Source organism: Methanobrevibacter arboriphilus JCM 13429 = DSM 1125, from assembly GCF_002072215.1.
GTDB classification, from domain to species: domain Archaea; phylum Methanobacteriota; class Methanobacteria; order Methanobacteriales; family Methanobacteriaceae; genus Methanobinarius; species Methanobinarius arboriphilicus.
Genome location: NZ_JXMW01000030.1, coordinates 1 through 56483, shown reverse-complemented (window position 1 = coordinate 56483; position 56483 = coordinate 1). Strand labels below are relative to the sequence as shown.

Annotated in this window: 49 protein-coding genes; 30 read left to right on the top strand and 19 right to left on the bottom strand. The window is 25.7% G+C overall.

The annotated features are described in order from the left end of the window. Positions 1-832 (top strand): hypothetical protein (locus MBBAR_RS10360; protein ID WP_158082581.1); only part of this gene is annotated, 832 nt, incomplete at its 5' end. A 342-nt stretch (positions 833-1174) separates the two neighbouring features. Here MBBAR_RS10360 and hdrA read toward each other — a convergent pair. From hdrA to sufC, 5 genes are all read right to left on the bottom strand, one after another. Beyond that, the gene (gene hdrA, locus MBBAR_RS09665; RefSeq protein ID WP_080461136.1) at positions 1175-3505 is read right to left on the bottom strand and encodes a ferredoxin:CoB-CoM heterodisulfide reductase subunit HdrA; all 2331 of its coding nucleotides are present in this window, start codon (positions 3503-3505) and stop codon (positions 1175-1177) included. A 166-nt stretch (positions 3506-3671) separates the two neighbouring features. Further along, positions 3672-4655, bottom strand: coding sequence for a ferredoxin:CoB-CoM heterodisulfide reductase subunit HdrB (gene hdrB / locus MBBAR_RS09660; RefSeq protein ID WP_080461135.1), 984 nt, complete (start codon positions 4653-4655; stop codon positions 3672-3674). A gap of 84 nt (positions 4656-4739) precedes the next feature. Beyond that, complete coding sequence (gene hdrC, locus MBBAR_RS09655; protein WP_080461134.1) at positions 4740-5321, bottom strand: ferredoxin:CoB-CoM heterodisulfide reductase subunit HdrC; 582 nt, start codon at positions 5319-5321, stop codon at positions 4740-4742. An 889-nt stretch (positions 5322-6210) separates the two neighbouring features. Further along, complete coding sequence (locus tag MBBAR_RS09650; protein ID WP_249025063.1) at positions 6211-7452, bottom strand: SufB/SufD family protein; 1242 nt, start codon at positions 7450-7452, stop codon at positions 6211-6213. Further along, on the bottom strand, positions 7418-8185 hold the full coding sequence (gene sufC, locus MBBAR_RS09645; RefSeq protein ID WP_080461133.1) for a Fe-S cluster assembly ATPase SufC: 768 nt from the start codon (positions 8183-8185) through the stop codon (positions 7418-7420). Before sufC ends, MBBAR_RS09650 begins: the two co-directional genes overlap by 35 nt. A gap of 1050 nt (positions 8186-9235) precedes the next feature. On the opposite strand from sufC, the gene MBBAR_RS09640 reads away from it, so the two are divergent. The 4 genes from MBBAR_RS09640 to MBBAR_RS09625 are packed head-to-tail and all read left to right on the top strand — an operon-like array spanning position 9236 to position 13281. Next, positions 9236-9664: a hydrogenase iron-sulfur subunit gene (locus tag MBBAR_RS09640; protein WP_042703076.1), complete on the top strand. Its 429-nt coding sequence runs from the start codon at positions 9236-9238 to the stop codon at positions 9662-9664. Between the two features lie 14 nt (positions 9665-9678). After that, complete coding sequence (gene mvhG / locus MBBAR_RS09635; RefSeq protein ID WP_042703078.1) at positions 9679-10605, top strand: F420-non-reducing hydrogenase subunit MvhG; 927 nt, start codon at positions 9679-9681, stop codon at positions 10603-10605. Next, complete coding sequence (locus MBBAR_RS09630) at positions 10606-12033, top strand: Ni/Fe hydrogenase subunit alpha (protein WP_080461132.1); 1428 nt, start codon at positions 10606-10608, stop codon at positions 12031-12033. It abuts the gene before it with no gap. 12 nt (positions 12034-12045) lie between these two features. Then, on the top strand, positions 12046-13281 hold the full coding sequence (locus tag MBBAR_RS09625; protein ID WP_080461131.1) for a 4Fe-4S binding protein: 1236 nt from the start codon (positions 12046-12048) through the stop codon (positions 13279-13281). Between the two features lie 361 nt (positions 13282-13642). Here MBBAR_RS09625 and MBBAR_RS09620 read toward each other — a convergent pair whose 3' ends face one another. The 3 genes from MBBAR_RS09620 to MBBAR_RS09610 form a co-directional block, all read right to left on the bottom strand. Further along, positions 13643-14284 carry a DedA family protein gene (locus MBBAR_RS09620; RefSeq protein ID WP_080461130.1) on the bottom strand — a complete coding sequence of 214 codons (642 nt, stop codon included), beginning with the start codon at positions 14282-14284 and terminating at the stop codon, positions 13643-13645. 194 nt (positions 14285-14478) lie between these two features. Beyond that, positions 14479-14658, bottom strand: coding sequence for a CooT family nickel-binding protein (locus tag MBBAR_RS09615; RefSeq protein WP_080461129.1), 180 nt, complete (start codon positions 14656-14658; stop codon positions 14479-14481). A gap of 159 nt (positions 14659-14817) precedes the next feature. Continuing rightward, positions 14818-16128 carry a dihydroorotase gene (locus MBBAR_RS09610; RefSeq protein WP_080461128.1) on the bottom strand — a complete coding sequence of 437 codons (1311 nt, stop codon included), beginning with the start codon at positions 16126-16128 and terminating at the stop codon, positions 14818-14820. A 405-nt stretch (positions 16129-16533) separates the two neighbouring features. Here MBBAR_RS09610 and MBBAR_RS09605 point away from each other — a divergent pair, with 405 nt between their 5' ends. From MBBAR_RS09605 to MBBAR_RS09585, 4 genes are all read left to right on the top strand, one after another. After that, the gene (locus tag MBBAR_RS09605; protein ID WP_080461127.1) at positions 16534-17706 is read left to right on the top strand and encodes a nucleotidyltransferase family protein; all 1173 of its coding nucleotides are present in this window, start codon (positions 16534-16536) and stop codon (positions 17704-17706) included. Further along, positions 17697-18449: a peptidylprolyl isomerase gene (locus MBBAR_RS09600; RefSeq protein ID WP_080461126.1), complete on the top strand. Its 753-nt coding sequence runs from the start codon at positions 17697-17699 to the stop codon at positions 18447-18449. Before MBBAR_RS09605 ends, MBBAR_RS09600 begins: the two co-directional genes overlap by 10 nt. 529 nt (positions 18450-18978) lie before the next feature. Continuing rightward, positions 18979-19167, top strand: a complete 189-nt coding sequence (locus MBBAR_RS09590; RefSeq protein ID WP_080461125.1) for a hypothetical protein — start codon at positions 18979-18981, stop codon at positions 19165-19167. Then, the gene (locus tag MBBAR_RS09585; RefSeq protein ID WP_080461124.1) at positions 19168-19590 is read left to right on the top strand and encodes an HVO_A0114 family putative DNA-binding protein; all 423 of its coding nucleotides are present in this window, start codon (positions 19168-19170) and stop codon (positions 19588-19590) included. Positions 19591-19885: 295 nt separating this feature from the next. On the opposite strand, the gene MBBAR_RS09580 is transcribed toward MBBAR_RS09585, so the two are convergent. The 3 genes from MBBAR_RS09580 to MBBAR_RS09570 all read right to left on the bottom strand — a co-directional run bounded on the left by MBBAR_RS09580 (position 19886) and on the right by MBBAR_RS09570 (position 23829). Next, a complete protein-coding gene (locus MBBAR_RS09580; RefSeq protein ID WP_080461123.1) occupies positions 19886-20845 on the bottom strand; it encodes a hypothetical protein in 960 nt (319 codons plus the stop codon). A gap of 589 nt (positions 20846-21434) precedes the next feature. Then, positions 21435-23060, bottom strand: a complete 1626-nt coding sequence (gene serS / locus MBBAR_RS09575; protein WP_080461122.1) for a serine--tRNA ligase — start codon at positions 23058-23060, stop codon at positions 21435-21437. 535 nt (positions 23061-23595) lie between these two features. Then, the gene (locus MBBAR_RS09570) at positions 23596-23829 is read right to left on the bottom strand and encodes a KEOPS complex subunit Pcc1 (RefSeq protein ID WP_080461121.1); all 234 of its coding nucleotides are present in this window, start codon (positions 23827-23829) and stop codon (positions 23596-23598) included. A 668-nt stretch (positions 23830-24497) separates the two neighbouring features. Here MBBAR_RS09570 and MBBAR_RS09565 point away from each other — a divergent pair. Continuing rightward, positions 24498-25331, top strand: a complete 834-nt coding sequence (locus MBBAR_RS09565; RefSeq protein WP_080461120.1) for a hypothetical protein — start codon at positions 24498-24500, stop codon at positions 25329-25331. Positions 25332-25525: 194 nt separating this feature from the next. Here MBBAR_RS09565 and MBBAR_RS09560 read toward each other — a convergent pair whose 3' ends face one another. Together MBBAR_RS09560 and MBBAR_RS09555 are read right to left on the bottom strand one after the other, a co-directional pair. Next, positions 25526-26104, bottom strand: a complete 579-nt coding sequence (locus MBBAR_RS09560; RefSeq protein ID WP_080461119.1) for an FmdE family protein — start codon at positions 26102-26104, stop codon at positions 25526-25528. A gap of 197 nt (positions 26105-26301) precedes the next feature. After that, positions 26302-27084: an ATP-binding protein gene (locus tag MBBAR_RS09555; protein ID WP_080461118.1), complete on the bottom strand. Its 783-nt coding sequence runs from the start codon at positions 27082-27084 to the stop codon at positions 26302-26304. Positions 27085-27727: 643 nt separating this feature from the next. Between MBBAR_RS09555 and MBBAR_RS09550 the strand changes: the two genes are divergently transcribed. The 5 genes from MBBAR_RS09550 to MBBAR_RS09530 all read left to right on the top strand — a co-directional run bounded on the left by MBBAR_RS09550 (position 27728) and on the right by MBBAR_RS09530 (position 34454). After that, positions 27728-28816: a metallophosphoesterase gene (locus tag MBBAR_RS09550; protein ID WP_080461117.1), complete on the top strand. Its 1089-nt coding sequence runs from the start codon at positions 27728-27730 to the stop codon at positions 28814-28816. A 564-nt stretch (positions 28817-29380) separates the two neighbouring features. Continuing rightward, positions 29381-29863, top strand: a complete 483-nt coding sequence (rplJ, locus tag MBBAR_RS09545) for a 50S ribosomal protein L16 (protein ID WP_080461116.1) — start codon at positions 29381-29383, stop codon at positions 29861-29863. Between the two features lie 216 nt (positions 29864-30079). Further along, positions 30080-32365: a phosphoenolpyruvate synthase gene (gene ppsA / locus MBBAR_RS09540; RefSeq protein ID WP_080461115.1), complete on the top strand. Its 2286-nt coding sequence runs from the start codon at positions 30080-30082 to the stop codon at positions 32363-32365. 246 nt (positions 32366-32611) lie between these two features. After that, entirely contained in the window at positions 32612-33814 is a 1203-nt protein-coding gene (mfnA, locus tag MBBAR_RS09535) for a tyrosine decarboxylase MfnA (RefSeq protein WP_080461114.1), read from the top strand. A 127-nt stretch (positions 33815-33941) separates the two neighbouring features. Next, positions 33942-34454, top strand: coding sequence for a fumarate hydratase C-terminal domain-containing protein (locus MBBAR_RS09530; protein WP_080461139.1), 513 nt, complete (start codon positions 33942-33944; stop codon positions 34452-34454). Between the two features lie 71 nt (positions 34455-34525). Here the strand turns inward: MBBAR_RS09530 and MBBAR_RS09525 are convergent, their stop codons facing one another. The 3 genes from MBBAR_RS09525 to MBBAR_RS10585 form a co-directional block, all read right to left on the bottom strand. Continuing rightward, positions 34526-35089: a tRNA (cytidine(56)-2'-O)-methyltransferase gene (locus MBBAR_RS09525; RefSeq protein WP_080461138.1), complete on the bottom strand. Its 564-nt coding sequence runs from the start codon at positions 35087-35089 to the stop codon at positions 34526-34528. A 246-nt stretch (positions 35090-35335) separates the two neighbouring features. Beyond that, positions 35336-36145 carry an adenosylcobinamide-GDP ribazoletransferase gene (gene cobS / locus MBBAR_RS09520; RefSeq protein ID WP_080461113.1) on the bottom strand — a complete coding sequence of 270 codons (810 nt, stop codon included), beginning with the start codon at positions 36143-36145 and terminating at the stop codon, positions 35336-35338. A 280-nt stretch (positions 36146-36425) separates the two neighbouring features. Continuing rightward, the gene (locus MBBAR_RS10585) at positions 36426-37715 is read right to left on the bottom strand and encodes a phosphatidylglycerophosphatase A (protein ID WP_249025062.1); all 1290 of its coding nucleotides are present in this window, start codon (positions 37713-37715) and stop codon (positions 36426-36428) included. 432 nt (positions 37716-38147) lie between these two features. Between MBBAR_RS10585 and larC the strand changes: the two genes are divergently transcribed. The 8 genes from larC to MBBAR_RS09475 all read left to right on the top strand — a co-directional run bounded on the left by larC (position 38148) and on the right by MBBAR_RS09475 (position 45634). Next, positions 38148-39416, top strand: coding sequence for a nickel pincer cofactor biosynthesis protein LarC (gene larC / locus MBBAR_RS09510; protein ID WP_080461112.1), 1269 nt, complete (start codon positions 38148-38150; stop codon positions 39414-39416). 133 nt (positions 39417-39549) lie between these two features. After that, positions 39550-39804: a KTSC domain-containing protein gene (locus MBBAR_RS09505; protein WP_158082580.1), complete on the top strand. Its 255-nt coding sequence runs from the start codon at positions 39550-39552 to the stop codon at positions 39802-39804. A 375-nt stretch (positions 39805-40179) separates the two neighbouring features. Continuing rightward, the gene (locus MBBAR_RS09500) at positions 40180-40974 is read left to right on the top strand and encodes a hypothetical protein (protein WP_143746192.1); all 795 of its coding nucleotides are present in this window, start codon (positions 40180-40182) and stop codon (positions 40972-40974) included. A gap of 49 nt (positions 40975-41023) precedes the next feature. Beyond that, a complete protein-coding gene (locus tag MBBAR_RS09495; protein WP_080461109.1) occupies positions 41024-42334 on the top strand; it encodes an oligosaccharide repeat unit polymerase family protein in 1311 nt (436 codons plus the stop codon). Further along, positions 42327-42713: a restriction endonuclease gene (locus MBBAR_RS09490; protein WP_158082579.1), complete on the top strand. Its 387-nt coding sequence runs from the start codon at positions 42327-42329 to the stop codon at positions 42711-42713. The genes MBBAR_RS09495 and MBBAR_RS09490 overlap by 8 nt, the downstream gene beginning before the upstream one ends. An 8-nt stretch (positions 42714-42721) precedes the next feature. After that, positions 42722-43765, top strand: a complete 1044-nt coding sequence (locus tag MBBAR_RS09485) for a DUF354 domain-containing protein (protein ID WP_143746191.1) — start codon at positions 42722-42724, stop codon at positions 43763-43765. 229 nt (positions 43766-43994) lie between these two features. Next, positions 43995-44900, top strand: a complete 906-nt coding sequence (locus tag MBBAR_RS09480; protein ID WP_080461106.1) for a putative glycoside hydrolase — start codon at positions 43995-43997, stop codon at positions 44898-44900. An 80-nt stretch (positions 44901-44980) separates the two neighbouring features. Then, positions 44981-45634: a DedA family protein gene (locus MBBAR_RS09475; RefSeq protein WP_080461105.1), complete on the top strand. Its 654-nt coding sequence runs from the start codon at positions 44981-44983 to the stop codon at positions 45632-45634. 89 nt (positions 45635-45723) lie between these two features. Here MBBAR_RS09475 and MBBAR_RS09470 read toward each other — a convergent pair whose 3' ends face one another. After that, the gene (locus MBBAR_RS09470) at positions 45724-46233 is read right to left on the bottom strand and encodes a nitroreductase family protein (protein WP_080461104.1); all 510 of its coding nucleotides are present in this window, start codon (positions 46231-46233) and stop codon (positions 45724-45726) included. Between the two features lie 365 nt (positions 46234-46598). On the opposite strand from MBBAR_RS09470, the gene queC reads away from it, so the two are divergent. Further along, entirely contained in the window at positions 46599-47333 is a 735-nt protein-coding gene (queC, locus tag MBBAR_RS09465; RefSeq protein WP_080461103.1) for a 7-cyano-7-deazaguanine synthase QueC, read from the top strand. A gap of 486 nt (positions 47334-47819) precedes the next feature. On the opposite strand, the gene MBBAR_RS09455 is transcribed toward queC, so the two are convergent. After that, positions 47820-48335, bottom strand: a complete 516-nt coding sequence (locus MBBAR_RS09455) for an acyltransferase (RefSeq protein ID WP_080461101.1) — start codon at positions 48333-48335, stop codon at positions 47820-47822. 116 nt (positions 48336-48451) lie between these two features. Continuing rightward, positions 48452-50371, bottom strand: a complete 1920-nt coding sequence (locus MBBAR_RS09450) for a hypothetical protein (protein WP_080461100.1) — start codon at positions 50369-50371, stop codon at positions 48452-48454. Positions 50372-50984: 613 nt separating this feature from the next. Between MBBAR_RS09450 and MBBAR_RS09445 the strand changes: the two genes are divergently transcribed. The 6 genes from MBBAR_RS09445 to MBBAR_RS09420 form a co-directional block, all read left to right on the top strand. Continuing rightward, the gene (locus tag MBBAR_RS09445) at positions 50985-52976 is read left to right on the top strand and encodes an Ig-like domain-containing protein (RefSeq protein WP_158082578.1); all 1992 of its coding nucleotides are present in this window, start codon (positions 50985-50987) and stop codon (positions 52974-52976) included. 19 nt (positions 52977-52995) lie between these two features. Beyond that, entirely contained in the window at positions 52996-53643 is a 648-nt protein-coding gene (locus MBBAR_RS09440) for a hypothetical protein (protein ID WP_080461098.1), read from the top strand. A 61-nt stretch (positions 53644-53704) separates the two neighbouring features. After that, a complete protein-coding gene (locus MBBAR_RS09435) occupies positions 53705-53935 on the top strand; it encodes a hypothetical protein (protein ID WP_080461097.1) in 231 nt (76 codons plus the stop codon). Between the two features lie 155 nt (positions 53936-54090). Then, on the top strand, positions 54091-54393 hold the full coding sequence (locus MBBAR_RS09430; protein ID WP_080461096.1) for a nucleotidyltransferase domain-containing protein: 303 nt from the start codon (positions 54091-54093) through the stop codon (positions 54391-54393). A 25-nt stretch (positions 54394-54418) separates the two neighbouring features. Further along, complete coding sequence (locus tag MBBAR_RS09425; protein WP_080461095.1) at positions 54419-54793, top strand: HEPN domain-containing protein; 375 nt, start codon at positions 54419-54421, stop codon at positions 54791-54793. Positions 54794-55567: 774 nt separating this feature from the next. Beyond that, positions 55568-56483: right-handed parallel beta-helix repeat-containing protein (locus MBBAR_RS09420; RefSeq protein WP_143746190.1), on the top strand; the 916-nt coding region annotated here is incomplete at its 3' end.

Below are 56483 nucleotides of genomic sequence, written 5' to 3'. Positions count from 1 at the left end.
TAGTTTAGGTGATACTGTTATTGTTAGTTTATCTCTTAATGAGAGGATTAACACTACAAGTGATGTTATAATTGGTAATACTACTTATTATGGTGTTAATTTTTTAAATGGTGAGGCTGTTTTAAATTATATTATAATTAGTCCTTATTCTGGTGATTTAGAAGTTGTTTTTGTTGGTAATGCTGAGTATAATAGTGCTGTTACTTATGTTCCAGTTGTTTTTAAAGATTTAATTGGAACTAAAATTAGTTTAAGCTCAACAAAGGAGGGTAATAAGATTACTGTTGAAGGTGAGCTTAAAGATATTAATGGTAATGTTTTAGCTAATCAGGTGGTTGTTTTAAAGCTTGGTGATAAATCTGTGAATCTTAAGACAAACAGTAAAGGTGTTTTTAATTATACTTTCACTTTATCTAAGGCAGGTAATTATTATGGTAGTGCTTTGTATAATGGTTTGAATACAAGTTATGTTAAATATGGTTCTTCTATTGGTAAGTCTAATTCTATTACTGTTAATAAAGCTAAACTGATTGTTTATACTAAAGTTAAGTCTTATACTCTTGTTAAGAAGTCTGGTAGGCGTTATCGTGTGAGTTATAAGACTTATTATGTTAAGAATGTTGGTGATTTGGAGGGTTCTAAGCTTTATAATAAGAATTTCTTGAAAAAACATTCTTTAGGTAGGTATGTTTTGAGTAAGGTTAGTAAATCTAGTAATGTGAAAACAAGTTATAATAAGGTTAATAATGTTTTGAAATTCACTGTTAAGAATCTCAAACCTCTTAAAATATCTAAAATTAAAATGAAAGGATATAGGAAAGTTCTTAAATAATTTTTTTTTATTTCTTATGGTGTGTGAGAAATTTTTTTTGGGGATATATAAAAGAAGAAAAGAAGATTTACTAAATATTCTTTTTATCTTTTATTATTTTTTGAGATTAGGAAATAATAATTTTATTCAACAAGCCTATTAACTAAATTTAACAAAACTATTATACTAAATTTAACAAAAATATTATACTAAATTCAAAAATATTATTATCAATAATATTTTATATAAAATTCATCATACTACCAAAGTACTATGAATTCGAATCAATCATCACCCAACACTAAAAAATACCAAAAGAATAGAATAAGAGAAACTAATAAGCTAATTATGCATCCATTGAACCTATGCATCCATTGAACCAATTTTTGCATCGAATTCTTTGAACTTATTTGCAAGGCCTCTGAAATAGGGTATATAAACATTTGAGAATTGAAGTCTTTCTGGATTCATTCCATGATCTTTTATTTCTTCTCTTATTTGATTCATTTTATTTTCTACTTCTTGATACATTAAATCTCCAGGATATTCTCCAATGAATACTCCATCTGCACCATTTTTAAGAGCATAAATAATGTGTTTCGGCATTACTCTGTTTACAGAATGAACCTTTATAATATATATTGATTCTGGATAGTCTACTCTATTAACTCCAATGTTATCTGCTGCAGTATACCCAACTTGATCAAGGAAAACAAGAATTCTTTTTTCTCCTTCTTTTTTACCTTTTAGCATTCCTGAAATAGTTGCAAATATTTTTTCATCAATATTTCCATGTATGTTTATAGCTCGTGGTTTACAAACAGTTAGGCATTTTCCACACCCTGAACAAGACATAGGATCTATATAGATCATTTCATCTTTAATAGACATAGCTTTATATTTACATATAGATATACAATCTTCACATAGATTACATTTTTCATCATCTATTTCAGCTACAAATGGTTCTATTTCGAGCCCATCATTCATTATTTCAGCTACTTTGGAAGCTGCTGCGTGAGCTTGCATTATACTATCTGTAATATCTTTTGGCCCCTGTGCAGTTCCACAAACATAGGCTCCTTTAACATCAGTAGTAACTGGCTTAATTTTTGGATGTGTTTCTTTAATAAACATATCTTCAGTTATACCAACATTCATTATTTTAGATATCTCTTCACTACCTTGGGATGGTTCGATTGCTGTTGATAAAACAACCATATCTGTTTCAATTTCTGTAAATTTCTTTTGAAGAGTGTCTTCTACTCTAACTACTAAGGAATCCCCTTTTTTATTGACTTCACCAGGTCTGCCTCTTAATAATCTTATTCCATTTTCTTGTCCATGTTTGTAATATTTTTCATACATTCCTGGAGTTCTCATATCAGTATAACATATTATAACATCAGTATCTGGGTATTTGTGTTTTATTATGTTTGCATTTTTCAAAGCTACCATACAACATACTTTTGAACAGTATTTATGTCCATCTGGTTTTTCATCTCTTGAACCTACACATTGTATCATGACTACTCTTCTTGGAACTCTATCTTTAGATAACATTTTTAGCTTACCTTTAGTCGGACCATTTACTCCCATAATACGACCAAGTTCACTTTGAGTTATAACATCTGCATATCTATTATATCCATATTCTGGTCTAAGGTTTGGATCAAAAGTTTTATGACCAGTGGCTAATATAACAGCTCCAACATTTAGAGGAACTATTTCTTTTTCTCCTTTAAGATAAATTGCTCCCATTGGACATTTTTTCATACATTTACCACATTTTTCACAATTTTCCATATCAATTGTATATGCATCTGGATAACTTTGTGAAAACGGTTTATAGATTGCTTTTCTCATTGAAAGTCCATCATCCCACCTATTTGGAACTTCAACCGGGCATTCTTCTATACATTTACCACAGGATATACATTTTTCTTCATCTACATATCGAGGATTGCTTTCAAGGAGAATACTAAAATTTCCAGCTCTTCTTTCAGTACTTAAAACTTTAGTATTGGTTAATATTTCAATATTTTCATGCCAAACAGTTTCATTCATTATTGGATTAAGTAAACACATCCCACATTCTTCAGCCAATTTAACTGGAGAGAATACTTTTCCAATTTTAACCATATTTCCTCCAATTGATGGTTTTTTTTCAATTAAATATGTTTTAACACCTTGTTTAGCTAATGAAAGTGCAGCACTTATTCCGGATATTCCTCCTCCTATAACCGCAGCACTTTCTGGTGTTTGACAAAGAATTGGATCTACAGCTTGAGACTGCTTGACTTTTTCAATTGAAGCATTTACAAGCGTAATTGCTTTATCTGTAGCTTTATCCATGTCGCCATGTACCCATGAACATTGTTCTCGTAAATTAGCCATGTCCATTAAATATGGGTTTAAAGGCTGAATATAATCTTGGAAAGTTTTTTCATGAGTTATAGGTGAACATGACGCGATTACAACACGATCTAATTCTTTATTAATAATATTGTCTCTAATTATTTTTCTACCATTAAGAGAACACAGATTTTCAAATTCTTCAACTACGTCTGCATCTATGGAGCTTTTAAGTTTATCAATATCAACAATATCTGAGATGTTTCCTCCACATCTACAGATAAACACTCCAACACGTAAATCTAATTTTTGAGAATTTAGGGTTTTTTTATCATACATTTTAATCCCTTCATATTTTAATCTCTTTATAATGATTTTAATAAATCTTAATTTTTTAGCTAATTTTAATAATTTTAAATACTATTAATATTTAATTTTTTAATATTTTTTAATATTTTTTATTTTATTTTTTTATTTTTATTTATTTTTTTAAAAAAATAATGATTTAAGCTTTATTAGCAGTTTTAACTCTTTTTACTTCTCTTTCTTTTGATAAGTTTTTTTCTACTTTTTCAATTAAAGGTTCTATTGGAATTGTATGTGTTTGAATTCCCATTACTTTATAAGGATCTGAACCCATTACAAACGCTACTAATTGAGCTATATTAAGGTGCATCATTTTAAAATCAATGTTTAATTCTTTCCCGATGAATGGTTGGTATCTATCAAATTGCATTTGACAATTTGGACACATATGGACTAAAATATCTATATTTTCATCCTGTAGTGATAATAACTTTTCAGAAGTAACTTTCATAGAAAGATCTCTATTAACAAACCTTTGTCTAAATCCTGCCCCACATGTGGATCTCTTATGGTCATACCAGCCTATTGTTTCTATTCCACAGCTTTTTAAAATCTCATCTAAAACTTTTGGATCTCTGAATCCTTCAGTTGCATCTTCATATTGAACTTTACAGTAATGGCATGCTGGATGGGTAGCTATTCTGAACTCAGATAAATCAATTTTAATATTTTTAGCTATTTCCTCTTTTTTATCAAAAAAGATATCTACTACATGAAATATGTTTTTTGAGGAGTCGATTGTCCCTTCTTCATATTTCATTTCATCTAAGTTGGTTTCATCATATATTGTATTTACTTCATCCCTAACTTTTTCATTGTTATTTAATAGCTTAGCTACTTTTTTATGAATTGCATAGCAAGTGGAACACATCATTACTATGTTGGTGTGATCAGTTTTTTTAGCTACACTAAAGTTTCTTCCTCCAATTACTGTTGTTGAAAGCTGATCATATATGTCTGAATAGTGACCAAGACCAGTACAGCAAGATTGTCTATCATCAACAATGTATTCAATACCAATTTTATCAAAAACATACTTTGTTGAAGATTCGACTCCTGGATACTCTCCATTTATTAAACAACTTTTAAAGAGCATGATATTTTTATCAGGTATTTTTCGCATAGATTTACCTTCTATAATATTATATAGTCTCTAATTATCTGTATTCCTAATTATGTATCTAGATATAAAGATATTACTTTAATTTTATTCTCTAAGTTTGTTGACTCTTTTATCGAGGCCTGTCTTTTTCAGTAAAACTCTTATTTCTTTAATAGAGTTTTTTGGCATTTCAAGTGGTTTAAGACCTAATTCTTCTCTTATTTTATTTAAATTCATATTTTTTTCTTCCCATTCTTTGCCAATATCTCTTATTAAGTCTTGGTGAAAATTATCAGGTATGCCTCCAAGACCTATATCCATCATTAAATCTACAAAACCTGCAAATGGGCTTACTTCTTCATTAGCTATGCCTTTTGATATAGCTATTTGCCTTAGTATTTGGTTTACTTCACATGCACTATTACCAACTGGGCAAATACTGTGACAAGTATAACAATAAAAACAATTCCATATTGTTTTATCAGATATTACTGACTCATCACCTTCAAGAACTTTTTCAATCATAGCTCTAGGATTGTATTCTGAATTTCTAGCCCCTGGACACATAGATGTACACATTCCACATTGTACACATTTCAAAAGCCCTTTTTCTTTAGAAAATTTAATATCTTCTACAATTTTTTCAGCTAGTTCTAATGGATTGTCATCTATTTTAATTGTATCCATTTCACCACCCCCTTTATAATTGAATAACTTTTTTATGAATAACAAATCTGTGAATAAACAATTATAAATAAACTTAATAATAAGTTTAATAAGTTTTAATAAGTTTTAATAAGTTTAATAAGTTTCACTTTTTTATTTGAAATTATCATTTATTTAAGGTTATTATCTATTTTAAATTATCTTTTATTCCAAATTATTTTTCATTTTTCAAATATCAATATTTTATAGATATTCTAAATTTTATAAAATACTTTTTAAAAATAAAACTTTAATATAAAAAATTCTACTCATAAATAGTTCTAGTTCATAAATAATTCTAGTCATAAATAATTCTATGCATAGATAATTATAGCGTAGATAATTAGATAATTATTTTATTAAAAACAAAAAATCTATTTATATTTTTACAGAATCTAGTTTAATATATTAAAATATTCTTTTTGTATAATAAAATATATTAGAGTTAATAATATGTGTCCTAATGTCGATAAATATTACTATATACTTAATAATGTGAAAAATTAATAGTTAAAAAATCAATAGTATTAAATTAATAGTATTTATTAATATTTTTAATTTTGATAAAATAATTTCAATAGAATATTAATTTTAGCAAAATATAATACTGTATATTTTATTTTTAATAGTATAAATATTTTGTTAATATCCTATCATATTTTATCTTTTATATAATAATTATAATTTTAATCATCATCATCTTGATACAAAAATATCATATACTGATATAATTAATATACTGATATAATGTTATACATAATATCACATACTGATAATCTTATGCATAATATCATATATGATATTTTTGTATTGGTATTGGATTTAATTATAATAGTATGGAGTTTATATAATAATATATGGTTAAAGGTATTTACATACCTTCTAAACTCATATCAATCATTCTTTTTGTTTCACTAGCTAATTCTGGTGGAAGTCCTGTTATGTCCATACTTAAGAATCCTCTAACAATCATAGAGGTAGCTTCTTCTTCAGTTAAACCTCTTGATGTAAGATAATAAATTTCTTCTTCATCAATTTTCCCAACAGCTGCCTCGTGAGACATTTCAAGATTTGCTGAACTTGCTTCAAGTTCTGGAACAGCGTAAATCATAGAATCGTCTGAGAGAACCAACCCATGACATTCAAGATGTCCTTTAACTCCTGGAACAGTTCCAGCTAAATGTCCTCTTGAATAAATTTTTGACTCATCATTAGAAACTGCTCTTGAAATAACTTCTGCAGCTGAACCTTCTCCATTTAAAAATACTCTTGAACCTACATCAATAATAGAGTCTTTTTGACCACTTTGTATACTTTGAAATATTGCTTTAGAATTTTTCCCATTACAGTATGCTGTTGGATATGATTGTATTGTTTTAACAGGACTTGTGAGTACATAATTATTAATAAAAGTAGCATTATCATCAACTTTTATTCCAGTTCTAGGTCTCACTTCTACTTGTTCTGCCCAGTTGTGAACCATTGTAAATGTGATTTTTGCCCCTGGTTTTAAATAAAATTCTGAAACTCCCACATGTAATGCAGATGAAACATCTTCTCCAGTTGCACACCCTGTAATAACATGTAGTTCTGAGTTTTCTTCTGCTATTATTATATTGTGTGCGGTTTGCATAACTGTTTCATCACCAATAAACATACATGCTTGCATAGGAAATACTTCTTTAGTGCCAGGTAAAGATCTTATAAAGTATCCACTTTTAGTCCCTTCTTCATGTTCTCTAAGAGCTGTTTGAGCAGTATATTTGTCTGCATCAGGAGACACAACATTCCACATATATTGGTCTAGCCAATTATATTTGTCAAGTGCAATTTCAAGATTCATAAGCTCTATAGAATCTGAAACTGAGCTTGAATATATATTACTTTGATCCATCTGGAGAAAAGACCCTGCTCTTTCATTTTCAGAAGTATCCACTCCTACTTTAAGTAAGGTATCTTTTACTTTTCTTGGAACATCTTGGATACTATCTACAGTTTCATGTTCCTCTTTATCTTCTTTTATAAATTCTTCCATGTCAATATCGGATCCAATAGCTGCTTTTTTATTTTTTGCTTTTTCAGCTTTTTGTAATACATTTCGCACACTCAACACATCCTTTAAATCCTTCTTTCCTTATATCGTCTAATATTTCGCTAGGGTTTCCAGAACAAGCTATTTTTCCATCCATTAATACATGAGCCATATCTGCTCCAACAAAGTTAAGTATGTAACCTAAATGAGTAATAAGTAAACCTGATCTCATTCTTTGACCTGGTTTTTTATCTTTATCAAGTAACATATTTATTTCCTCAGCAAGTAATTCTACATTTTCAATATCAACACCAGAATCTGGTTCATCAAACATTGTAAAATCTGGTTTTTGAGCAAGTAATTGAAGTATTTCAGACCTTTTAACTTCTCCTCCAGAAAATCCAAGATTCACATCTCTTTCAAGAAAATCTTCATCAAATTTAAGTTTATCTGCAAGTAACTGCATTTCAGGAGTAAGATTTTCATCCTTTATATTCTGCCCACTTTCTACTTTAAGTAAATCTTTTAAATTCACTCCTCTAATTGCTGGAGGGTTTTGAAAACTAACACCAATTCCTCTTTTGACTCTTTCTGTTGTATTAAGATTGGTTATATTTTCTCCTTTAAATAATATACTACCGTTGACAATCTTATATTTTGGAAATCCAAGAATGCTCATAAATAATGTACTTTTACCACTTCCATTTGGCCCTAATAGTACATGAGTTTCTCCTTCTTTTATAGTTAAATCTATGTCTTTTAAAACTCTCTTTCCATTAACTTCAACAGCTAAATCAGTTATTTCAAGTAACATAATTCACCACCCTATTATTTTTAAAGTATTATTATATTAAATATTATTATATTGAAAAATTTATTTAAAATTTATTTATAATAGATTAATCATTTAAACAGATTAATCATATTGATAAATTATTTATATATTTATCTTTTAAATTATAAATATTATTAACTTATAGCTTATTGAATTTATTTAATAAATAATTAAGTAAATATATCATTAAACTATATCATTAAATAAATGTACTAAGTAAATATATCATTAAACTAATATCATTAAATAATGTATCATATTAAATGTATCCTATATAAATAGATCATTTTATTAATTAGAAACTGTATATATTATTTTTTATTTTTTAATATTATATTTATTATTGTTATTATTTATTTTTTTATTTTTACGTATGGCTAATTATTTTATTTATTAAAGAAGCCCATAATAATGATATCTTTTGCTAATAATTTGTAATATATTTTTTTTATTTATAATAACGTATAATAGTTATTAATATTAATTTTAAATCTATTTAAATTGATTAAAATTAAAAATAAGACTTAAAATCATTTTGTTCATTGTTTTTAGGGCTATTGAATGCTTATTTGTGTAATTTTATTATTACTCTTTTAAAACTTAATATCATATATAAGCTTTTCGACTTTAATTTCTAAGTAACCTTTATATTAATAATATTCCTAATGTATTAACAGTACATTAATGTAAAGCTGAGCTAGCTCATTGAGGTACACTTAAAATTCAACATTAATAAATTATGCTGAAAATATTTTTGAAAGTATCTTTTAGATTATTTTTTAGCTATTTATTGTATGCTGTTTTTTTAAATATACATGTATATGTAATTAAATTGGATTCAATAAGAAATATCCTATATATAAAATATTCTATCATATAAGTTATACTATACTGTGAATATAATGTAATATAGATTATATTAATGTAATATAGATTATATTTATTGTTTAGGATGATTATTGGATTTAAAAAATATTTATAAATATAAATAAAATATAAGATAAAATATATTAAAATGGAGGAAACTCTATGGCTGAAGATGACGTAAAAATTGTAATGTTTTGTTGCAACTGGTGTTCCTATGGAGGAGCAGATACTGCAGGTACAGCAAGAATGCAATATCCACCAAATATTAGGGTTATTAGGGTAATGTGTTCTGGAAGAATTGAACCTCAGTTTATATTGAAAGCATTCCGTGAAGGAGCAGATGGTGTAATAGTTGCAGGATGCCATCATGGAGACTGCCATTATGATGCAGGTAACTACAAGTTAGACAGAAGAATGAGATTAGTTTATAAGTTAGCTGAAGATATGGGCATTGGAAAAGAAAGAATATACCATGATTGGATTTCTGCATCTGAAGGTGAAAAATTTGCAGAAACTGTTAAAATGATGGTAAATCGTATCAAAGAGTTAGGTCCTGCACCTTTAAAAGAACAACTTGACGCTGAAGCTTAATCGGAGGAAATAAAATGGCAGAAAAAGCAAAAATAGGAACTATGTGGCTCGGAGGATGCTCTGGTTGTCACTTATCTATTGCTGATTTTCACGAATCTTTATTAGATGTTTTAGAATTAGCTGATTTCGAATTTTCACCAGTTTTAATGGATACAAAATACGATGAAATACCTGAAATGGATGTATTGATTGTTGAAGGTGGAATTCGTAATGAAGAAAACAGAGAACTAGCTGAAGAATTAAGAGAAAAAGCAAAATTTGTTATATGTTATGGAACTTGTTCTACATATGGTGGAATACCAGGACTTGGTAATTTATATACTGTAGAAGAATTAGAAAAAGAAGCATATATCAACTCTCCAAGTACTCCTAATGAAGAAGGAATTATTCCTAATGAAGATGTACCAGCATTAGAAAGCAGACTTAGACCTTTAGGAGAAGTAATCGATGTGGATTTAATTGTCCCAGGTTGTCCTCCAAGATCTGATGTTGTAGCTGAAGCTGTTCTATCATTATTAAGAGGAGAAACTGTAGAACTCCCTACTACTAACCTTTGTGAAGTTTGTCCAAGAGAAAAACCACCTGAAGGTTTATCCATGGATTTCATTAAAAGGCAATTTGAAATTGGAAAACCTGAAGATGACTTATGTTTAATACCTCAAGGTTTAATCTGTATGGGACCAGCTACTGTATCCTTATGTGGTGCAGAATGCCCATCTATAGCTATCCAATGTAGAGGTTGTTATGGACCTACTGCTAAAGTTAAAGATCAAGGTGCTAAAATGATTAGTGCTATTGCATCTGATTATGGAGTAGAAGAAGATAAAACTATTGACCCAGAACAAGTAGCTGATCAATTAGATGATATTGTTGGTACCTTCTATACTTACACTTTACCAGCTGCTTTAATACCTGCAAAAATGCAAAATGGGGGTAAATAAATGGTAAAACTTACTATGGAACCTGTAACTCGTATTGAAGGGCATGCAAAAATCACTGTCCAACTTGACGATGCAGGGAACGTACAAGATACAAGATTACATGTAATGGAATTTAGAGGATTTGAAAAATTCATGCAAGGACGTCCTGTTGAAGAAGCTCCAAGGATCGTTCCTAGAATTTGTGGTATTTGTGATGTACAACACCACTTAGCTGCTGCAAAAGCTGCTGATCAATGTTATGGATTTGAAGACAATGATATTTTACCTGCTGCTTATAAAATGAGAGAATTAATGAACTGGGGTTCATTTATGCATTCTCATGCTTTACACTTTTATTTCTTAGCAGCTCCGGATTTAGTCATTCCTGATGGAAACAGAAAAACAAGAAATGTTTTCCAAATCATTAAAGATATGCCTGATGTGGCATTACAAGCTATTCAAATGAGGAAAAATGGTTTAGATATTGTTAAAGCTGTTGGTGGAAGACCAATTCACCCAACCTCATCAACTCCTGGTGGAATATCCACTGAACTCGATGCTGAAACTCAAAAAGATTTACTTGGTAAAGCACAACAAAATGTAGAATTAGCTCAAGCAACTTTAGACTTAGCTATTCCTATATTTGAAGAAAAAATAGACTTAGTGGATTCTTTAGGTAACTTTGGTGACACCAGACATTGTGGTTTAACTAATGGCGGTGTATGGGATGTTTATAATGGTGATGTAAGAATCAAAAGTAAAGATGGTTCTAAAGTTGAATATGAATATAATAACCTCGAATACTTAGATGTTGTTGCAGAGCATGTAAAACCATACTCTTGGTTAAAATTCCCTTATATCAAAGAATTAGGTTATCCTGATGGTATTTACAGAGTAGCTCCATTATCAAGAATTAATGTAGCTGACAAAATGCCTGATGCTGCACCACTCGCTCAAGACAGATTTAAAGAATTCCATGATAAATTTGGCTATGCTCAAGCACCATTACTCTTCCACTGGGCAAGATTAATAGAACTATTAGCTTCAGCTGAATCTGCTGCTAACCACTTAGAAGGTGACTTATCTGCTCAAAAATTCCCAGATGCTATTGAAAGAGTAGCTGGTGAAGGTGCAGGTATTGTAGAAGCTCCTCGTGGAACTTTAATACACCATTATAAAACTGATGATGATGGTTTAATGACCAATGTTAACATTGTAGTTGCAACCATCCAAAATAATCCAGCAATGGAAATGGGTATTCAAAAAGTAGCTAAAGACTATATCAAACCTGGCGTTGAAGTAGATGACAGTATTTTCAACTTAATGGAAATGGTTATCAGAGCTTACGACCCATGTTTATCTTGTGCTACTCACTCAATGGATAGTCAAATGAGATTAGCTACTATAGAAGTTTATGATAGTGAAGGCAATTTAATTAACAAAATCTAAGGGGTGTAACATATGATCGTAGTCAATCAAGAAGACTGCATCAAGTGTGGAGCATGTGAAGGAACCTGCCCATCTGCAGCTATCGAATTAGAGGACCAAAAAGTCGTCTACTGTGATATCTGTGGTGGAGAACCTAAATGTGTTGAAACTTGCCCACAAGGTGCACTCAGTGTGGATGAATTACTCATTAATGAGAATGGAGACACCCAAGCAAGAATTGTTTTCAATCCAGCTAAATGTAATGAATGTGGAGATTGTGTAGAAATATGCCCTCCTCAAACATTAAAACTCTGTGATTGTGAAGGAGCTTTAAACTTACAAGGTTTCTGTGTAATGTGTCAAAAATGTGTAGACATTTGTCCTGTTGAAGTAATTGGAATTCCAGGAATTAAAGAACCTAAAACTCGTGAAATTGATATTACTGAGCCTATCTTTATTAAAGATTGTGTTGGTTGTGGAACTTGTGTTCCAGAATGTCCTGTTGATGCTATTACACTTTCAGAAGTTGGTGGAGTAATAGATATTGATGAAGATACTTGTATTAAGTGTGGAATTTGTTCTCAAACTTGTCCATGGGATGCAGTATTTATATCAAAGAAAAGACCTGAAAAACGTTCTAAAGAAATTAAATCCTTTACTATAAATGAAGATACTTGTATTGGTTGTAATACTTGTGTTGATGTTTGTCCTGGAAATTTCATTGAAACTAAATCTAATTTAACAGTAGATCTTCCTGATGTTTGTGCTGCTTGTAGTTTATGTGAAAAACTCTGTCCAGTTGATGCTATTAGTTTAGATGTCGAATGGGGAGATGCTAAGCCTGCAAACGAGGAAGGAGTTGTTAACAATCCTGAAAAATGTGATTTCTTAGGACCTTGTGCTGTTTCTTGTCCTTCTGAAGCTATTCGCGTAGTCAGAAAAGACGGTGTACAAATTCCTGGAGAAATACAAACTAACAAAGAACCATCATTCAATATGTGTGTTAGATGTGGTGCATGTGCTGCAAAATGTCCTGAAGGGGCTTTAACTTTAGCACCTATTGATAAAGTAAGTAATGGTGAAATTGTTCAAAGAAACAGAATTGTTTTCAATCCATCTAAATGTAATCAGTGTGGAGATTGTATCGATGTTTGTCCATATGATATGTTGAAACTTAAAGATGAAGGTAATTTACCTCTCGTTGGTTTCTGTACTTTATGTGAACAATGTATAGATGCATGTCCTAAAGATGCAATGGAATTTAAATAAACAAAAAGAGATTTTTTAAAATTAGGTGGTTTATCCATCTAATCTTTTTACTATTTTTTAATTATTTCTATTTTTAATATAGTTATATTCTATATTTTTATACAGTTTTTATATTCTATATTTGTTTCAGTTTTATATAGCTATTTTAATTTTATATAGTTATTAGCTTTATAATTACTCATTTAGCTTTATATAGTTATTCTAATATTATATAGTTATATTATATAGTTATTTTAGTATTATATACTTATTCTAGTATTATATAGTTATTTTAACATTGTTTATTCTAGTATCCTTATATTAATATTATTTGTTTTATTATTATATGAGTATTTTAATTTATGTATTCATTATTATTTAATTATTTTTTAGCTTTTTTTCTTTTATTATAAAAAATATATCCGATAACTCCTATAACTCCAATTATTACAACTATCTCTTCTAAAAATGAGATTTGATTAGATATATCTCTATAAATATTTCCAAATTGCCATCCTAAAAATCCAAGAACAGTTGCTCTTACTAATCCTCCTAGAAATGTTATTAGAATATATTTTTTTAAATCATACCTGATTATTCCACAAAATGCACTTATTGCAACACTTGGAACTATTGGAATTGCACGTATTCCAAATAATATTACTTCATCTTTATTCTGATTTTGAAGTTTTTCGTCAGTTTTTTCTATATCTTCCCATCTAATAGCTAAATATTTTCCCCATTTATTTATAAAAGGTTTTCCAATATAATAACAAAGACCATATATAAACAACGATCCTATTGTCATTCCAAGAGCTGCAGGAATCGATATATTCAAAATAAGATTTGTGATTGAACTTAATCCAAGTGCTTGCCCGTCTAATATAAAAAAGCTGCTTCCTAAAATAATTATGGTTGAGGGAATTGGAGCTATTATTTCTTCAATTATACATCCAAGAAATACTCCTATTGCTCCGTATTCAATAAAGAAAGATTGTAATTGTATAGTTACTGCTTCTAACATAATATTCCGTTTTTATCTTTTTTAATTTTTAATTTTTAATTTATTTTTAATTTATTTTAATTATTATTAGCTATTTTTAATTATTTTTAATTTATTTTTAATTATTATTAATTCATTTTTAATTATTTTTAATTTATCTTTAATTATTATTAATTTATTATTAATTTATTACTATTTTATTTTTTAATTTCTTCTTAAATTTCTTCTATAATTAATTTATGTTCTTCTAATTCTAAACGAATAAATTTACCATAAACAATTTTTTTTTCATTTAATATATCGACCATGGTTATTTTTTCATCTTCAATATCAACAACCATTACATCTTCCATTATTAATTCTCCATTACTATTATAAATATTGGATTCACACATAATTATAACCTCTATTGTCAATTAATCTATACTGATTATTAAATGAATTTTTTATTATTTTAATCATAAACATATTTAACTCGATTATCCGATTCTAAATATATATAGTACTATACTATATTAATATTACTGTTACTATTGCTATTACTATTAGTAATTCTAATTACTATTATTATAATCATCTTCAATATTATCTTTAATCATTATAATTTTTCCATTACAGATAGTCATAGTAGCTATTCCTTTATAATTAAAATTTCCAAATGGACTATACTTTGCTTTTGTATAAAAGTTATCAATATTAAACTTTCCCTCTTTTTTTAAATCTATTATTACTAGATCTGCATCATATCCTACTTCTATCTTTCCTTTATTCTCAATACCAAATCTTTTTGCAGGATTTTCTGACATTAATTTAGGTATCATTTTTAAGTCAATATTGCCTCTATTTACCTCTGTCAATAGAAGTGGAAGTACTGTTTCTAAATTTGGTATTCCTGGGCTTGAATCCCAAATTCCCTTTTGTTTTTCGTCTATTCTGTGTGGAGCATGGTCAGTTCCAATCATATCTATATCTATTAGTGATTTTGTTGTTAAATTTTCTCCTTTTTGTCTTAAAGGAGGATTAGTTTTAACAAAGGTTCCAAACTTATTAAAAGAACTATTATCAAGAAGTAAATGATGGGGAGTTATTTCAGTTGTAATTTCTATATTAGAATTATGTATTGATTTTAACTTTAATGATTTTAGATATTCTAATGATTTTTTTGAACTTAAATGACAAATATGTATTGATAAACCATATTTTTGAGCTAAATCAACTGCATATTTAACAGATAAATATTCTGATTCAGAATTTCGGGCATAGCTATAATCTATAGCTGTGCTTCCCTGGGTACATTCTAAATTTTTAATTCTATTGGTATTTTCTTCAATATTAGCTTTGTTTTCGCAGTGGAGCGTGATTGGGATTTTTTTTGTTTTATTAACTATAGAAATATCTTCAAACATCTTTTCAATTTCAAAATCATCGTATAAATCCATAAAAATTTTAAAAGAAGCAGGATTTAATTTAGCTATCTTTTTAATTTCATCTAGATCATTTAATCCACTGTGAAGTCCAAAATTGATAATACTTTTATTTTCCCCTATTTTTTTCTTTTCTTTAAACGTTTTCACTGTATTCGTAGGAGGAATTGTATTTGGCATATCTAGTATTGTTGTAAATCCTCCGTGAGCCGCTGCAAAACTACCAGTTTTAAAACTTTCTTTATAAGTTAAACCAGGGTCTCTAAAATGAACATGGGGATCAATAAGTCCTGGAAGAATAATTTTTCCCTTTATATCCACTTCTTCATCGGCTTTTAAAGGTTGTCTTGATATTTCAGATATTTTTCCATTATCTATGCCAATGTAATGATTTTCTAAACTTTCTATAAGTTTACAGTTTTTAAGTACTAAATCATTCATTTTTTCACAAATATTATTTATTATAAATTTTATTAATATTAATTAGAAATTATATTCCCATATTAGTTAGAAATTATTTTTTTTATATTAATTAGAAGTTATATTTTCAGATTCATTATTTAATTAATAAAATTTTTCATATTATTCTTAATTATTTTATTTATTTTAATAATTTATATTTTTATCCTTAGATTTTTATCCTTAGATTTTTATTCTTAGATTTTTATTTTTTTAATAATCTATTTTTTTTATAATGATTTTTTATAATATTGGAAATAGTTTATTAATAATAGGCCTATTAGAAATATTTTCTTATTAGAAATATTTTATTTTATTAATAATAAATTTATTAAAAATAGAAATATATTAGTAAAATAGTTATAATTAAAAAAATAAAATAAAAACATGCCTTCAGATGAAGTAGAAACATTAGAAGAATTTATAAAAAAAATAATCAAAAGAGATAGAAAAATCTTTTTTAATGATTACAAGGATTCTATTAAGTTATCAAAGCGCAATGATAAATCAAATAGCAATAATAATATAAATATTTCTAATTCACCAAAAATTCAGTTAATAGCTGATTTTACAGAGTATAATCCTCTTCATAATGGGCATTATCATTGTATGAAAGTAGCTAAAGAAAAAATTCCAAATGGACTATTTGTAGCTATTGTTCCTGGTTTATTCGAACGAAGTGGAAGGGGAATCCCTTTTATTATGACTCGTCAAGCTAGAGCAAAGACAGCTATCAATGCTGGCGCTGATATTGTTGTTGAAGGTCCACCTATGGGGATAATGGGTTCTGGACAATATTCTCTATGTTTAGCTAAAACTTTCAAAGCATTAAATACAGACTTTATCCCACGAGGATATCGTCCTTTTGATGGTTATGATATTATTCTTGATAGGATAAATCTAGGGCATTGTGTTGCTCCAAAACCATATAAAATTATTGATATGGATACTAATGAGGTTCTTTATGAAGGCAAACTTGAAGAAGACAATTATGTTATTACATCTCTTTCAAAGTCATTAAAACGAATAGGATTTAACTTTAAAAATAAATTCTTATTTGTAAAACGTGTTAAGGGAGTAAGTGGAACTTTAATCCGTGAAGCTACTATGAAAGGAGATTTTTCAAAAGTAACTACTATGATGCCCTCTTCCACAATAGATATATTAAATGAGGAAATAAAGAATAATAGGGCTCCATTACATATGTTTCGTGATATTGATTCAATTCTTGATTCTGCTAATAATCTTTCTTTTAGTGAATTATTAGACTTAAATTTAATGGATAATAAAACAGCTAAAAAAATAGTTGATTCAAGGGAAAATAAAGATTTTGAATCAATTGAAGAAATTCAAAATTGTATATCCTATGGATTTTCTACTCACTTCAACCATAGGGTTTTAAGTGTATTAGAAACTAAAATAAATAAGAATATAATTTATGATTATATTGATAACTATCCTTCTAAAATAAGAGTTTTAGATTATAAAAATGAAAGTATTTTAGAAGACTTTAAAGAAAAAATTAATGAAAATAATAGGAGAATCGAATTATGGCAATAAAAAATGGCGATTTTATTAAATTAGAATTTACTGGTAAAATTAAAGAAACTGGAGAGGTTTTTGACACTACTAATGAAGAAATAGCTAAAGAAGCAGGAATTCTTGTTGAAAATAAAGAATATGGTCCAATACCTATTGTTGTTGGAGGAAACCACTTACTTAAAGCTATTGATGAGGCAGTTATTGATTTGGATGTAGGGGACTCTAAAGAAATTGAAGTTTCTCCTGCTGATGGTTTTGGAGAAAGGGATTCTAATTTAATTCAATTAATTCCTATGAAAGAATTTAAAAAACAAGGCATGACTCCTCATGTTGGAATGGAATTAACTTCTGAAGGTCATAAAGGTAGAGTTTTAACTGTTAGTGGTGGAAGAGTTAAAGTAGACTTCAACCATGACTTAGCTGGTAAAAATCTTGAATACAGTATTGTTATTTCTGACATAATTGAAGATGATGAAGAAAAAATTAAAAGTATGATTCAACTTCATTATTCTTATCCAAATATGGATCTTGATAAAACTGAAATTAAAATTGATGGTGATAAAGTTAGTATAAAATTAGATGAAATTACTAGATTTGATCAAAAATCATACATGGATGTTACTTTTGCAAGATTCAGAATTTCTAAAGATATTTGGGATAACATGGATTATGAAAAAGTAGAATTCGTTGATGAATTTGAAAAGAAAGTAGAAGAAGGTGAAGATCAATCTTCTGAAGAAAATAATGAAAGTGAAGAATGATTAATTTTATTAGAATAATCTATTCTATTCTTTAATTATTATTCTAATATTATTTTATTATTATTTTATTACTCTATTATTTTTATTATTATTCTATTCTTTAATTATTATTCTAATATTATTTTATTATTATTTTATTACTCTATTATTTTTATTATTATTCTATTCTTTAATTATTATTCTAATATTATTTTATTATTATTTTATTACTCTATTATTTTTATTATTATTCTATTATTTTTATTATTTTTTAATTATTATATTATAATTATTATTTTATTACTCTATTATTATTATTATTATTATTATTTTTAAATGTATATAAAAAGTCTAAATATTTATCTTTTTTCTTTTTATTGGATCTTCTAGAATAAATATTTTTCAATTATTGATATAGTATTTTTTTACAATATATTTATATATTCTGAGTAACATATTACTATACATGGGTAAAACACAAACGACATTGCGAATACATGGAAAAACCATATACATATTAAAAGCAAGTGGAGGGTGATCAATTATTATAATGCCTGATGAAGTATTATTAGACAATTATCATAATAAAGGAGGGCACATACACCCAAACCCAGAAAACCATAAGGAAGAAATGAAAATAAAGCATGACACACAAAAAGAAAACCTAGATATTATTATATTTCACATTAATAAAAATAAAGAATTAATATTAAAAGAAATAATAAAGGAGTTGAAATAAATGATTATTACCTTAATTAAAGAAGAAACAACACAAGAATATAATAAAAGAATGGAAAAAAAATATGGAAGCATGGAAAAACTAGAAAAAGCATTAGAAAAAGCACCGAAAAACCTTTTATATGCTGATTTAGAGAATTGGAAATTATTAACTGAAAATCCTGAAGAAAATATAAGACAAGAAGAGATTATCATAACTGATAATATAAGTATTGGGGAGAATGAAATAAAATTATTAAATATTATTAAAAATGAAAAGCCAAAATCAGTAAGAGAAATAGCAAATAAAATAAACAAGGATCCAGCAAATACAACAAATAAAATAAATCAATTAGCTGAAGAAGGTTTAGTTAGCTTCAAAAAAGGTTTAAAAAATAGTAAAATACCTTTTTTAAAATATGATAAAATAGAAATAGCTATTTAATAATTATTAATTTAAATAAAAGGATAAATATGGTAGAAGATGCAGATAAAAAATATAATTTTGATTTAGAAAAACAAACTATATATCTTGTAGCTGGATTTAAAGCCAGTAAATATTATAATGAAAATTTGTAGGGATCAGAATTTGAAAAAGCCTTTAATACATATAAACATAGTCGAAGCAATGAAACTGTTGCAATAGATGTAGATAAAAAAACTTGTTAAATTAAAAGATCGGTTTGAATTTTCTATAAAATCAAATAATAAAATATTAAAAATAAGTAAATAATTATAAACTAAAATAATGAGTTTATAGCATCTAAAATATTTGGATATTGACTATGTAAGGTTAATAGATATACTACATATATTACAACAAGTATTATCAACAAAATTAATATTACTGTTAATATAGTCTCTGCTGAAGAAAAAGGTTTTTTGTCCTCTTTTTTATAATGAATATTTCTCCTATGAAGTGAAGAAGGAGTATATTCAGTGTTAGTATCCTTTTGAGGAGTATTTGTATTTGTTTTCCTCAGATTTTCCATTATAGGGACATTTCTATTTTTTGCTTCGTTCTCTTCAAAATTATCCTGTTTTTCCTCTGGTTCTTCTTGAATGAAAGGTTCTTTAGTAATTGAACCATGTTCTGCTTCATCCATAGCTAATTGCTCACTTAAAGATAACTCTTTTTGAGATTGAGGTTCAAATCGTTCACTTTGTAGATTAACTCTTTTTTCATTGTTTAAGTTAGGCTGGGGGTTTAAATTAGTTTCATTGTTTATTTTAGCTCCAGTCTGAGGCTTTTCATCAAAATAAAGATCATCTAAATATTTTTCATATTTATCTTCAACTTCATTGTTAGGGGTTATAGGCTTATTCTCATGAGTATCATTGTATAATCTATCATCACTATATAGATCATCATGACCATCATATGATATAGAAGGTTTTTCTGGTATTGAATCATCTATAGAGTTTTGTTCTCCTGGTTGTGCTCTTTCTTGCACTGGAGGTATTCCTGGTTCATTGGGAATTTGGTTATTTTCATTGTTAAAATTGCTTTTTTGTGGGTCAGTTTTGGCACTATTTTTATTACTAGCTATACTAGTTAATTCTGGGCCTACAAGTTCACTCATACATTCTTCACAATAATTTTTTCCAGCAATAGTTATTGTACAGTCTTCACATAACTCTTTCCCACAGAATTGACAGTTAGCTACAGAATCTCTATTGGGATGTTTTTCACAACTCATGGTTATACCTTTGTTGATTTTTATAAAATTTTAAATTTAGCTCTTAAATATTATATAAGTAATATTAGTAATATTATTTATATAAGTAATATTTAGATATTTACTTAATATTAAGATATTTAATAATTTTTAAAGCATTGTATTATCATTGTTCTACTTATTATTTATATTTAATGTTTTTTAACTATTTTTAGCTATGATTTTAATATAATTTTTTATTTTGTATATTAGTAATTAATTTAAAAATTAATATAAATGAAAAAATTAATAAAAAATTAATAATGAAATTAATAATGAAATTAAATAAAAGCGAAATAAAAAGTAAAATAAAAGTAAAATAAAAATAACATCTAAAAATAAAAATTTAATAAAATTCAATAAAAGCTAATAAATAATAAATAAATTATAATTAATAGAGAACTAATAAAAAGCGATAATAATTTATTAATATTAATAATACTATTAGCACTATTTATATTACTATAATTATTTGTGCTTTGTTATTATTACTATCATTATTATTACTATTATCATTACTATTATTACTATTATTAATATTATTATTCTTATTTTTATTCATTGGTTATAATTATTCTTTGGACTTTGGCCAGGTTAATATTTTTGGAATTTTAGTCTTTTTGTATTGGTTTTTAATCAGTTCAGGCCAATTATTCTCATCAAAACCTTTTTGAGCTAAAAATCCAAATAGCCAACGAGTTAAACCTAAACCAGTACATCCTGTCCAAAGTGTGTGTTTATGCGCTTCTCTAATAGAAAATCCTTCAGTAAAATGAGTTCCATGAACATTAGCAGAAACAACAGCTACTCCTTTTTCCTGTCCTGGAACTTTTAATCTCATCTCATACTTTGGAACATCTGGAAATTCAATTCCTCTATTTTCGACTTTTCTACCTTCAAGATAAAATGGATCGTCCCCAATTTCAGTATACCATTCAAGTTCAAGTTTGGTAGCTAATTCATGAGATAATTCAAGTGTAAAATCTCTAATTTCACTTGTTTCTTCAGGTTTATCTATCCATACTAGTTCAATACGCTGGAATTCATGAACTCTATCTATTCCTTTAGCTCCTCCGGATTCCCATCTATATGTCCAACCACTTTTATCATAAAACTTTATTGGAAGATCTTTCTCATCTATAACTTCATGGGAAAGAAATTCATAAAATGGTTCACATTGTGCAGCAGCTAAAACATAAGCAGGATCTTTAAGTCCACTTTTAAGGAGATCCATTGGAATTTCTCTATTAATAGCTAGTTCATTTTTAAATTTGTTAAAAACTTCAGGGTCACGTTTAGGTGCACTACAGTAATACATACCTTCAGGAAGTCCATCTAAATATCTCATCTTATCCATCGTAGGAATAGGAATCAGTTTAGGGAATAAACATTCATCAAAACCAAGCTTTTCAACTATATTATCTATTAAAATTTTTTCAAAAGCTCTTTGAAGTGCTGTCATTTGAGGTCCATAAAACCATTGACCTCTTCCAGGGAATGTTTTTATCCAACCAAGTTCAATAGCTTTTTCAGTAACGTCTCCTTCAAAATAAGTTTGAAATTCCCCACTACGAGCAATTATCTCTCCAGGAGTAATTTTAGTAACTGAAAATGTAAGATCTTTTTCATTTAAATCTTCAGATGGTTCTCCAGCAGCATTTATGTTTTCCTTATAATTTTCTTTTTTAGATTCATCTACATCCTCTTTTTTGGTACTTATATGTTTTATAATCCTATTTACGCCTTGTTTTCTAATTTCAGATTCAGTAATATCTTTAATAGTGACTATAACATAGTTATCTTTAATTTGAAAATCATCTATTTGTGGAAGGCTTCTAACTAATTGGTGATTGATTTCATATTTTCCTTCTCCAGTAGGGATAATTACTTGATAATTGTCAATATGAAGTTTTCTAATCCCTAAGTGATATTTTTTACCAAGTAATTGAGTTAATGGTTTTTTAATTCTAAGTAATCCATCGTGGGATCTTACTTTACTACCAGATTCTATTTTAATAGATAATTCATTATCTTTAATATTCCAATCAGTTATCTTTGCTCCTTCACTTTCATTACCTTCTTTTACACCTTTGAGCAATATATTTTCATTTGCTTCATCAATAAATTTAGCTATATCTTCTTTAGCATCTTCAGCATTTTTATTAAATGTTATTGTCCCGCTAAGTAAAAATTTCATAATTTCACCTATAAATATTAATAACTCATTTTTGCTTTTGTTTTCAATATAATGTCTATTTTTAATATAATATCTAATCGAAATACTTATAATTATACTTTATCTTATAAAAATACTTATAATTATATTTAATATTATAAAAATACTTAATAATTATTACTTAATAATTATAAAATTTTTTCATTTTATAAAATTAAGAAAGCTTTGATTTTTTAATAGTTATAACAATTAGATATTGAGTAGTTTTAATCGATTATAATTTGAACTATATATTAGATATAAGTATATTTGCAATACTATATATTGGATATAAGTATTTGCAATAATATATTATAAGATATCTATATTATAAAATAGCTATAAATAAAATACTTATATTATAAAATAATATATTAAAAAACATATTAAATAAAAATACATCTTATAAAATAATATACACATCAATTTATCTATTATAAAATAATAAGAATATTATACAATGGATTAATAATATAGTTCAATGAATAATAAATGTTTAATATTATTATTTATTATTTTATTTACTCGATGCCGATTCAATTATTTTTTCAACTAATATTTCCGAAAATATTAAATCATCAGCTGTAGCTAGAAATGTAGAAAGAGAATCAGATTCTAACTTAAAAGTAAGAATATTATTTTCCTTATTAGATTTAACATAACCTTTATTTTCAACATCCAATGATTTTAAAGATATGTCAGCATCTTTGGAATTTTTATATTCCATCTTAATTTCGGCATCTATTTTCATTTTATCAAACATCTTTTTAAAATAAAATTAGTAGTGTTTTAAATTTAGAATATTTAAATAAATTTATAATATTCAAAGATATTTTTGTTTTTAATATTATATATCTTTATTGATATAATCTTAATTGATATATAATATATCTTACAAGACCTATCTTATAAGACCTATCTACAAGATATTTCTTACAAGACTTATCTACAAGATATATATTACAAGACCTATCTTACAAAATATATCTTTATTGATATGAAAGATTAATCATATCTATCTTAGAAAGTTAAGATAAGATTATAAAAACTGTTTATTTAAATTTAGTAAATTTTAGCTTTATCATTAAATTCTGTTATTAAATCTCTTAATTCTATTTAATAGTAATTTTTTAGAAAAGTATATATATGAAAAATAATTTAATTAGTTAATAGATATGGTAATTGAAAATTATAGGATTTAAACATATAATAAAACAATAGAAAAACATAGAAAACCAATATTCTTATTAAATATAATTTAATTATAATCTTTAAGAACATCTTTTGACTAACACTTTTTTACACAACGAATACTTTAGGTTTATCTTTTATAACAATTGTTATTATGATTTAATCAAAATTTAGGTTACTATACTCTAATTATATACTCTAACTACTAAAATTACAGGTTTTGAAATAATGAAAAAAAATAATAGAAGGACACATGGTATTTTAATAATACTTGGTATTTTCATGGTATTATTTTCGGTTTCTAGTGTAAATGCTGCTAATAGTACTCATATTGTAGTTGATAAAATTTCTGATACTACTGAGAATGGTTATGTTAATATTAGGGCTACAATATATGATGAGAATAATAATACATTATCTGGAAAGATGATAGATTTTTCAATTAATGGTGGGCATTGTAATGGTCATATAGTATCTGATGAAAATGGTGTAAGTGGTATGTATAACTATTTTGTACAGCAGTCAGGTAAAAATACAGTTAATGTTAGTTTTGCAGGTGATAGTGAATATTCAAGTAGCTATGCAATTGCCACTTTTAATGCTATAAGCCCAAATAATCAAAATAATACGACTTCAGACAATAAAAACATTACAAAAAACATTACAAAGAATGTTACAAATACTCCTGATAAAAAGATTGTAAAAACTTCTTTGAAAGTTAAAAATGGTTATGCTACCTCGAAAGGTAAATTAGCTTTAAAATCTATTTTTAATAATCTTGGTCCAAATAAAAAGACATTTTTAGTAACTTATAAAGTTCCTAAAGGTTTAACATATAAAAAACCATTAGTTAGTAAAGGAGTAAAATTTGTTTATAATAAAAAGACTAGGATAGTTACATTAAAAATAAAAAATTTAAAAGTCGGTTCAAAAAACTCAGCAAAAGTTATTTTAAGGTTCAATGCTAAAAAAGGAGCTTATAAATTTATACCTTCAGTCATTAAGACTTCTGGATTAAAAACTATCTCAAACAATAAAATAAAAGCTGTTGTAAGAAGATAGCTATCTTATTTTATAGTTTACTATCTTGAATTAAAATAGAGCATTAACTTGAATAGGCTATAAATTAAAATAGATTGGATATGCTATTAAATTAAATAGGTTATTAAGCTGAATAGGCTATAAATTGAATAAGTTATTATTTAAAATAAAATGTTGGGCTGGAATGGCTATAAAATTATTAAAATTTTAATATTTTAAATAATTTCGTAATAAGATCCTTCATGACAGGATTTACAAACTGGTTTGCCACTTACAAGATTCTGTTTACTATCCATAATTTGTTCACTACATATAGAGCAAAATTTTTCATCTCTTGGTCTCCCAGGAAGTTCATTTTCGTCTATTCTAATTTTAACTTTTTGTATATTAAATAATTCCTCACTAGGAGTGTTTTTAACTCTTTTAATTTTTTCTTCAATTGTCTCTTCAGGATATTCACTTTTTTCATTTTTATTGCTAGCTATTCTAATAGCTTCTCCTGTAGATATTTTATAAAACGTTGCTGCAAACTTTCCATAGTTTTTAAGTTTCAATGTTCTTTTACCTAAACTACATCCTGTTACTGCTTGAATAGCATCAGCCATACATCTATCAATTTCTAAGAATACAATCAAGTCTTTGTTTTTTTTCTGATTAAAATCCATATTTAATTCTTTCATTGCATGAATCGCCATTTTAGTTCCAGAAACTATTCCTCCACAAACCTCTCCATGCAAATTCTTTGCTTTTTCTAATTGTTCATCGAATAATTCTGTTTCAGATAATTTAGACATTTTAATCACATTTTTAGTTTATTATTTTAATATTATTTTCTATAATAGTTCTAACATTATTTCTTATAATAATTCTAATATTGTTTCTTATAATATCATATGTTTTAATGATATTTCTTATAATAGTATTAGCTATTCTAATGATATTACTCTAATAGTATTACTTATTTTAATAGTATTCTTTACAATATTGTTTCCTATTCTAATAGTATTTCCAATTCAGATGCAATTTTTTTTATAGATTTAAGGGCATTTGAATTTTCATAGCTCATTAATGCTTTTCCTTCCATATCAGACATGACAACATCATTATCCATTGGAATAGCTCCTATAAACTCAATATTAATTTTTAAAAGGTTTTTTTCTACAAAAACTTTTTGTTCTGAGGAAGAACATTTATTTAAAATAGCAAGAACCTTCTTGATACCTATGTCTGTTGCTAGTTTTTTAATTCTTTCTGCAGTTTCAATAGATTTTAAACCAGGTTCAACAACGACTATCATAGCATCTACAGATTCAGCAGTTTTCCTTCCAAGATGTTCTATTCCTGCTTCCATGTCTAATATTACAATTTCATCTTTTTTTACAACTATATTCCGAAGTAATGCTTTTAGAAGTACTGCTGCAGGACATACACACCCGTCACCACCTTTTTCAACAGTTCCCATTACCATTATTTTCAATGATCCATCTTTTTTGTAATCAAAAGATAATTTTTCAGGAAGGTCGGTTATTTTCGGATTGATTTTAAAAACTTCTCCAAAGGAAGATCCACTATCTGCACCAGTTCTTTCTTTAATTAAATCTCTCATTGAGGAAATAGGTTCTATTTTTTCTCTTATTCCTAAGCTAGAGGCTAAATTCATATCAGGATCAGCATCAATAGCAAATACATCATGATTTTCTGATAATATACAAGCTAAAGTACTAGATATTGTTGTTTTTCCAACACCACCTTTTCCTGTAATAGCTATTTTCATTTTTTCCCTCTTATTTTCAATTTTCTCCCTCTTACTTTCATATTCCTCTTATTTATTCTTATTTTCTATTATTTTATTTCCATTATTCCTATTTTTTTATATATAAATTATGTAATCTATGTGTATTATATTATTTCTATTTTTTCTATTAATTATTATTTTATTTCCATTAGTTATTATTATAATTATTATTATTCTATCTCTATCTTTTATTATTCTTATTCTGTTTTTATTATTATGATTATTTTTTATTATATTATTAAATAAATTAATTTTAATAAGTTAATATTAAATTAGCACTGAATTAATATAGATTTAATATAGATTTAATATAAATTATATTTTTAGAATAAAGTTTACCTGCCATCATATAGATAATTTTATCTGTAGTCAATATACATTATAATTTAGTTAATTAATTATTAAATATTATTAAATATAATTAAATATAATTAAATTAAAATTTTAAACAAGAATTAAAATAAAATTTTTTGTATTAATAATTAAAAAGAAATTGTTAAAAATAACTATTAAAAATAATTATTAAAAGGAAATTGTTAAAAGGGAATATTAAAAAAATAATTATTAGTGATACTAATTAAAAGATAATAATTATTAAAAAGAATTATAAAAAGGAATTTGTATGAAAATTAATCTAAATTTTTTAATTCAAGAAGTTTTTAAAACAATCGCCTTTGGTTTTATTCTCTTTTTTGTAGCTTATATTAGTTTAAATCTTTTTATCTCTATAAATGTTTATTATTTATTTCTAATAGCTATTTTATTATCTATAATCAACACAATCTCTTCTGTTTATGAAAAAGAAAAAACAAGAAAAATTACAAGATATCTTTCAGAATTTTCTCAGATTCTTTTATGGTTTTCTTTAATGTATCTGATTTTATCAGTAGCTATTTATTTACTCAATTTAATAGTAAAAATACCTATAAATCATTTAATTATAATTTATAGTCTAATAATTCCAATAATTACTATATATGGATATATAAAAGGGCATAAAATTAAAATAAAAGAACATGATCTCTTTATCAAAAATTTAAAAGAAGAAATAAGTATAATCCATTTTTCCGATGTTCATATTGGTTCAATTAGGGGTGAAAAACTTTTAAAAGATATTGTTTCTAAAATCAATTCAACAGATGCTGAAATAGCTATTTTATCTGGTGATTTAGCTGATGGGTCAACACCAATCAAACCTGATGATTTTTCTCCTTTAAAGGATTCTAAAATTCCCATAATATTCACTCCTGGAAATCATGACTATTATCTTGGTTTGGAAAATGTTATTAAAGCAGCTGAAAATGCTAACTTGAAAGTATTATTCAATGATAAAATAGAGTTCAAAGGTTTGTCTATACATGGGTTTTTTGTTTCTTCGATTTTAAAACCTGGTGTTTCAATTGAAAATAGTAATGATTTTTCAATGATTAATTCTGATGATGTTAATATTGTTATTAATCATTTTCCTGTGTTTTGGAATGAATTTAGAAGTATGGGTGTTGATATACAACTTTCTGGTCATACACATGGAGGTCAATTTTATCCAATCAGATTTTTAATAAGGGTAATGTTTAGATATGTTCGAGGAATTTTTAAAGAAGATAATAAATATTTAGTTGTTAGTGATGGGGTTGGAACATATCAAGCTCCAATTAGATGGGGAACTGATTCAGAAATCCTTTTATTAAGATTAAAAAAGATATTAGAATGATTTTAACAATATAATTTTATTCTTTTATTAGTTTTTATTATTCTTATTTTTATCATTATTTTTTTATTCTTGCTTTTTATTATCTTTTTATTTTTTCTCTTACTGTTCCTTTCAAGTGCTTTTCTATAAATTTTAGATATATTTTTTTAGAAATCTTTTTATTTCGTTTATTATTTTTTTTAAATATTTTATTATTTGTAGGATTAAATTTTTTTATTTTTAAAATAAATTTTTTTATTGACATTGATTATAGTAACATTTATTAATAGTTATAAAAATAAATAATCTTATTCTATCTAGTTATGTATATTAAATTTAAAATAAAAATAAATAAAAATATTTATACTGATATTATGCTTTTATATAATACATTTTAAGTTTTAAACTTTATATTATATGGACATAATATAAATTATTGCATTATTTATGGAAATAATATAAATTATTGCAATATTATGAATTAAAAAGTTTTTAACAATGTCCATTTGGTATAATAAGTATTTTATTAATTTATTGATAGAAATATAATTATATATAATTCAATTTTATTATGGAGGACTATTAATGGTTCGTGCTTATACAAGAAGAGAATATATAAGAAAAATTCCTGGTTCTAAGGTAGTTCAATTTGATATGGGAAATTTAACTGATGAATTTCCAGTAAAAGTAAGTTTAGCTGTAAAAGATCCTGCTCATATTAGTCATAATGCTCTTGAAGCTGCTCGTATTGCTTCTAACAGATTTATGCAAAGAAAAGCTGGAAGGATGGGTTATCATTTGAAAATTAGAGTTTTCCCTCATCAAATTGTGAGAGAAAATCCAATGGCTACTGGTGCAGGTGCAGATAGGGTTCAAAATGGTATGAGAAAATCTTTTGGTAAATCTATCAGCTCAGAAGCTATTGTGAAAAAGAATCAAAAAGTTTTATCTATTGATACTAACAAGAAAAATTTCCAAGATGCTAAAGAATCTTTAAGAAGAGCTGCTATGAAATTACCTGTAAGCTGCAGAATTGTAGTTGATAAAGGTGAAGAATTAGTCAAATAAACTCATAAATTTAACTATCTACAAAATAATTATTATTACAATATCTAGTTATATTTTAGAGTATTTTATTACACTATCTAATTATATTTTAGATTTCATAAATATATAAAGTTACAAAAGATTACAAAACAATTTTAATACTTAAATTCTTTAAAATAACATTTTTAATGGCTAAAATTATTATTAAAAATTTAAAACTCAACAAGGATGAAAAATATGTATGTTGAAACATTTGAAAATATAAGTAAGGATGATGTTGGAATTGCTGGAGGAAAAGGGGCTAATTTAGGTGAATTAACCCAAGCAGGAATACCAGTACCTCCAGGATTTGTAGTTACTGCAGAAACTTATAATAAATTTATGAATGATACTGGAATATTTGATAATATCATGAATATATTAAGTGGAATTGATATTAACAATACTAAAGAACTTCAAAATTCTGCTGAAAAAATTAAAAAAATTATCATTGAAACCAATATTCCTGAAGATATATCAGCACTTATTATTGAAGCTTATAATGCACTCTGCCAAAAAGTTGGAATTGAAGATGTTCTTGTAGCTATTAGATCATCTGCAACAGCTGAAGATTTACCTGAAGCATCATTTGCAGGACAGCAAGATACTTTTTTAAATATTTATGGTGCAGAATCTGTAATTGATTATGTTAGGAAGTGTTGGGCTTCTCTTTTTGAAGCTAGAGCAATATTTTATCGTGAAGAAAACAATTTTGAACATTCCAAAGTATATATTGCTGTGGTTGTTCAAGAAATGGTTGAGTCTGAAAAAGCAGGTGTAATGTTTACTGTTAATCCTTCTACTGGTGAAGATATAGCTCTTATCGAAGGGTCATGGGGACTTGGAGAAGCTGTTGTTTCTGGTTCTGTAACACCAGATACTTATTATGTTGACAAAAAATCTAATGAAATATTAAACTTTAGTATAGCTGATAAAAAGGTAATGTTTGAAAAATTACCTAGTGGAGAGACTAAACAAGTTGATGTTCCTGAAGAATTAAGAAATGAAAGAGTCTTATCAGAAGCAGAACTTGTTGAATTAACAGAAATGGGTAAAAGAATCCAAAATCATTATAATGCTCCTCAAGATACTGAATGGGCTTTCTATGATAATACTCTTTATATGTTACAATCTAGACCAATCACTACTTTAGAAAATGGGTCTGAAGCTGGAGATAAAGGATCTGATATTGAAGATAGGGAAGTTATTGTAAGAGGTCTTGGTGCAAGTCCTGGTATGGCTTCTGGTACTGTAAAAATCATTAAAAAGATTGATGAATTAGATAAAATTAAAGATGGAGACATAATGGTTACAACAATGACCACTCCTGATATGGTTCCTGCTATGAAAAGATCTAGTGGAATAATTACTGATGAAGGTGGAATAACTTGTCATGCAGCTATTATCTCTCGTGAACTTGGAATTCCTTGTGTTGTTGGAACTGGTAATGCTACTGAAGTTCTTAAAGAGAATATTAAAGTAACTATTGATGGTAAAAAAGGTCTTGTTTTTGAAGGAGAATTCCATATAGCTGAAGAAAAAGTAAAAGATGAATCTGCTGTTTCTCAAGCACCTGCTCCAATTATCACTGTCACTGAAGTTAAAGCTAATGTAAGTATGCCTGAAGCAGCTAAAAAAGCTTTTGCTACTGGTGCAGATGGTGTTGGTCTTCTTAGAACTGAACACATGATGTTAACTTCTGGTGTTCATCCAAAGAAATTTATTCTTGATGGTAAGGAGAATGAACTTGTAAAAATATTGATGGAGAATATCTTAAAAGTTGTTGATGTTTTCTATCCAAAACCTGTGTGGTATAGAACTTTAGATGCTCCTACTGATGAGTTCCAAACTCTTGATGGTGGAGAAGATGAACCTTATGAACATAATCCAATGCTCGGTTGGAGAGGTATCAGAAGAGAGCTTGATGAACCAGAAATACTTAAAGCAGAATTTAAAGCTATTAAAAAGCTTCATGAGCAAGGTTATACTAATATTGGAATTATGATTCCATTATCACAAAGCCCAGATGAACTTATAAAAGCTAAACAAATAGCTGAGGAAGTAGGGCTTAGACCTCATAAAGATGTTGATTTTGGTATAATGGTAGAAACTCCTGCAGCTGCTTTAATCATTGAAGACTTTATTGATATTGGAATTGATTTTGCAAGTCTAGGAACAAATGATCTTACTCAATACACCCTTGCAGTTGATAGAAATAATGAGTTAGTAGCTAAAAATTATACTGAAGAGCATCCTGCGGTTTTAAAATTAATTGAGAGAACTATTAGAAAATGTAATGAAGCTGGAGTCACATCTAGTATTTGTGGTCAAGCAGGTAGTAAGCCACATATCGTTGAAAAACTTGTTGAACTTGGAATATGTAGTGTTTCAGCTAATACTGATGCTGTTAGTGATGTAAGACATACTGTAGCTAGGTCTGAGCAAAAGTTAATCTTGGATGCAGCAAGAAATCAAAAGAAATAAGATTTAATTAAATCTTATTGATTATCTTTTTATTATCTATTTTTAATTTAATCTATAATTTTTATTTATTTTATTAATTAGTTAATTAATCACATAATCATTCATTTATAACATAATCATTTATTATAACATAATCATTCATTATGATAATCATTCATTTATATAATCATTTAATTATCATTGTATTTATTAGCATGTTCGTTATTCTGTTTATTATTTTAATGATTGTATCTAAAGGGTATTTCAATGAATCAAGAACCATTAGAAAAAGAAAAAATATTAGAAGAATTGTCTAAACTCAAAAAACAAGATTTAGAATATTCTGATGGAAGAATTTTAGGGTCAATGTGTACTCGTGCTGATCCTTTAGCTAAAGAAGTATTTTGTGATTTTTTAGATGCAAATCTTGGAGATCCTGGTCTTTTTAAGGGAACTCAAACTCTTGAAGATGAAGTTATTAGAGATATTGGATCCTTTCTTTCACTTGAAAAACCCTTTGGTAATGTTGTTACTGGGGGAACTGAAGCTAACTTAATGGCTATTCGTGCTGCTCGTAATATGGCTAGAGAAGAAAAAGGTATTGGAAATATTAATAGTGAAAATGGATATTCTATTCCTGAGATTATTGTTCCTAAGTCTGCTCATTTTTCATTTAAAAAAGCTGCTGATTTACTTAATTTAAAACTTATTGAAGCAGATTTAGATGAAAATTATCGTGTTGATATTGAATCTGTTAAAAAAAACATTTCTGATAATACCATTGCTATTGTAGGAGTAGCTGGTACTACTGAACTTGGCATGATTGATCCAATTGAAGATTTATCGAAGTTAGCTCATGATAATGATATTTATTTTCATGTTGATGCTGCTTTTGGTGGGTTTTCTATTCCATTTTTAAAAGATTTTGGCTATGAAATGCCTGTTTTTGATTTTTCTCTTGAAGGGGTTTCTTCTATAACTGTTGATCCTCATAAGATGGGTCTTGCTCCTATTCCTTCTGGAGGTATACTTTTTAGAGAAAAAAAATATTTAGATGTTATGGCTGTTAAATCTCCATATTTAACTTCTAAAGAACAATCAACTATTGTTGGAACTCGTTTAGGTGCTCCAGCTGCAGCTACTTGGGCAATTATGCAATATATGGGGAGAGAAGGCTATGCTAAAAATGCTAATGAATGTATGATTAATAGTGAATTTTTAGCTGACGCTTTATTTAAAGAGGATTTTGAGTTAATAGTTGAACCTGAGTTAAATATTGTAGCTTTTACTCACCCAGAAATACCTACTGATGATTTAGCTAACATGTTAGAAGAAAAAGGGTGGATGGTTTCAGTCTCATCTTATCCAAAAGCTATTAGAATTGTTCTAATGGGGCATATAAAATATACTCACTTAATCGATTTTTTAACTAGTATTCGTGAGATTAAAAGTAGCTTGAATATAAGATAAAATTATCTATATAGCTTTCATTTAAATTAGTTTATATTTGATTATTTCATAGGATTTTGAGATCTGATTTTTAATTTTTTTATTATTAATGTTGTTTATAAAATTTTTAATGATAATTATGAAAGATATAAAAAAAATAAAAACTCCTATTTCTATTAAAGATATCGATGATTTGGAAGTAGGGGATAAATTACTTATTTCAGGAAACATCTTTACAGGTAGAGATGCAGTATTACCTAAGTTAAAAAGAAAAATAATTGAAAATAAAGATAGATCCAAAGATAAAATTCTTGCTAATTTAGAAGGTAGTGCTATAATGCACACTGCTGTTAGCGATGCTGGTATAGCTCCTACTACTAGTAATAAAGATGAAATTGAATCATCAATACATACATTATCAAAAGCAGGAGTTAGAATTCACATTGGAAAAGGTTCTCTAAGTGAAGAAACTATAAAATCTCTTAAAAATCAAAAATCTATTTTTGTAGTCACTCCTCCAATAGCAGCTCTTTTAACTGATTCTGTTAAATCAAAACAAATTGTTGATTATGGATATGAAGGTATTGAAGCACTTTTTAAGTTACAAGTAGAAAACATTCCTGGAATAGTGGCTATTGCTCATGGGAAGTCTATTTATTAGTTATTTTATTTATTAATATAATTATTCTAATCAGAATTATTTTAACCATAATTATTTTAACCATAATTATTCTAATTATCAATCATATTTTCTTTCTTTTTTTCTTCATTGATGTTTACTCTTTTACCTTCAGAGGTGGGGATTACTTCAAAAACAGCATCATCAAACTCAAGATTGAACTCTGTTCCATCCATTAACATATGTTGAAAAACAGCTAGTGAAGAAACTTCAGAGTGTGGTTGTTTTGTTACAGAAACATTATAATCTGATTTTCTATAGACCTTTGTTGGTACTCTTGATCCTCCAACAACAATTAGCTTATCTTTTGAAGATTCTCTTATTTCTCCTATAACATCTTGAACTTGAGATCCATACATTGTAAGATGAATTACTTCTCCACCCTTGTTTTGCCATTCTTCTATAAGATTCATATAATTTTTCTTATATTCAATCTTAAAATTTCCTCCCCATCGTTTTACAACATCTTCAACATTTTTCATAAGCTTTTCATCTTCTTCTCCACCTAAATATATTTTTGATGCTCCAAAAGCTCTTGATGTTAGACAAACATGGGTGGTTATTCTAGCATCTCTTTTTGATCTATGATCTAATCTTAAAACATTAATATTCATTATTATCACAAATTATTTATTAAATATGATTTATTATATTCTTCTTTTAATATATCCTTTATAATGTGATATTTATAATTAATTTACTGTAATTATTTATATTGATTACTTTAATTATTTTATAGTTATTTTACTGTAATTATTTATAATTGATTAATTTAATTTAATTATATTATGTTTATTTTAGTAATTATTTTACATTTATTTTATATTTACTAAATCTATTTATTTTATATATTTGAGGTAATTTTAAAATATTCTTATTTGAGACAATAATATCATTATTAACATAAATAAAAGTGAAAATAATCTACCAATTTCATTTGAAGCACCTAAAACATCACCAGTGGCTATTTTAAAGTTTTTCTTTCCAATTAAGCTAATTAATGCTCCTCCGAATGCTCCTCCGATAACTCCGAATGCTCCTATAATTCCTCCAAAGAGATAACCGATAGCTAATGTTATAATTAATGTAGCTATAAATTTTGGTATTGTCATTGATTTTATAAAGTACATTCCAGTCCCATCATTCCCTGGCTTTGAAGAAATTGCACAGCTAACTAAACCAACTTTCGCTGACATTTCACATATTAATATTGATGATATAAATCCTATTAAAAGTATAGAATTTAAAAAAGCAATTGTTAAAATCCCAACAATGAAAAATAAAGCTATTCCTCCAGTTCCAATCATAGAGTCTCTCATTACAGATATTTTTTTTTCAGGAGTACCATGTACCATTAAAGCATCTCCGATATCTATAAGTCCATCGAGGTGATGAAAACCATTAAACCATATTAAAAAACTATAAATAATGACAGAAATAATAAAAATCGGAAAATTCAGTATATTTAAAAATAGTCCAATTATTAAAGCGAAAAAACCAACTAAAGCACTTAGCACTGGCCAAAACCAAGTCATTTTAGCCATCTCTTCAATACTTGTGTATATATTTATTGGTAAAATTGTTGAAAATGTTAAAAGACCTGCTATGGATCTTATTTTTGATGATTTCTCACTAATGAAATAATCATCTTTTTGTTTGTCTTTTTCTGTCATTTAAATTCCTTTTTAAATTTTTTAATAAATCCTCTAATAAATTTTTTGATAGTACTTTTATTAGTAATTTTATTAGTAATTTTAATATTATCCTTAATAATACTCTTAGTACTCTTAGTGATAATTTTAGTAATACTTCCAGTAATACTTTTAATAATATTTTTAATAGATTTGTTTGTTTTTATATTTTTTTAGTTTTCTAGTTTTTAGGTATATGTTTGTTTTTTTAATTTTTTAGTTTTTTAGATTTTTTAGTTTTTTAGTTTTTAGTTTTTTTTGTTTAATAGTCTTCTTCAAACATTTTAGACATACAACCTGCTATAAGCCCAGCAAATATGTCATCTACCATTGGGCCTAATTTAGATAATATTCCTGGTTTTTTTTCATCATAACGTTTGAAATTAAATGTAGCTTTTGTTCCCGCTATTTGATTAGATATAGCTATTCCTAAAACTTCATCACTATATAAATAAGCAGGATCATCACTAACATCGACTTCTCTAACTCTATTGGCCTTAAAATCTTCTTCACATCTGATAGCTGACATCAAAAGAGCAATAACATTTATATCTTCCAGTGCTTTTAATATTTGATTTTTTAATCTCAGTTTTAATTCTTTTATTTTTTCTGGAGTTTCATCAATACCAACACATAGCTCCATTCCAGCATCTACAAGTAAATCAATAGTAATTCCTTCAGCTAATATATAATCAAGTATTCCAAAAGATAGTTCCATATTGGCCAATGATTTACTACAACTTTTAACCATTGTTCGCACTATTTCTTTTTCAATAGTTTCTATATTTTTATTACTATGTAAATTAATTAATTCCATTAATTTTTGTTCTTTTCCTTCATCAAATCCAATTGGTGATTTACAAGCTAAAATTATAGATTCATTATTATTTAAAGCATCATGTATATGCTCTGGTAGTCTTAAATAGTCGAAATACTTAATCTTTGTTTCAATTGCTATTTTATATAATCTTATAAGTTCTCTCATAGTTAAACTTTCATCTATATATATTATCTGATTTAAATTCAATTCAAGAGAATTAGAATCTCTTTTAACTTTAGCTATTTTTAGATAATCAGTTAATTTTATAAGATTAAGATTGTTATTCATGAAATTTATAATTGTTAAACTATCTGAATTTTCTAAAAAATAATTTATATTGTTGTTAGAGTTAATTTCAGGATTTTTACTATTTTCATTTTCAGTATTAATATTTTCAAGATTGGATCGATTAACAGGAAATTGTTGAGCAATATAGCTATTATGTTCATTATAACTGTTGAAATTACTTTTAATCTTTTTTTCTTTTTCAAAATGCTTAAGAGATGTTTTAAAATTATCTTCTGAATTATAATTAGTTGATAATATAATTATATTTTTTACAATATCAATCCCACTATTTATTTGGTTTTCAGGATCGAAACCATCACAGAATGTTAGAAAATAGTTTGGATTTTCCATATAAAAATAATCATAGTCACTATAGAGTTTTATATCATTAAAGATTTTCTTAGTTCTTTTTTTAGTCTTAAATTTGTTTTTTCTATTTTTCATGATAATCACCCATAGAGCTATAAATCCTTTAACTTCAGAAATTTATTAATTTGTTCTTTAGATAATCTTGTATGATCTTATATATGTTTTTATAAATTCTAATTTCACTTATTTTTAATATTACAAAAATTAATCATATTTTAAACAATATAAATAATATACGTATTAGTCATATTTTAAATAATATAAGTATTAATCATATTTTAAATTCTCAATTATTAATAAATTCTCATTTATTAAATTTTTGATTATTATATTTTTATTTATTATAAGATTCCATTATTTTATATTAAATTGTTTCAATTATATTAAAATATTTCAATAATATTATTTATATTGTTTAACATATTTACTTTAAAGTTTAAAAATATTTTTTATTATAAATAAAATTAATATCTAAATAATTACGATGTTTTTTTGGAAAGGGAGATTATGGTACTAATAATAGATCCTCAAAATGCAGGAATAGCTGGAAATATGATTGGAGGGGCATTCATTGATTTAGGTTGTAATCATGAGGAGATGAAGCTAGTTATGGAGTATGTGGCTAATGATTTTGGTGGAGTTAATGTTAAGATAAATAATGTTAATAAAGCAGGAATCGAATCTATTTTTTTAGAAGTTGAAACTATTGATAAAGATAATCATAATAATCATTCTATTTCTTATAAAGAGCTTTTATCTAAAATAAATCAAATTGAAGAGATCGAATTTCAAAAAAAGAATAGTATTTTTGGAAAAGAGCTGATAAAGGATATTTTCAATATTTCAAGAAAAGTTTTTAAAAGGATCGCTGTATCTGAGGCAAAAATTCATGGAAAATCTTTGGAAGATGTTAATTTTCATGAAGTTGGTGCTGCTGATGCAGTTGCTGATATTTTTGGCTCTGTTTTTGGTTTTTGTAAACTTGGATTCCATAATAAAAAAGAAAAGGTCATTGGATTGCCAGTTGCTGTTGGTGGAGGTTCAGTTAAATCAGTTCATGGTATGATTCCTGTTCCAGCACCAGTTACTCTTGAAATTATTAGTGAAAGAAATATTTCTTCTTTTGGAGGGCCAGTTAATGCTGAAATAGCTACCCCAACAGGGGTTGCATTATATGCTGAGCTTTGTGATGAATTTATGGATTTTCAACCTTTTATAAAAGTTGATAAGATTGCTTATGGAGCTGGAAAAAAAGATTTTGATTTTCCTAATGTTTTAAGAATTATTAAAGCTAAATCAAATATAAAATCTCAAGGTATTGATGTTATAGAAACTAATGTGGATCATTTATCTGGTGAAAGCATAGGTTATCTTTTTGATAAATTAATGAAAGAAGGTGCTCGTGATGTTTTGGTTATACCTGTTATAATGAAGAAAAATCGACCAGGGGATATCATTAAGGTAATTTCAAGAAAAGAAGATACTGATAGGCTAGTTTCTATTATATTTAAAGAAACTGGTACATTGGGAATAAGAGTTTCTCAAAACTTTCATAGAGGAATAGCTAATAGGGAGTTTATATCTTTAGATATAGATATTGAAGGTGAAATTGAATCTATTAAATTTAAAATAGGCTATATTGATGGTGAAATTATATCTTCAAGACCCGAATATGAAGATATAAGAAAAATTGCTACTAAAAGAAACATTCCTTTGAATAAAGTTTTAAATCTAGCTAATTTTGAAATTAATCAGTATTTATCTAATTTAAGATAAAGTACATCGTGATGATGAAGTATTTATTATAAATAATAAGCATTCCTTATGGATAATGAAGTATATTTTATAAGTAATAAAGTATTTTTTTTTATATAATGAAATATTCCTTATGGATAGTGAGATGATTATTATGGATTTTTCTAATAATATTACTTTTCAAAGAGTTTATTATGATAATATTTCTAAAACATTATTTGTCATTTTTAGAAATGGACACGGTACTAAATATGCACATCATAATGTTCCTAATGAAGTATTTCAAGGTTTTAAAGAGTCAAATTTTTCTAATAAGTTCTATTATCAAAATATTAAATATAAATATTCTCATAAAATAGATTTTTTAACTGATGAAGATCACAAATATCTTAATTTTCATGATTATTAACAACTTGATTAAAAAATTCTATGCTTTATTTTTAGATATTTTTATATTATTCTTATATTTATTTTTTATATTATTTTTATAATTATTTTTATATTATTTTTCATTGTATTCTTTATTTAATTATTTTTCAATTTTTAATAATAATGGTTATTATTTATTAGTTAATATATACATAGTAAATATATATATATATATATCACATTCAAGTTTATATTAATCATGTTCTTTTTTGTATTTTTTATATAGGTAGGTTTATATTAAAGATATTAATAAAATATAAGGTAGAGAATGTTCACTCCATATTTATAAATTATTTGTTAGAGGAATAAATTTTAAGATTCTGATTTTGTTCTTTAAAAATGGTGTTTGAGTTCTATGAGAAAGTTACGTTCGATTATATCTCAGTTTACGATAATTGATATTGTGATTTTAGTTTTCATTATAGGGGCTTTATTGTTCTCTATTTATACAATTGTTAGTAATGATGATGGTGATGTTGAGACTTATATATTCGATTCTCAGACCATTAACGATCTTCCTGATAAATATTCGATATTATATCATAAGGGTGAAATAGTTAAAGCTGAAATTAAAGGTTATAATCAAGAAGGTAAAGATATTAGTGCAAATGGAACAGTTATTTGGGTCGATGTTTATAGAGGAGAAAATATAAAAGTTGAAATCCTACCAGACAATTCAAATAAGCCTATAATGGCGGTATACGATGCAGATGATGCTGATATTTACATTGAAGAAATAATATTAAAAGGCACGGGCACTAAATATAAAAATGTTGTTGATATTAAAATCAAGCATCAAAGTGTTTCAACATTAGAAAATTTTGTATCTGGAATTCCTAATGGGACTAATTACACAATTTCAACAAGAATTAGTGTTAATAATGTGAATAATAATTTGTTTCAAAACTTATCAAATATTATGTATGATGATTTAAAAAAAGAGTCTATTCGACCTACTTTTAAAAATTCTTATCTCCAATTGGCTCTTGTAATGGCAGATAATTCTGATATTAGATTAGCATCAAAGATTCTTGGAAATATAAATGGTGAATCTGATGCAATTAATATTAGAATTTATAATGCAAATCAAGAGCAGATAAAATCAATTGAAGATAATTATGATGTTTTAAGTGTAAATAAGGTTACATAATAAAATTTTTTGGAAATATAAAATTATAATTTGTTTTGGAGTGAATTTTATGAGTTTTTTTTATTCTTTAGGAATGAGGGTATTTCTTTTTATTGAAAAAGCTTTTAGAAATTCTAAATTATTTGTTTTAATTTTTGAAATTATGTTGTCTGTTGAAAAGAGCTTTCTTAATAGTTATTTTAAAAATATTTATCCAAGTAATGATTTTATTAGTTTTTTAAGAAGGAGTAAGATATTAAATAATTATTTATTTCATCCTTTTTGTTTTTTAATTGTTTTTTCAATTTTTTTATTGATCTCTACAACTGATTTATCTTTTGAGTTGAAAGTTACATTATTTTTAGCTTTTATTAGTTTTATTGTTGGTGTTTTATGTTTACCAATGTGTTTTTTTAAAGATAAAAGTCAAAATCAGTTTATTAAGATTGATTATAATGATTTTTATTCAATTGGTTTTGTCTGTATACTTAGTGGTGTTTTATCTTTTTTTATTTGCACTATTACAATGGGTGGATTGCCTATTTTTAATCCTTCTTTGCGGTATAAATTGATACCTATTTTTACTATGCCTATTAGTTTGTTGATTCCTGGTGTAGGTCTTGTTGCTAGTTCTTATTTGCAGCGTTTTAAAGATAATAAATTAACTCTTTCTCAGGTAAGATTTAGATTTCTTGCTTTATCTTTCATTGCCTCATTTTTTTTATTTACTCTAGGATATAGGACACATTTGTGTGCTGTCATGCTCATGATGCTTATTATGGGCTATTATGGGAGAATAATTTCTATTTTGGAAGTTATAATTGTTTTAATTGTTGGATTTTTCTTTCTTTCAGGTTTTGGATATCTCAGGGCTATTGAAGAAAATTCTGCAAATAATTTAGGGCTTTTTGAATCTCTTAGATTTAGAGCTAATTTTACATTGAATGTTTTAAATCTTATAAATAGTGTTTCAGGAAATTTTGGCATTACTCATGGTAAGTTAATGCTTAGTGCAATTCCCGGAAGTAGTGGTCTTAGTACAAGGATGATTATTGGTAAATTAATAGCTTGGAGAGGTACTGTATCAATCACTCCTACTATTATTGGTCCTATGTTACTTGACTTTGGAAGATTAGGTGTGGTTCTCGGTATGTGTCTTATTGGATTTATATTAGGTTTAGGATATAAGATAATGAGAATATCAAAAGATTTTTCTTATATTTTTGTTTATAGTTTACTTCTAACCTATGCTATTATATGTATCGAAACTGGTTTGATGGAAATTAATGTTCTTGGCTACTTTTTACTGGGATTTTTATTTTATATGGCTAATATTATTTATAATAAGAAAATTAAGATTGGAGAATGTATTAATGGTTAAAGATATAGTGGATTATTCTTTAGATAATTTTTTAAATTTAATTATTGATTTATTAGTATCGATGGGTTATGGTGGTGGAAGAAAACAAACTCAAACAAACTTAAAAATAATAGATAATAAAAAAATTATTGTTGAAGGAGTCATAAATGAAGATATTTTAGGGTTTAGAAAAATTTACTTGCAAGCTAGGCAGTCTAGAGATATGATCTCTAAAATTGAAGTTGAAGATTTCATAAAAAAATTAAATGATTGTAATGCTGAAAATGGGGTTTTTATCACAACTTCAGATTTTGAAAACAAGAAATACAATGAAATTAAGAATATTCGACTAATAAATGGTGTTGAACTAATAAATCTAATTTCTGAATATGGAACATAATTACTGGAGTGTTTTTGATGAAAATTTGGATAGATATAACTAATGCTCCTCATGTAATGTTTTTTAAGGATATAATTAAATATTTTAAAGATCAAGGTGAAGATGTAATAGTAACTACTCGTGATTTTGGAGACATACATAGATTAATGGAAACTCATGGTATTGATTTTATTTCTGTTGGTAAACATGGTGGTTTAGGTTTATATAAAAAATTAAAAGAAAGTACAAATAGAGTTAATGAGATTGTAGATATAATAGCTCCTGAAAAAATCGATGTTTGTTTAGCTAAACATTCAGTGGAGTTACCGCGTGTATCTTTTGGTCTTAATATACCTAATGTGTATATTATAGATAATGAATATGCAGAAGCAGTAAATAAAATGACATTACCATTATGTGATAGGATTATTGCTCCAAGTGTTATTGATGTAAGGAAGTTAATGAGGTATGGTGTAGATCCAAATAAAATAATAAGTTATGATGGTACTAGTGAGTTGCTTCACTTTAAAAATTTTGAATATAATGAAAAAATATTTGATGATTTAGATATTAAGCTTGATTTAAATAAAACTATATTAATGAGGCCTGAGCCTTCTCTTGCTTCATATCTTGATGTTGATTCTGAAAAATCAGTTCTTTCTCCGATAATTGATGTTTTAAAGGATTATGCTAACATTCTTGTATTGCCTCGTTTTAAACAGCAAGCTGATATTTTTGAAGGAATTAATAATGTCAGTATACTTGAACCTCCTATTGATTTATCTAGTGTAATTAAACAATGTGATTTAGTTATTGGTGCTGGAGGTACTATAAATAGGGAGTCGGCAGTTTTAAAAACGCCTGTCATTTCTTGTTATCCTGGTGAAACTTTGGCTGTTGATCAATATTATATCAATAGAGGTTTAATGTTTAAGTATAATAATGTTGAAGATATTGTTAATAGTGCTTTGTCTTTTCTTGTTGTTGATAAGGAAAATAATGATTATAATGAGTATGATGTTTCTTCTAATAACTTATTTAAAACAATAATAGATTGTACATATAGGTTGTAAATTTAATTTTTTTTTATTGTAGAGTTATTTTTTATTAATATTATTAATTTTTTTATTAATTTTTTTATTTATTTCTTTATTAATTTATAATTCTTTTAATTATTTCTTTTAATTATTTTTTAATTTTTTTTTATTTATTAATTTTTCAATAAATTATTATAGTTTTAAGATAAATATTTATTAGAAGAATTATAATTAAAAGAAATATAAATTAAATTAGGTTGCTTTAATGAAAAAAATTAACATTAAAAACATTAAAAAAAGACACATTGGATTAATACTTATTATATTTATATCTGCCCTTTTATTAAGTAGTTTTGTAACAGTAGCTTTGAAAGATAGTGTTAATAATGCTGTTTGGGTTCAAGGAAAACATATGAATGATGTTGATTTAGATAATTTATCTAAAAATGGTGTTCAAAATATTTTCCTTCATTCTAGTGCTGTTGATATATTCGGAGAAAAAAATGTCAGCTCATGGGCAAAAAAAGCTAATGCAAATGATATTAAAGTTCATATTTGGGTTCAGTGCTTTTATAATGGAACTTGGATAAATCCGATTGATACCAATAAAAAAGACTTTAATTATGATTATTTTAATGCTAAAATAGATCAAATAAATAAATTCGCTGAGATTCCTGGAATTAGTGGTATTCAATTAGATTATATTCGCTATCCTGGAAATGCTTATGAATATAATTATCCTAATGGAATTACTTCTACTAATGCTGTTTCAAAGTTTGTTTCAATGGTTAGCGATAGTCTTAAAAATAAGGATGTAACATTATCTGCAACAGTAATGCCTGAAAGAGAGGATGAAAAATATTATGGTCAAGATGTTAGAACATTATCTCAGTATGTTGATGTGATAATTCCTATGGCTTATTCTGGTAATTATGATCAGAATTCTACTTGGATTAAAGAAACAGCATCCTATTTTAAAAGTTTAGCTTGGTGGTCTAAAGTAACTATGGGGATTCAAGTCTATGTTAGTGATGATAACGAAACTTCTCTATCTGAAAGCACAATAAAAGAAAATTATAAAGCTGCAATTGATGGAGGGGCTGATGGAGTGGCATTATTTAACTGGGAACTTATGAAAAATTGGTTTAATTTAAATGAAATTAAACAATGAATTTAGCTATTTTAAATTTATAAAAATTTGATAATTTATATGATAATTTTGTATCTGATTTTATTTACTAGGTAAAAACTATGGAACTTACAAATCAAATTATAGACATTATTTTAAATTTAGATATTTATTTGGGTTATTTAATAAACTTATTTGGTCCATTAACATATTTAATATTGTTTTCAGTTGTTTTTTGTGAAACTGGGATAATTCTTATTTCATTTTTACCAGGAGACTCATTAATATTTATAGTGGGAGCATTATCTGCAGGAGGAGAATTAAATCTAATATTATCGATAATTATATTATCAATAGCTGCTATTTTGGGAGATACTGTTAATTATCACATTGGAAAATATATAGGCCCTAAAATATTCAATAAGGAGAGTTCTAGACTTTTCAATAAAAAACATTTAATTGAAGCTCATGATTTTTATGAGAAATATGGTGGAAAAACAATTATACTAGCACGTTTCATACCTATTATACGAGCTTTTGCCCCATTTGTAGCTGGAATTGGGTTAATGCCATACAAAAAATTTTTATCATATAATGTAATTGGTGGTATAACATGGGTGCTAATTTTCACTTTAATAGGATACTTTTTTGGTAATTTACCTATAGTAAAAGATAATTTTTCATTTTTAGTAATAGCTATTGTTGTTATCTCTGGTTTACCAATATTACTACAATTAATAATGAAAAGAAAGAAAAAAATAGATAATAAGTCTTAATTTATTACTTAATTTAGTAATTAATTTAGTAATTAATTTAGTACTTTATATTTTAGTTTTTATACTTTAGTTTAATTTATAATTTTATTTTAGTATTTTTCATAATGAACTCTAGCTTCATTATATTTATCGATAAATTTATTTTCTTCACCTTCTGCAGGATATCCTATACTTATTATGTTAAATGGTCTTAAATTTTCGTTAAGATTGAATAAATCAGATATATATTTCATTCTTTCCTCTTTAGGTGCAATATTTACCCATACAGCACCTAAATCTAAATAACTTGCTTCCAAGAGTAAAGTTGTAGCTGCAGCTGCCATATCTTGCTGCCATACATGTTTGAAATGAGAATTTTCCATATTTGCTATAAGTACAATTGCTAAGCTAGCTCCTTTTAGAACTTTTGAATTATGGTCCATTTCACTTAATTTGTTTATAGTTTCTTTATTTTTAATAACTATAAATTCCCAAGGTTCTTTACCCATTCTAGATCCTGGTGCTTGCATTGCAGCTTTTAACAATTTGTCTATCTTTTCATCCTCAATTTCGCCTTCACGATATTTTCTAATACTTCTTCTTTTGAATATTTCTTCCATTATATAACTTCCTACTTTTTATTACATATTTTCTAGCTTTTATTATATAATTTCTTTTTTTATTATATAATTGAAATTAATAGAACATTATTTAAAACTTATAAAACTAATAAAATTTATAAAGTTAATAAAATCTATAAAAATAATATAAAAAATTATATAAAAAATTATATTTAATAATAATTATTATTTTAATATATAATTATATTTATTAATTATATTATTTTATTAATTATATTAGTTTAGTAATTATATTTAGTTTAGTAATTATTTTTAGTAATAAAATGATAAATTTTAGTAATAAAAGAATAAATAATATATTATTTTTTAAAAAGCTTTAATTGAATTATCAGCTGTTGGGAAAAATGAAATTTAAAAATATTAATAATAAAAATATTAATAATAAAAAAATTAATAATAAAAAAGCAATTTCTGTTCTTTCGGGAGGATTGGATTCAACTGTTGCAACAAGTTTCTTTGCAAAAGATTATGATATTCATGCAATAACTTTTAACTATGGTCAAAAAAGTTTAAATCAGGAAATCAATGCTTCAAAGAAAATATGTGAAAAATTAGGTATGAGGCATACAATAATCGATATTCAATGGTTAGCTAATCTTGGAAACTCTGCATTGACTAGTGATAATTCTATTCCTAAGGTAAATCTCGATGATATTGATAATATTGATGTTAGTAAAAAAACAGCTAATAAAGTTTGGGTTCCAGGTAGAAATGTTGTTTTTACAGCTATAGCTACTTCTTTTGCTGAAAGTGAAGGTGCAGATATAATAATTGTTGGTTGGGACAAGGAAGAAGCAGCTACCTTTCCAGATAATTCAAAAGAGTTTTTAAATAGTTTTAATGAGCTTATAGATATAGGAACTATTTCTTCTAGTAAAATTGAAATAAAAGCTCCTTTAATTGATTTAGATAAAATTGAAATTGTTAAACTTGGAAAAAAAGTTGATGCTCCTATGGATATTAGTTATTCTTGTTATACTGGAGAAAATAATCATTGTGGTGTTTGTGAATCTTGTGTTCGTCGTAAAAGAGCTTTTATAGAAGCTGGAGTTGATGATCCAACTATTTATATAGAATAACTTTGATTATATTTTTAATATTTTTAATATTTTTAATATTTTTAATATTTTTAATATTTTTAATATTTTTAATATTTTTAATATTTTTAATATTTTTAATATTTTTAATATTTTTAATATTTTTAATATTTTTAATATTTTTAATATTTTTAATATTTTTAATATTTTTAATATTTTTAATATTTTTAATATTTTTAATATTTTTAATATTTTTAATATTTTTAATATTTTTAATATTTTTTAATATTTTTTAATATTTTTAATATTTTTAATATTTTTAATATTTTTAATATTTTTAATATTTTTAATATTTTTTAATATTTTTTAATATTTTTAATATTTTTAATATTTTTTAATAGTATTTTTATTAATAATTTTAATAATACTATTAATAATACTATTAATAATAATAATTTCGATGATAATTTCAATATTTTTTAATTAAATTATCATGATATTATTTTTATTTAAATTTCTAGTATTTTTTTAGTGGAATTTTTTTTCTTTCTTTAATTGTTCGTAGTGTTCTTTATCCCTATATTTAAAGACTTTAGCTGGATGACCTCCAGCAATTCCATATTTAGGTATATTGTTAACAACAACACTTCCTGCCTGAATAATAGCTCCTTCTTCAATGGTAACTCCAGCTAATATAGTAACCTTATTCCCAATCCACACATTATCTTTTATTATAATGTCTTTTGATATAACTGTTTCATCATATGGTATTGATTTGCCATTATCATAATTATGAATGTCAGTTATTAGCATACACTCAATTCCAGAGTGAAAATTGTCCCCTATAATAACTTTACCATGGCCTTGTATTTTAATTCCATTAAAATTAACATTGTTTCCTAATTCTGTCTTTGGAGTAACATAACTTGGGCCATTAACTTTCAAATCATTTCCCACAATATTAGCTACTTTTTTAACCTTATTAGAATATTTTTTCTTTTTGAAATTTTGATAATATTTATAGAAAGTTGTTATTATACTCATAAAATGACCTTAAATTAATAATCTATTGATTTTTAAGCTATTGTTGGATTTGAAATTAATTTCTTATTTTTTTAATTTCTTATTTTTTTCTAGCTTTTTATCTTTTTCTATTTATATTAAGAAGAACATTCTGTAGCATATTGGGATAATAAGACAGCAACTCTATGAGTGGTTTTATCATCTAATTGTCTTTTTCCATGAACTATTTTTTGTAATAATTCATCAATAAATAGATCTTCATCAGTTAAAGGCATATTTATAACTGCAACTTCATTGTTTACAAAACCTACTAATGGTTCAACATAGAAGTTTTGAAATCCACTTTCATTTAAAAAATCGATTAATTCTTCACCTAAATGTATTGATTTTTGTTTTATTTTGTTATTATGTGGGAATTTATTTTCAGCTTCTTTGAATTTAAATTTACTTGGTGTTTTTTGATTATTTTCTTTAATATTGTTTTTTGCAATAGTATTGTTTATTGTATTCTTGTTTTCATTGTTATTATCTTCATTATCTTCATTATCTTTTTTATTTTTGTTATTTTTATTGTCCCTGTTTTTATTATTGCTTATATTACTTATATTATTTATATCACTATTTATATTACTATTTATATTATTGTTTATATTATTAGTCACATCAATGTTTTCTGATTCATCTAGAAGAGTTAAATCATCTAAATTTGATTTATTTACTAAGTTTTTATTTTCATTTTCAGTTTTGGTTTTATTTTTATCTTCTTTTTCATTATAACTTTGACTTACAATTGAAAATATTCCTGAGGATCCAACAACAACATGATTGATACCTTCATTTGAATTTGGAACTCTCACATAATAAAGAACATAAAAGTTGCCTGGAAGTGTTAAAAGCTTTTCTCTGATTAATCTACCTCTTTTTTCTGTAGAAACATAACTATTATTTTTGATTAGTCCAATGATAAATATAATAATTCCTATAACTATAAATATGACACTATAAATCCTTTTAGATAGTAAAACATCTAAAAGACCTATTAAAGCTATAATCAATCCTGCTATAATATAAACATCATGATAAGAGGTGTTTTTTGTATTTGGGTGAGGAATTAATTCTTGTTTTTGATTATGTGTTTTAGCTGCACTATTTTCTTTCTTTTTTTCTTCTGTGTTTCTTTTTGAAATTTTATCAAATATAGATTCTTCAGATTCTTTATTTTTCTTTCCTTCTAAATGATTTTGTGTTTTATCCTCAATAGTTTTATTTTCATTTTCATTTTTATAGTTATATTTATTAATAGACTCATTGTTTTTATTTTCATTATATAAAGATTGATTGATGTCTATGTTTCTTTCAAGTGTTTTTCCATAGCTTTTAGATATACTTTCTGAGAAATCTTTTTTAATTTCATTTCTCAATTTTTTTTCTAACTTTCTAAGATTAGCTTCAGTCATTGGATAAATAATATTTGAATCAAAATTAGGAGTGTTATAATTGGGATTAGAAACAAGATTAGAGTTATCTATATTATCTATATCTTTTTTATAGCTGTCTTGACTATCAAATTGATATTCATTAGAATTTTCAATTTCATGTTTATTATTTAAAGTATTTGAGCCATAAAATGGTTTTTCAACATAAATAACATCTTCCTGATCATCTATATATTTTTCTTCACCAATCTGTTCTTTTCCATGGGTTTTATTTTCTTCTAATTTATCAAGATTATTATTGGGGGGTTCATCAATAGTTTCATTGAGTTTTTCATCAATATATCTTAAATCTCCATAACAACTAGAACATTCATAATCTTTAAGATTTTCATTATTTTTAAGAGTATATTTTAAACTACAATCTTTACAATATACAATTTTAGAATCAGGATCATCTCTATAAAGATTACTATGATTTTGCTTTTTCAAAGAGTGTTTTGAGGGATATTCCTCAACTGATTTTAAGTTTCCTGCACATACAGAACATTCATAATCATCGACTTGTTCATTATCATCGATTTGATATTTAGCTCCACAGTTTTCACATGCTACAACTTTCATAGTATCATTCTTTCTTGTAACATTAATTAAATAATATATTTTTTATTAATAACTAATATAAATTTTGATTAAATTTTGATTATCTTAATATTAATTGTTTATAGTATCTCTTTTTTTTAATTTAAATATTATGATATATTTCTTGTTAATATAATGTTAAGAATTATGTTTAGAATATAATTTATAAGATTCTTTTTTAAATAGCTATTTTGGAATAAGTATAGTAGCTGTAAAAAAATTAGTGTTTATTATTTAATTCTTAATTTATTCATTGTTTATTATTTAATTTTTAATTTATTTATATGGTTAAGTTTATATACTATGTTCACCTTATTATAAGATAGTAAATGTTCACTTTGTAAACACCTTTTTATTAAGATTTATTTTTAATTATTCTTTTTTTGGATTTTATTAATTGGTCATAAGCATTTTCCTTCTTGTTTTGGTGTTTATTGTTTATAAGTGGTATATTTATATTTATTGGATTCAAATATTTTAAAATTTAAAAAATAATATAAAAATTTAAATTATAAAAAAATAAACGAATTAAATTAAGTTTATGATAATTTAAGAGAGTTTAAGATAAATAATTAAATGAATAATGGTATTTATTATGAATTATACTAATAAAACAAAAAAATTGATTATCAGCATTTTTATAATATTTTTATTATTGGTATGCTTAAATAATGTTTCAGCTACTGATAATGATAATAGTAAAGGTAATGGTAATGATACTGGTAATATTACAGCTAATATTACTTTAAGTAATGATATTGGTGCAGATAATTTTGATGTTAACATTACCTCTGGTGATCAGTCAGTTGATGATTGTCAGGATACTAATTCAAGTGCTTTATATAATCTAACTGATGTTCCTACTGGTGATCGTAATGTTACAATAGCTATTAATTCTACTGTTAATATTTTAGAAGAAAATGATGCTTTGGTTTTTAACATTACTGATGGTTTTGGTAATCCTATTACTTCTGATGTTATTTTTTATCTAAATAATTCTGTTTATGAAGCTATTTATGATGATGTTAATAAATTGTGGTTCATTACTGGTCTTAATTCTGGCTATTGGAATGTTAAAATAAATGTTACTAAAAGTGTTAATGTAATAGCTAATAGCACTAATGATTTGAATCTGTCATTAATACTTAATCAACTTAAAGTTAAGAATGAAAAGGTCAATATTACAATTGACCCAGTTTTACCTGCTAAAAATGGAGATATTAGTGAAATACATGTTAAAGTAACTGATGAAAAGGGTAATCCTATTGAAGGGGTTTCTATTACTATTAGTATTAATGGTGCTACTGGTTTTTCAATTGTAAAGACAAATTCATATGGTGAAGCTATATTAAATCATAATTATGGTGATGGTAAGTATTATCAGTGGTGGAATAAACCTGGTGTTTACCCTATTAAAGTAATGACTTTTGATACTTTCATTAATGGAATAAATTATACTGCAAAGTCTGTTGATGGTTCTATTACTCTTATTAATAATTATACTCCTAAGATAGAGGTAATCTCAAAAAATAGTCCTATTGCTTTATATGGTAAATCTATAGTTAAAGTTAGGTTACTTGAGTATTATCCTACAAAAAAAGTTGGTGAGGATCCTGTATGGGCTTGGCATCCAATTAGTGGAGCATATATTATGATATGGTTAACAGGAACTACTGGAACTATGTTATTTACTGATGCAAATGGTTATGCTACTTATTATTTTGACCCTGCAAAAACTGGCTGGGCAAAAACAACAGTAAGTTATAGTGGTTATCATTCTGGAAATATTACTATAATACAACCAATTTCAAAAGAAATCAGTATATATGTTACTCCAAGAGCAGACCTATTAATCACGAATGTTAAGAAAATAACTTCAACAAAATATAAAATCACTGTTAAGAACAATGGAGAAGTGACTTCCCAAAAATCTAAGCTTAAAGTATATTATAATAAAGGAAGGAATGTTTATTCGAGGTATATTACAGTTAAAGCTTTAGCTAAAGGTAAAAGCATTACTATAACTGTCAAATTAAATAGCAATAATAAAAAATACAAAAAATATGCTGTAATCAACTATAATCATAAAGTTCTTGAATACAATTATGATATTGTTAGTAAAATTGGTTCTAACTATTCAAGTAAATATGATTATTCTAATGATAAAATTTCATTTAAATCTGATTATATTAGATATAAAGCTGATTTAGCTGTCACTGCATTATCTTTTAATAAAAAAACTAATATATACACTATTCATGTTAAAAACAAAGGTAATAAGATAGCTACTGGTAAAATTTACATTTTATTTTGGTATGGGTCTCAAAAAAAGCCTAAATCTCCAATACGCTTAACTGTTACTCTTAAAAAAATAAAAGGACATGATACTAGGATACAGCCAGGTATGACTTTAAATCTTGATGGGCTTAAATATCCTGATAAAGCTAAAAAAAGTACCATACTAAAAGTTTTAAATAGTAAATATAAGAAGTATGTTTATATTAATTTTAATAAAAAGCTTTTAGAGTCTAATTATAAGAATAATCTCAAAGGATTTAAAAAATCACAAATAAATATCGTTTCTTAATGAAATTTAATTTAATTAAATGTATAAGGAGGTTTATACTATTAAAATAAAAATATTAAATAAAATCGAAATAAATAAAAAATTCTCTATTTTATTTTTATTAATAATTGTATTTAGTATTCTTTGGTCGATCGGAGCCGTTTCTGCAGAAATTTATATTGGAAATGGAGATATTACAATATCTAACTCTGACGCTGATGCATATACTGATTTGTCTGTAAAAAGCACTACAAAAGCAAAAATTTATTCACTTGAAAGTAAAAAAAAGATTCCAAGTAAATATAAAAAGTATGAAAATTATACTTTTAAAGTAGCAAAAGGAACTAAAATCTATTATAAAGCTATAGTAAACCCTTCTGATAGTTCTGTTACTAATATTACTGGCTTAAAACTCAAAAAATCCACTGTAAGTTTTGGAGATAAGACTAGAAAAATCAGTAATAAGTGGATATCTCATAAATATAAAAAATCTGGATGGTATTTGATTAAAGTAAATCTCAATGCTACATTTACTAAAGGATATTTGTTTGGTATGGATTTACCTGGAAATATTATAAATGGAACCAAAATATACCTTGTTTATGTTGAAAATAATCCGCAGCTTAGTATAACTAAAGTTACTTCTGGTTATAATACATATCAAAACTATAAGAAAAAAAAATATTGATTATTTAGATATTAAAATTATAAACATTGGTTCAAAGACTTCAAAAGCTACTAAAATTAAGATGTGGTATCAAAAACCAGGAACTAAAAATTTCGGAAAAGTGTATTCAAAACTTAAAAAATATACTAAATCTGCTAAACTCAAAGCTTTAAAACCAGGAAAGTCAGCTACTGTTAAAATATTCTTTAAAATACCTAAGAAATATTTAAAACTTGTTAAGAATATAAGGTTGGATTCTCTATATAGGGTACGTGAAATCAGTAGAGCAAATACTTTATATAGCTTTAAATGAGGATTTATTTTTTATATTATTTTTTTAATAATTTTATATTTTTATTATTTTTTAAATTACTATTTCTTTCATGATAAAAACTATATAACATTATTTACATAGTTAATATTAAAGTTTATAATAAAAACAGTTTTTAAGAGAAGGAAGGATTACCTATGGTGAATAAGAAACAGTTAGCTATTGACTTTGCAAATTCTTTAAATCGCCATGAGATTGAAAAAATTATTTTATTTGGTTCTGTAGCTCGTGGTGAAGATACTAAGGACTCAGATATTGATATTTTGATTATTACTAATAATAAGTCTAAAATTATTGATGATGTTTATTCTAAAGTTGGTAAAATAATTTTAGAGTTAGATGAATATCTATCTGTTAAAATAATAAGAAAAAATAATTATGAACAAGTAAAGAATTCTCATATAATGACTAGTATTGAGAAAGAAGGCATTTTAATTTAATTTTAATTATCATAGGGATTTAATTATGGCATTTGATGAAGTTGAGATGGAATTTAATATTGCTAATGAAAAGATTAGCCATGCTTTGATTTTATTTGAAAATGAAGCTTATAATTCTGTTGTTATCTTAGCTTATTATGCAATGTTCCATGCAGCTAGAGGGATTTTAGCTAAGAAAAATATTTATCCTAAGACTCATAAAGGTATTACTCATCAGTTGGGGCATGAATATATTCATATTATGGACTTTAATCAGGATATTTACAATTTATTTATTAGGTCTCAACATGATCGTTATGATGCGGATTATGAACTTTATATTGTTTTTACGGAAGAAGATGCAGATCAATCAATTAAAAATGCTAAGATTTTTATTGATGAATGCAAAAGGTTTTTATAAATCAATTTTTTATTAGATTTTAATTATTCCTCTTGGTTTTTTATTTTAGGATAATATATTCTTTAAAATATCTAAGAAATTTTTAAAACTTGTTAAGAATATAAGATTAGATTCTCTATATAGGGTACGTGAAATCAGTAGAACAAATACTTTATATAGCTTTAAATGAGGATTTATTTTTTATATTTTTTATATTTTTTATATTTTTTATATTTTTTATATTTTTTATATTTTTTAACTATTTTAGCTATTTTAATATTTTTATAAAATAATTTATTATAGGCTTTGTAGAAATCCTTATTTTTTACACTTGAAATTTTTAATTTTGTGAAATTAAATTGTTAAAATAATTCTTTAATTTCAAAATAAAAGATTTTTAATCATAATCTTTTTTTATAATTATATTGATATTAAAAGGATTTCTACAAAGCCTATTTTTTTATTTTTATATTTCTTATTTTTATTTTATTTTTTTTTAATTATTTTTAATATTCCTTTAATTTTAATTTAAAGCTGGGGGGGGGGGGATAGCTATTGTTTTTTTCTTTTTGCTGTGTTTATTCGTTCATATGGGTTCTTATTGTCTTGTTTATTATTTTTTAGTTTTTAATTTTTTTATTCTTTTAATGACGTTTGGGTTGTTTTTTGTTTTTGGGTAGGAAGTTTTTTATAGTAGTTTTTTTATATTATATTATTGTAGCGTAGTGAGTGTTCTCATTGTGCTAGTATTTTTTATATTACTGATTGATTGGATCAGGAGGTGAAAAAACGAAAATGTTTACAATAAATAGATTTTTTAAGCCAATTATTTTTGTTGGGTGTGTTTTATTTATTTTTTTAGCTTTATCTAGTGTTAGTGCAGCTAATCATGATTTTACTACAGTTAATACTACTGAACAGTTCCAAAGTGTTATTAATAATGATAATGATAATGATTTGGTGATTAGTTTTGATGATGGTGAGTATGTTGATTGGGGTCAGCTTAATATTAGTCGTAATGCTACTATTGTTGGTAAAAATCGTGGTGGTGCTAAATTCACAACATCTAGTGTTGATACTTTGTTTAATATTAATGCTACTAATGTAAAGATTATTAATTTAACTATTAGTGGTTATGCTACAGCTATAAAATCTAATTGTAGTGATTTGACTGTTAGTGATAATAATATTACTACTTCTGGTGTTAGTATTAATTTAAGTAGTAGTGGTAGTGCTAATCCTATAACAGGTGTTGTTATTAAGGATAATATTATTAAATCCAGTATATCTGCTGATTATCGTGGTGCTGTTTTTTTATTCGGTAAATCTGCTGATAGGACTGTTTTTGATGTTTTATTTAGTGGTAATAATATAACTGGTGTTTCTTCTGGTGTATATTTAGGTGATGGTAGTTATAATAGTCCTGTTTCGTCTGCTAATTTGGTTTTTGAAAACAACAACATCACAGGAACATCACGTGGTGTTTATCTGTCTGCATCCAGCAGCAACAACACCAATATAACCTTCGCCAACAACAACATCACAGGAACATACTATGGTGTTTATCTGGAGCCATACAGCAGCAACAACACCAATATAACCTTCGCCAACAACAACATCACAGGAACATACTACGATGGTGTTTATCTGTCTGCATCCAGCAGCAACAACACCAATATAACCTTCGCCAACAACAACATCACAGGAACAG

What these genes read in the sequence shown, in the direction of transcription:
- larC (WP_080461112.1), top strand. Translation starts at nt 38,148, where the DNA reads ATGGTACTAATAATAGATCCTCAAAATGCAGGAATAGCTGGAAATATG.
- MBBAR_RS09610 (WP_080461128.1), bottom strand. Translation starts at nt 16,128, where the DNA reads ATGAATGATTTAGTACTTAAAAACTGTAAACTTATAGAAAGTTTAGAA.
- MBBAR_RS09505 (WP_158082580.1), top strand. Translation starts at nt 39,550, where the DNA reads ATGGATTTTTCTAATAATATTACTTTTCAAAGAGTTTATTATGATAAT.
- MBBAR_RS09640 (WP_042703076.1), top strand. Translation starts at nt 9,236, where the DNA reads ATGGCTGAAGATGACGTAAAAATTGTAATGTTTTGTTGCAACTGGTGT.
- MBBAR_RS09475 (WP_080461105.1), top strand. Translation starts at nt 44,981, where the DNA reads ATGGAACTTACAAATCAAATTATAGACATTATTTTAAATTTAGATATT.
- MBBAR_RS09570 (WP_080461121.1), bottom strand. Translation starts at nt 23,829, where the DNA reads ATGAAAATAGATGCCGAAATTAAGATGGAATATAAAAATTCCAAAGAT.
- MBBAR_RS09470 (WP_080461104.1), bottom strand. Translation starts at nt 46,233, where the DNA reads ATGGAAGAAATATTCAAAAGAAGAAGTATTAGAAAATATCGTGAAGGC.
- hdrA (WP_080461136.1), bottom strand. Translation starts at nt 3,505, where the DNA reads ATGTATGATAAAAAAACCCTAAATTCTCAAAAATTAGATTTACGTGTT.
- MBBAR_RS09585 (WP_080461124.1), top strand. Translation starts at nt 19,168, where the DNA reads ATGATTATTACCTTAATTAAAGAAGAAACAACACAAGAATATAATAAA.
- MBBAR_RS09560 (WP_080461119.1), bottom strand. Translation starts at nt 26,104, where the DNA reads ATGTCTAAATTATCTGAAACAGAATTATTCGATGAACAATTAGAAAAA.
- MBBAR_RS09605 (WP_080461127.1), top strand. Translation starts at nt 16,534, where the DNA reads ATGCCTTCAGATGAAGTAGAAACATTAGAAGAATTTATAAAAAAAATA.
- MBBAR_RS09625 (WP_080461131.1), top strand. Translation starts at nt 12,046, where the DNA reads ATGATCGTAGTCAATCAAGAAGACTGCATCAAGTGTGGAGCATGTGAA.
- MBBAR_RS09590 (WP_080461125.1), top strand. Translation starts at nt 18,979, where the DNA reads ATGCCTGATGAAGTATTATTAGACAATTATCATAATAAAGGAGGGCAC.
- MBBAR_RS09555 (WP_080461118.1), bottom strand. Translation starts at nt 27,084, where the DNA reads ATGAAAATAGCTATTACAGGAAAAGGTGGTGTTGGAAAAACAACAATA.
- MBBAR_RS09450 (WP_080461100.1), bottom strand. Translation starts at nt 50,371, where the DNA reads ATGAAAGTTGTAGCATGTGAAAACTGTGGAGCTAAATATCAAATCGAT.
- ppsA (WP_080461115.1), top strand. Translation starts at nt 30,080, where the DNA reads ATGTATGTTGAAACATTTGAAAATATAAGTAAGGATGATGTTGGAATT.
- queC (WP_080461103.1), top strand. Translation starts at nt 46,599, where the DNA reads ATGAAATTTAAAAATATTAATAATAAAAATATTAATAATAAAAAAATT.
- MBBAR_RS09565 (WP_080461120.1), top strand. Translation starts at nt 24,498, where the DNA reads ATGAAAAAAAATAATAGAAGGACACATGGTATTTTAATAATACTTGGT.
- MBBAR_RS09630 (WP_080461132.1), top strand. Translation starts at nt 10,606, where the DNA reads ATGGTAAAACTTACTATGGAACCTGTAACTCGTATTGAAGGGCATGCA.
- MBBAR_RS09495 (WP_080461109.1), top strand. Translation starts at nt 41,024, where the DNA reads ATGAGTTTTTTTTATTCTTTAGGAATGAGGGTATTTCTTTTTATTGAA.
- hdrC (WP_080461134.1), bottom strand. Translation starts at nt 5,321, where the DNA reads ATGGATACAATTAAAATAGATGACAATCCATTAGAACTAGCTGAAAAA.
- hdrB (WP_080461135.1), bottom strand. Translation starts at nt 4,655, where the DNA reads ATGCGAAAAATACCTGATAAAAATATCATGCTCTTTAAAAGTTGTTTA.
- MBBAR_RS09620 (WP_080461130.1), bottom strand. Translation starts at nt 14,284, where the DNA reads ATGTTAGAAGCAGTAACTATACAATTACAATCTTTCTTTATTGAATAC.
- MBBAR_RS09490 (WP_158082579.1), top strand. Translation starts at nt 42,327, where the DNA reads ATGGTTAAAGATATAGTGGATTATTCTTTAGATAATTTTTTAAATTTA.
- MBBAR_RS09600 (WP_080461126.1), top strand. Translation starts at nt 17,697, where the DNA reads ATGGCAATAAAAAATGGCGATTTTATTAAATTAGAATTTACTGGTAAA.
- MBBAR_RS10585 (WP_249025062.1), bottom strand. Translation starts at nt 37,715, where the DNA reads ATGAAAAATAGAAAAAACAAATTTAAGACTAAAAAAAGAACTAAGAAA.
- MBBAR_RS09435 (WP_080461097.1), top strand. Translation starts at nt 53,705, where the DNA reads ATGTGGTATCAAAAACCAGGAACTAAAAATTTCGGAAAAGTGTATTCA.
- mvhG (WP_042703078.1), top strand. Translation starts at nt 9,679, where the DNA reads ATGGCAGAAAAAGCAAAAATAGGAACTATGTGGCTCGGAGGATGCTCT.
- rplJ (WP_080461116.1), top strand. Translation starts at nt 29,381, where the DNA reads ATGGTTCGTGCTTATACAAGAAGAGAATATATAAGAAAAATTCCTGGT.
- MBBAR_RS09615 (WP_080461129.1), bottom strand. Translation starts at nt 14,658, where the DNA reads ATGTGTGAATCCAATATTTATAATAGTAATGGAGAATTAATAATGGAA.
- cobS (WP_080461113.1), bottom strand. Translation starts at nt 36,145, where the DNA reads ATGACAGAAAAAGACAAACAAAAAGATGATTATTTCATTAGTGAGAAA.
- MBBAR_RS09500 (WP_143746192.1), top strand. Translation starts at nt 40,180, where the DNA reads ATGAGAAAGTTACGTTCGATTATATCTCAGTTTACGATAATTGATATT.
- serS (WP_080461122.1), bottom strand. Translation starts at nt 23,060, where the DNA reads ATGAAATTTTTACTTAGCGGGACAATAACATTTAATAAAAATGCTGAA.
- MBBAR_RS09580 (WP_080461123.1), bottom strand. Translation starts at nt 20,845, where the DNA reads ATGAGTTGTGAAAAACATCCCAATAGAGATTCTGTAGCTAACTGTCAA.
- sufC (WP_080461133.1), bottom strand. Translation starts at nt 8,185, where the DNA reads ATGTTACTTGAAATAACTGATTTAGCTGTTGAAGTTAATGGAAAGAGA.
- MBBAR_RS09430 (WP_080461096.1), top strand. Translation starts at nt 54,091, where the DNA reads ATGGTGAATAAGAAACAGTTAGCTATTGACTTTGCAAATTCTTTAAAT.
- MBBAR_RS09480 (WP_080461106.1), top strand. Translation starts at nt 43,995, where the DNA reads ATGAAAAAAATTAACATTAAAAACATTAAAAAAAGACACATTGGATTA.
- MBBAR_RS09455 (WP_080461101.1), bottom strand. Translation starts at nt 48,335, where the DNA reads ATGAGTATAATAACAACTTTCTATAAATATTATCAAAATTTCAAAAAG.
- MBBAR_RS09440 (WP_080461098.1), top strand. Translation starts at nt 52,996, where the DNA reads ATGTATAAGGAGGTTTATACTATTAAAATAAAAATATTAAATAAAATC.
- MBBAR_RS09445 (WP_158082578.1), top strand. Translation starts at nt 50,985, where the DNA reads ATGAATTATACTAATAAAACAAAAAAATTGATTATCAGCATTTTTATA.
- MBBAR_RS09425 (WP_080461095.1), top strand. Translation starts at nt 54,419, where the DNA reads ATGGCATTTGATGAAGTTGAGATGGAATTTAATATTGCTAATGAAAAG.
- mfnA (WP_080461114.1), top strand. Translation starts at nt 32,612, where the DNA reads ATGAATCAAGAACCATTAGAAAAAGAAAAAATATTAGAAGAATTGTCT.
- MBBAR_RS09550 (WP_080461117.1), top strand. Translation starts at nt 27,728, where the DNA reads ATGAAAATTAATCTAAATTTTTTAATTCAAGAAGTTTTTAAAACAATC.